Raw genomic sequence first — 57671 nt, 5'->3', positions numbered from 1 at the left:
CCGATGCCGCAGAAACTCACTATGCCTATTGACGATTGGCTAAAGATTCGTGCGAGCGCATGCAGAAGCGACTGGAGGATACAAGGTCCAGGCGGATCGGCTGAACTCATACTGATAGTTTCTTAATGAATACGCGGGGCGCAGAATCGGGGATCCTGGCGAGCATTCAATGCACTGAGTGCGCTGTTGGATCAACAAGGCGTGACCTCGATCCTGCAAATAGAGAAGCGTCTGGTTTTTGACTAGCAGGATGCGTAAAAGCTAAGTTTGCGTCACGTTGAGCGGAGTCGAAACGTCTCAATTGAGGCAAACAGCAGGCTTCGACTTCGCTCAGCCTGACGAAGTTTGTCCTTTGGATGCCTTTTTCCGCGTCCTCCTAGTGATGATCGTGTGCAATCGAGCATTCACCGAGGGAAGCGGAGCAGAAGGACATTCAACGAGCGGTCCCCCGCCGGAAGCCCCTTTTTTGACTTGACTCTATACTATTTATCCCTAAATTTATGGAAGCCCTTCCACAAAAATCGGTTCTTGCCCCCTACAATCTATGATATCGCTCGCGAGGCGAACGTAGGCATTGGTACCGTTTCCCGGGTGTTCAACGACCATCCAAGTGTATCCAAAGAAACACGGGAAAGAGTCCTTCGCATCGCGAATCGTCTAAGCTATCGGCCCCATCCGTACGCGCGCGGACTTGCGCGCAAGCGGACGAATTCGATCATGGCGGTCATCCCGTTTTTCACCACCTTCTTTTTCATGGAGATTCTCCAGGGCGTTCAGTCGAAGCTCAGCGAACTCGATTGTGATCTTCTGCTCGTCGGGGTCAATCATCCCGATCAGGTGGAAGAGTCGCTGCGGCACAATGTTCAGCGGAACCGCGTGGACGGAATTTTGTTCTTTTCTATGAGGGTCCCGGAGACGTTCGTCAATCAGTTCCTGCATCACAGAACGCCTCTCGTACTCGTGGACGCGTATCACAAGAATTTCGATTCCCTCGCTGTGGATAACCAGCAGGGAGCGTACGTTGCAACGAATCACCTGATTGCCTCCGGCCACCGCCGAATCGGCATGCTCAGCGCAAACCTCGAAAGTATCCCGGCGAGGGAGCGGCTTCGGGGATACCGGAAGGCCCTGGAAGAGGCAGATCTTCCCGTCGATCCGTCGCTCATCAAGAACAGCGCTTCACCGCGGCTGGATGGATTCACACGCGAGTCCGGATACGAGGTGATGCAGCAATTCATCCGGATGGGGAAGAAGATGCCTTCAGCAATTTTTGTCTCGAGCGACATCCAGGCAGCCGGTGCTCTTGCCGCACTCGGCGAAGCCGGATTGAAATGCCCGGAAGAAATTTCGCTTGTTGGATTTGACGACATCGAGATCGCGAGTCACCTCGGCCTGACAACCATGCGGCAGCCGATGTATGAAATGGGTGTGCTTGCGGCCGACGTGTTGCTTGCGCGCCTCGAAACACCGAACCGCGAAGCGGTCCATACGATGTTCGTACCGAAACTCGTTATCCGTAAGACATCCGAGAGTCTTGATTCCCGTATCCGTGTCGCAAGCGAGACCGCAGCGTAGGGAGTCGGATGTGGGCTCCCGCGAGCCGCAGAGACACGAATGTTCTGGCTCACGATTTGCCTTGTTACTTTTAGTGCTTTGGTGTCTTAGCGGCTCATGATGTGTTTTGACTCAGGTTGCGATTTGAAGGAAACTAACACGAGGTGAGAATATATCAATGAGACGATTTGCCAGAACTTTTTTCCTTGTGATACTCACGCTGACCTTCACCGGACTGACGGGCCTCCTCGCCGGAACGAACGGCAAGATCGCCGGGACTGTCAAAGACAAGAAAACGGGGGAGCCGCTCATCGGTTGTAATGTCTTGCTTGAAGGGACGACCATGGGTGCCGGCACCGATCTCGACGGCCGGTACACGATCTTGAACGTCCCACCGGGCACCTACGTCCTGAACGTGACGATTGTAGGCTACTTGCCTACGAAGATCAAAGAGGTGAAGGTTAACATCGATCTCACCACAACAATCGACGTGGGGCTTTCAGAAACTGTGCTCGAGCTGGGCCGCGAAGTAGTCATTATTGCCGAACGACCGCTCGTCCAGAAAGACCAAACTGCAAAGACGGCCGTTATCGGTCGTGATCAGTTGAACGCTCTACCGGTCAATGAGTTCTCCCAGGTGTTGTCGCTCCAGGCGGGGTTTGTTGCCGGGAGCTTGCGCGGTGGCCGGAGCGGAGAGGTCGCATACTGGATTGACGGTGTGCCGGTGACGGACGTGTATGACGGCAGTCAGGTCGTCGAAGTGAACAAGAATCTTGTTCAGGAAGCCCAGCTGGTCTCCGGTGCGTTCAATGCCGAATACGGACAGGCAATGTCCGGCATCGTAAACATTGCCACGAGAGAAGGGGGAAAGACCTACACCGGATCGATGAGCGCCTACGGAGGAGATTATCAGAGTCCGGACAAGGTGCTGTATCCCGGAATTGACAAGTTCAGTCCCAACTCCATCAGAAACCTGGAAGCGAACATCAGCGGCCCCCTGCTCGGCGATAATCTGTCGTTCTTCGCCAATGGCCGGTTTATTCACTTTGGCGGCTATCTGAACGGGATTCGGAAATACAATCCTCAGAATATCTCATTCACCGACAGCACGGGCAAATTCCGAATCTCGCGGGATCCAGCCGGAGCGGGAGATGGGGATATCGTGCCTTTGAATTGGAGCGAACGCAAATACGCCCAGGCGAAGCTCACGTGGCGGATCGCCCCGCTGCTTAAGGCAAGCTACAACGTCATCTATGACAACAACGTAGCCCAGGCGTATGATCGGGCATACCTGTACAACCCCGACGGAAAGGGGAAGAACTACACGGTCAGCACGACTCAGATTCTGCAATTGACTCACACTCTGGGGGCATCCTCTTTCTATACCATCGGAGCGTCATACTTCGACAAGAACTTGAAGTATTACCTTTATGAGAATCCGTACGATGCCCGGTACGTCCACCCGAAGGTTTCCCTCCCGGTAGACGGGTTCAGCTTCCTGACGGGTGGAACCGATCTTGGACGGTTCCAGCGGTCGACGCAGACTGCACTCATCAAGGTTGATCTTTCCAGCCAATTCAATCCATCGAATCTGCTGAAGATTGGGCTCGAGTATCGGCACCACAAGGTGTTCTTCGAGAGCATGACCCTTCAGCCCATCGACGCGCAGCAGGACATCAACCTGGCAACAGGCAACCCGTTCATCTCGACCAAGATCCCGGATCTTTCTTCACAGTATCACGACATCTATACGCACCGCCCGATCGAGCTCTCCGGGTATGTGCAGGACAAGATGGAATTCAAGGATCTCATCATCAACATCGGCGTGCGGTTTGATTATTTTTCGCCGGATGGAGTGACGCTGGTGGATCAGTCCGATCCAAGCATCTACAACCCTATTAAACCGAACAACCGGTTCGAAGACGCGAATGGGAACGGAATTCAGGACGCGGGTGAGCGGACCAGGACGGTTGATGATCGAAGGGCGTACTGGTACAAGAAGGCGTCAACGAAATTCCAGATCAGCCCGCGCTTCGGGGCCGCATTCCCCATCACTGAGCGCGGTGTCGTTCATTTCTCGTACGGTCACTTCTTCCAGGTCCCTCGTTTTGAGTTTCTCTATCAGAACCCTGATTTCAAAATCGGACTTGGAACGGGCAACCAGGGACTTATCGGTAATACCGACCTGACTCCAGAGCAAACGATCAACGCCGAGCTTGGAGTGAGCCAGGCCCTCACCGATGACTTGAGCGTTGACATGACCGCATACATCCGCGATATCCGGAACCTGACCGGCACCCGCGCGGATGAGATCGTGGTGTTCGGCGGATCGGCGAGCTACAGCAAGTATGTCAACAGCGATTTCGGATTCGTAAAGGGGATTGTGGTTTCGCTGAACAAGAAATTCTCCGGCGGCGTGTCGGCGACAGCTGACTACACATATCAGGTTGCGCGGGGCAGCGCATCGGATCCGACCGAAGCGCGGAACGCTACCACGTCCGGGGCCTTGCCGGAAGTGCAGCTCGTCGCCCTTGGTTGGGACCAGCGGCACACGTTGAACGCGACTCTTTCGTACAACGCTCCGAGCTGGGGCATGAGCTTCATCAGCCAGTACGGTACGGGGACTCCGTATACACCGCGGCGGTCGACGGACGTTACGTCGCTGCTGACAAACAGCCAGGCCAAACCGCAGTTCTTCAATCTCGATGGACAGGCATTCTACGCTGTATCGTTCGAGCCATTGAGGTTTGTGTTGTTCCTCCGCGTGTTCAACCTGCTCGACACCCGCAACGAAGTCGGCGTCTTCGATGACACTGGTCGCGCTGGATTCACCACAGACGAGGCGCGGACACTTCGGACAAACCCGCTGCAAGCGGTGAATACAGTTCAGGATTGGTATCGCATCCCGACGTTCTATTCTGAGCCCCGGCGATTCGAATTTGGCATTAACATGGAATTCTAAATGGTTTTGTTGAGTCACAGGAATCTCACTTTAGACACGAAAATTGCAGCGATGGGAACACCAAATTCCAAATACGAATCCCGAAATCCTAAACAAATCCGAAACTCAAAACTGAGCTCTGTTCGAGGGTTCTCGCGGCGAGGTGTGGATTTCAGTATTCGGATTTCGCATTTCCTTCGAATTTCGATTTTAGGTTTTCGAGTTTCGACCGTGTACTGTCTGTTGGCGTGTGTCTCGGTCTTCATAATTCTCCCTTCTTTCGCTCTTTGTCAGAGCGGCAGGGAATTTCGACGCACGGCTGTTCACAACGGCAACCAGGTTCGCTCCGTATTCGGCAACTGGGGCGTTATCGGTCAGCCGAGTACGGGTGGGCCACGCGGTTCGTGGAAGAATGACAACGACGGATACCTTGGCGATGTGAGCCCCTTCGTGGGCGCTGAGGTCAAATGGAACAATGTGACGTTCCATTCTGTTGTCACGTGCCCCGTCGATCGTCCGACCCAGCTGCGCGACGAAGATCCGTCAACCGGAAAATCGTGGGCCTTCGAGCCGGTCGGCGGCTATTTGAATCCGAACCAGCAGAAGATCGCGATGACCACAGATCGCAATTCCTGGCCGCCCACGTGGCCGGACAAATTCAACGATCCGAGTGACCCGGGCTGGAAGGGCTCGTGGAACGGGTACTTCGGCAAACGTATCAGCGCAGACCAGGAAAGCTACTTCGTCATGGACGACAACAATGACGAACGGTTCAACCTGGCAAAGAACAACACGTTCGGCCTTGCCTTCCGGCCGGACTCGAAAGACCCTGCAAGAAACGGGATGGCCCTGGAAATGCGCGTACGCGGAATGCAGTGGTCGCAGTTCCTCGCCAAGGACAACATTTTCTGGCTCTATGAAATAACTAACAAGGGGACCACAGACTACAACAAGGTAGTCTTTGGAATGCTCGTTGGCACATATATCGGTGTCACGGGAACCGATGACCGACCAGGGGAATACGACGATGACTGGTCATTTTACGACGTGGCGACCAATATCACCTACACCGGCGACTACCCGCGTGATAACTCCCGCAATCCTCTCTGGGTGGGTCCGGTTGGCATGGTGGGGTACGCATTTCTCGAGAGTCCGGGCAATCCGTTCGACGGCATCGACAATGACGGGGATGCTGATTCCTCGGCATTTGCCCTGGGTGCCCCGTACTTCTCGCAAACAAGCTTTGATTCAACGTTGATTGTTCCTGGAATGAGGATAGTATTGATCAGGAACGATTTCAGCCGGTTCCTCTACACTGTACCGAACGTCGACACTGTAACAATTTACACACGTGGATTGACATTTCTGCTTCGACCGGGAAAGACGAAAGTTGCCGAGGGGAACATCCTCAGGGACGTGCAGGGAAATGAATCTGTGAATCCCAACGCCTATGACGTTGTCGACAACAATTTCAATGGCATCATTGACGAGAATTACTATCTGCACTATCGTCAGATCAAGCGGACCCGGACGATTCCGCCAACAACGCTGATTGATGTTCTTCGTCCAGTTCGCCGTATCGACTACGTCAACAATCTCGGCACAAGTCCATTCAGCATGCTCGATGAACGGCGTGATGATCGTGTTGACAACAATCGTAACTGGCTGCCGGAATTCGATGACCTTGGGCGTGACGGGATAGCGAATACCGGGGACTTTGGCGAGGCGGATGGGAAGCCGACCTCGGGGTATGACGAGTTTGGAAAAGACACTGGCCTGCCGGGTGAGACTCACATCGACAAAACAGATGTGAATGAATCCGACCAGATCGGGTTAACGAGTTTCTATTATTTCACACCATCGAACGCCGTCAGGATGGGTGACGACGAGTCGCTCTGGTCGAATCTCTCTCCGGGTTACTTCGATGTGCCGGCATCAATTGTCAACAACAAGCCGGAACGCGGCGAAGACGGAGACTTTATCTATGGTTCGGGGTATTTTCCATTGCTTGCCGGAAAGACCGAACGCTTCTCACTCGCACTCGTCTACGGCGGTGGAAAGGGAGGGAGCAGGGATGACGATATTGCGGATCTGCTGAAGAACAAGCAGACCGTGCAGAAGATCTACGATGCAAATTACCAGTTCCCGCAGCCGCCGGACAAACCTACGCTGGTCGCAGTCCCGGGCGATAAAGAAGTAACGTTGTATTGGGACAGGAAGGCGGAAGCCTCGGTGGATCCGGTCCTTCGCATCAAGGATTTCGAGGGATACAAGATTTATCGTTCGACGGATCCTGACTTCAGCGATATCTTCACCATCACCGATGCCACAGGATCTCCGCAAGGATACAAGCCGCTCGTTCAATTCGACATCAAGGACGGTGTCACGGGTTATTTCCGGGCGAATGCAGAATTGTATCAGGCGTCCTCGGGATATTCATATTTTCTGGGATCGGACAACGGGCTGGTTCATTCGTTTGTCGATCGCGATCTACAAAACGGCCGCAAGTACTACTACGCAATCGTTGCCTATGATAAAGGAGACGAATCCGTCGGTATCTTCCCGTCGGAGAATACGAAGTTTTTCTCGATCCTTCCCACGGGGGAAGTGCTGCACGACATCAACACCGTCGTCGCGACACCGGGATCGAAAGTTGCAGGGTATGTCGATGCCCCGGACGGTATTCAGCTCACACCCAAAACGAAGTATGGAAGCGGAACGCTTTCGTACCGGGTCGTCGATGCAACGAAAGTCTCGGCGCACTCCTACAGGGTTGAGTTCTTTGACAACCTGACAGATTCGCTCGACAACAACGGAAACGGGAAATTCGATATGGCGGATTCCACCGAGTGGACAAGGGTGACTTCGCAGTATTCCGTGCGTGACTTGCAGTCAGTTTCCGAGATGTTCATAGGGCAGGACACGTCCGTCGTTACTCTCAGCAGGAAGAATCTGATTGCTTCCAGCGTTGTCGTTCGGAACGCACAGGGAGGGACGGTCGCAGCGTCTGCGTATCGCCTCGATGCCTCCCGTGGTACTATTCGGGGTAACAGCGCCGGCAGTCTGCCCGCCGGCACCTACAATATCACCTTCGAGTACTACCCTGTGTATAGGAGCCAATACATTTTCGGAAGTCCATTTGCCAGTGAGACGAAGGATGCCGACATCTTCGACGGCGTGATGCTGGGCTTCAAGAACGACTGGACGACCGTGCTCGTCGATAGTTCGTCGGGTTGGGTCGGAAAGAACGCTTACATCTATAACTTCTTCCCGTTCTACACGAATTTCAACAATACTATCTACGCGGGGTATCGAAAACCGTCCGACTACGAAATCCGTTTCTCGAACACGATAGTGGACACGTCGTATGCCGATCCTGTCTTCGGAACGGACGCGATTCGAACAAACTTCAGGATCTACAACCTCACAGACAGCACGTATGTGAAGTTCATCTTCGGTGACAACGACCTCAACGGCAAACTCTCTCCGACGGACGAAATCTTCCTTCTCGAGAAACAGCCGACTGGAAAGCTGGGATTCACGTGGGACCTGTTCTTCGTTGCGAAGCCGAGTGACAAGCCGGACACGGTCTATAACCTTACCACGGGCGATAAGCTTGTGCTGAAAGTGACGAAGCCCTTCAGGAAGGGGGATGTGTACGAGTTCACGACGGTGAAACCCCGTGTCGAAGAGAAAACGGCTGAAGTGGAACTCTCGGACGTAAGAGCTGTCCCGAACCCCTATGTTACAGGCTCGTCACTGGAACCGCCGTTGCCCCCCGGAATCACCAGCGGGCGTGGCCAACGCAGAATCGACTTCATTCACGTCCCGGTCGATGCCAAAATCTCGATTTTCACCTCTCGCGGAGAGCATGTCATGACGCTGTATCATGAAGGGAACATCGAGAACGGAAGCGTCCCCTGGAATCTGAAGTCGAAAGAAAACCTCGATGTGGCCTACGGTGTGTATTTCTACGTTGTCGAATCACCGGCTGGCCGGAAAACCGGAAAAATTGCTATAATAAAATGAGCAGAACAAGTATGAAGAAATTGTCTTTTGTAAACACTCTGGTGTTGGTTGTGAGTGCACTCTTTTTTACCTTGAGCCTGCACGCCCAGTCAAAAGTGGGAACCACCGCCGCACAGTTCCTTGGTATCTCCGTGGGTGCCAGAGCTACAGCGATGGGGGACGCGTTCGTCGCTTCATCGGAAGACGTCAGTTCTGTCTACTGGAACCCGGGAGCGTTTGCCGCCAGCGGCAACTCCGAATTCATGTTCAGCAACACCAACTGGCTGGCCGGCACGAAATTCCGGTGGTTCGGTCTGATGCTGAATCTCGACGGTACGAACGCTGTGGGTGTGAGTCTCACGAACCTCGATTATGGCGAGGATGACGTGACGACTGTCGCGTTGCCGGATGGTACGGGCGAGCGGTGGACTGCACAGGATGTTTCCATTGCGCTGTCGTATTCGCGCCGCCTGACGGACAAGTTCTCGATGGGCGGATCCGTGAAGTATATCAGTCAGACGTTGTACAACGAGACGGCGAGCACGATCGCATTTGACCTGGGGCTCCTCTTCACGACCGGATTTCACGACATGCGTCTCGGCATGTCGTTCTCGAATTTTGGCGGCGACATGACGCTCGATGGCCGGGATCTTCTCCAGCGGGTCGATATCGATCCGGCGAATTCAGGATCGAACAAGAACCTCGTCGGGAAACTCAAGACCGATCCGTGGCCGATCCCTCTGTTCTTCCGCGTCGGAGCGGCGATGGATGTAGTCAAGAACGATGTCATGAAGCTGACGCTGGCCGCGGATGCAGTTCGCCCGAACGACAATGTGGAGTATGTCAACGTTGGAGGGGAGCTGGGCTGGAACAAGATGCTCTTCGTCCGGGGCGGATACCGGTCGCTCTTCAAGAAGGACGCAGAGGATGGCTTGACACTGGGTGCCGGCGTGCGCTATCAGTTCGAGGGCATTGCGACGCTTGAAGTGAATTACGCATACAACAAGTTTGGCCTTTTCGGCAATCTGAACACGATTGCCATCGCAGTAAGCTTCTGATTCATTGATATTGCACACAGTCCATTAATCAAGAACCAACATACGGGAGGAGGTCCACGGCAGAATCTTCGGATTACCCTTTTCGTTTTTTGAGAGGCAGTGGATGTTGGATCACTTCACACTTTAATTAAGGAGCTGTTTATGAAAACAGTCTTACGAGCATTGTTTGTTACGGGTCTGCTCGTGTCCATGGCGGTTGCACAGTCACCCTGGACGCTTCAGACTTCGAACACCACTCAGCGGATCAGGTCATTGAGGCCTGTGAGCGCTCAGGTCGTCTGGGCGTGCGGGAACGCGGGCACGGTTGTCCGCACTGTGGATGGCGGGACAACGTGGCAGTTAAAGACCATCACAGATGCAACATTCAACCTGTACGGCATCGAAGCAATCGATTCCTCGACTGCATGGGTCATCGGAACGATTTCCAGTGCCGGCAATACGGGTGATACCAGATTATGGAAGACGACAAACGGAGGCTCCACCTGGACGCAGCAGCTTCTGATTGCTGATTCCTGGGCAGATGGCGTGCGTTTCCTGGACGCCAACAACGGGGTCGCAGTCGGCGATCCGGCAGTTGCCACGAAGAGCAAGATGACAATCTACACGACTTCAAACGGAGGCACAAACTGGACGTTAGTTCCGGGTGCCGGCAATCCCGCAGTGGACAGCGTGGCTGACGAAGTTGGCATAACGAATGGCGTGGATGTCGTGGGATCAGCCTTCTATTTTATTACGTATGGCAACACGAGTTCGATCCAGCCGCGTGTGTTCAAGTCGACCGACAAAGGTCTGACATGGACAGCGTCGCCGAGGATCGCGATCGACAACAGCTATGGCTTCAGCATGAAGGATGCGACCACGGGAATCACGTGCAATATCAATAGCGGGAGCATCGCCAAAACGGCGAACGGATGGGCCACGGCCGATTCGATGCTGGTCTTTGGCGGCGTATATGGGCTCCGCGCAATTGATTGGATTCCCGGTACCAATTCCATCGTCATTGTAGGTGGCCCGACGTCAACCGGCTTCTCCGGCCTTTCAAAAGACGCCGGCAAGACCTGGTTGCCTCAGACATTACCGACCGGAATTGCACGATTGTATACGGTTCAATTCGCCAACTCGTCAACAGGATGGGCTTCGGACAATGTTGGCAAAATCGTGAAATGGACCGGCGGCGATCTTGCAGCGAGCTCTGATAGCGTAAGCGTCACGTTCTGGGCAAACACGTCGACTGTGCCAGACACTCTGAAGTCGAATTCGTTCGTCCAGATTCGCGGCGCAGCTCCCCTCTTTGGACCATGGGGCGCCGGATCCCAGGCAATTCTGTCAAACGTTGCCGGCGACTACTGGAAGGGAACTTACAAACTGAGAGTTGGTGATACGATCCAGTACAAGTTCTTTACGAATGCGAACAAACCCTTGCCTGTGGCTTCGAATGATCAGGGTTGGGAAAACAACTCGACCGATCCCTCTGGGAATAGAATCATGATCGTCGGGAAAAAGGACACCACACTCCCGGTTCAGTTTGTGAACGGGACATCGAAAAACCAGGATCAGTATTTTACGCCGTTTGTGAATCAGAAAGACTCCATCGAGATCTACTTCCGTATCAACATGCAGAGCAACGAGTCATTTTCAAAAACCACGCAGTTCATGGGAGTGCGCGGCGCCTTTGCACCTCCATACGATGGTTGGGGGAAGAGCATCGTGCTCAAGCAGGAAACTCTGCACGGAAACGGCTCAAGTCAGCAATATGATGGCACGAATTTCTGGTCCGGCTTTACGCGCGTCCCGAAATCGCAATTCGCAAGTGCCATTGAGTACAAATTTGTAATCATGGATGCTCCAAGCCTGACAGCTGGTATCGTTGCGTGGGAAGACAACATCCGTCCGGCGACAGACGTCACCGGTGGCGGAAATCGCCAGATTCTTGCCAACACCAGTCCCTCTGACACATCGCTCTATTGGAAGTGGTGGGCCAATAATCCGTACGCGGGCTTCAAAGGCGCCGATACGGTCATCGTGACCTTCCGTGCGAACCTGTCGCAAGCGATTGCGCAACGCGGATTCACCTTCAGTGACACGCTGCAGGTGCGAAGCGGCTATGGCTCGACGGCGAAGGAAGTGCGGACGAAGGCGATGACTCGCTCTGGCATCACAGGAACAATCTTTACAGCGACCGATACGGTGATTACCGCTGTCGGTAAAGCGCTCAACTACCAGTACTATCTGGTAAAGAGCGGCAACGATGTACGCGAAATCTTCTTTGATTTCACTGACACTGGAACAGATGTCTCGCAGGCAGAACGCCGCAAGCTGAGCGTCACGACCAAGTCTCTCACTGTCTTCGATACAACAAGCAGCGCGACAGATATGAGACGGATGCCTCGGTTCCGGAATTCGACGAAGATGTCGAAGGCCGTGACGGTAACGTACACGCTTAACCTCCGACCTGCGTACCTCCAGGTTGCCAGAGGTGATACACTGGTTGACATCCAGGGGACCAACAACGTCACGAAGAGCTCCAACATCAAGACGCTGGGTGTTGGCATCAACGGTCCGGCAGTCGGCGGATGGGCAAGCTGGGGTCCGGCAATGATTGCAGCCCCGGACACGGTCCACAAGATGTATGATGACGGAACACACGGTGATGCAGTTGCCAACGATACCATTTACTCGGTACAGTACAAGTACACAATAGCTGACCAGCTCGGTCAGGAGTTCAAGTTCGGTATCGGCGGCAGCGACAACGAAGGTGGAAAGGGCGGCTTTGGGAACAACCACATCGAGAACATCGATGATTCCCAGACCACCTACGTTCTGGCCAGCGATTGGGGCAGCATCAATCCGAAGTTCTACAACACGTGGGACTTTATCAACCACAAGGCAAAGAATCCAACAGCGGTTGAGGATAACTGGTCAGTTCCGATGATGTACGAACTCAGCCAGAACTATCCGAACCCGTTCAACCCGTCGACGACGATTCAGTTCACGATCCCGGCCAAAGATGTCGTCACGTTGAAGATCTTCAACGTGCTAGGCCAGGAAGTGATGACGCTTCTGAACGAGAAGATGGATGCAGGAAAGCACTCAGTGCGGTTCGACGCGTCGAAGCTGGTCAGCGGTGTCTATCTGTATCAGGTGACCGCAGGCAAGTACGCCGAGACGAAGAAGATGGTTCTTCTTAAGTAACCTCGCTGATGTGGATGTCGTAGTGAGATTCGGGCAAGGCGGGAGTTTTCTCCCGCCTTGCTTTGTTTATGCGATTGGAAGCGTCGCTGCGGGTGTATTGGTTTCGGAAGTTCCTTTGGGGGCTGTCAAATGTAGGTCGAAATGCCATTTCGACCACGTGGAGGACTCTGAAATCGCCGTGCATGAGAACATCTTGACGTACTGCAAAGCGTTGAGAGTACTTTTGGGACAGCCTCTAGTGCTTCCGAGATCAAGCAGGTTGCGCCACGACCACCTGATCAAATCATTTGATTCTCAGGTGGACGGTTGGATCACTACTGCAAATAACCACTCGCGCGATGACTATTCGACTACAGATCCTGCTGATTGGTTTGTTGGCCTCCTTCATTATGGAGTCTTTGGGCCAGCAATCCCAGCCTCCCGCCGGTATAATAGCGAAGGCAGGGGATACGTATATCACCGAAACGGAGTTCCTGGAACGCTTCGAAATGCTTCCGGGACTTCAGCGGCATCGGACGGAGCGGATGGAAGAAGCGAAACTCGAGCTGCTCTACTCGCTCATCGCCGAAAAACTTCTGGCACAGGAGGCGCGGGAACGAAGGATCGATCAGGATTCGATAGTTCGCCTTTCCTTCGAAGAGATTCGCAAAATGCTGGCACGCGATCAGTTGTACCGGCTTGAAGTCAGCGGAAAAGTGCATGTGACACCGAAGGACGTGGCAGAGGCCATCGATCAGGCACTGAAGGAAGTCCTGGTTTCGTTCATCTTCTGCGAGCGGAAAGACGATGCAGAGTTCATTCGGAAACAGATAAGAACTGCGAAAGAGTTTGGTTCTATTGAGATTGACATATCGTTGCACTCGGTCCGGGACACGGCGACAATTATCTGGAGTGACGCCACGCCCGCGATCGAACAAGCTGCGTATGCACTCAGGAAAGGGGAAGTCTCCCCGGTTATTCAATCTGGCGGGGGATTCTACATCCTGAAGGTGGAACGCATACAGTCAAACGCGTTCTATACCTCGCTTCAAAGCACAGTGTTGCGTGAAAGGGTGGAAGGGAAGGTCCGGCTGCGAAAGGAAGAGTCGCGGCTGAATGAATTCGTTGCGGCGATGCTCAGGAACAGGACCGGATACTCAAAGCCCGGGCCGCTCAGAGAACTCGTGGGTACGCTGAAACAGGTCTACGCTAAGGTTCGCGTCGTGGGAAGAGTTGCGCTGAATGACAACATGCTTTCGCAGGCCCGCAGCATTTGCAGACTCGTTCTTCACGACACGCTCGCCGTGGCAGGAAATGCTGCCTGGACGGTGGAGGAAATACTCGAGAGGCTCCACACGAGGGGATTCTCTCTGGACAGCGTGACTGTGAAAGCGATTCCCCAGCAGGTGAACGGGCTGTTGCGTGTGTGGGTACAGCAGGAGTTGCTGGCACAGGAAGCGCTTGCCCGCGGACTCGATACCTATCCTGCCGTGAGGCAGCAACTCGATACGTGGCACGACAACGTTCTGGAACAATCGATGCGGTTCTATCTGAAGAAGCAGGTGAAAGTCTCCGAGGCCGAGGTGCTGTCATTCCTTCGATCGAAGGATTCTTCAGTCGTGATTCCCAGAGTGCAACTGCGCGAGCTGATAACCGCCTCGCTTGATGAAATGCATCAGGCATTGGACGAGATCCAAACCGGAAAGTCCATGGAAGAGGTCATCATTCGTTGGTGCAGTGACGCGTATCTGCGCGAACGAAAGGGGATCTCCGATCCATTTCCCGTCTCGGATCGATATCCTGTGGGTGAGATTGCCTGGCAAATGATTGTCGGGCAGCGGTACGGTCCTGTGAAAGAAGGATCGGGATATCTGTATTTCGAACTCCTGTCGAAAGATCCACAGAAGGAGCCGGTGGACACTGGATTCACAGAGCGTATGGATCGGGCGAAGAACGAACTTCTGCGTCAAAAAGAGAAACGGCTCGTGAACCTCTTCCTGGCACAGGCGGGCCAGTCGAGGGGGTATTCAATCTATCAGGATCGACTCAGCCGTATCAAGGCAAGCCCCATTCCTATGATGACATTCAGAATCCTCGGCTTCGGTGGAAGAATGTTCGCCGTGCCCTTCGTCGACCGGCAGATTGAATGGTTGAATGTTGAGCCGCCCCAAGGTCAAATCGCTTTCTAAGGATGCTTGTTTGGCAAACGAAGAACGAAATAATATCCGCCTTTTCCGTTTTCTCCTTTTACTGCTCCCGCTGGTATTCTTCGGCCTGCTGGAAGGGACGTTGCGCCTGTTCGACTACGGCGGAGACCTCGGCCTTTTTCTCGAAACAAGAGCGAATGGCCGGACTTACTACAAGATCAATCCTGACGTCACGAAGCGCTATTTCCGGACCATCGCCGTGAAGGCGATGGTCTCAAATGAATTGTTCGAAAAGCAGAAGGGGGCGAACACCGTCAGGGTTTTCTGCCTGGGAGAGTCGTCGACGCTCGGATATCCCTACATGTTCAACGGCTCGTTCCCCAGCATGCTGAAGGATCGACTCGAAACGCTTTGGCCGGAAAAGAACATCGAAGTCATCAACCTGGGCATTACGGCCGTCAATAGCTACACCGTCGCAGACTTCACTGAGGAACTCGTAGCCTATCAGCCGGATGCACTGCTTGTCTACTGCGGGCACAATGAATTCTACGGCGCGCTTGGCGTGAGCTCAACGGAACGGTTGGGAAAAAGCCGATGGGTTGTGAAATCATATCTCGCATTGGAACATAGCAGGACATTCCGCCTGCTTCGGGACGGTGTGAATGCTGTCAGGGAGATGCTGAGTGCCGACCGGTCTGGCGGCCGCGAAGCTACTGTGATGCAGGGGATGGTCAGGAATCGTGAGATAGCATTTGGTTCAGATGAGTACACGACGGCGAGAGACAACTTCAGGGCCAATCTTGAAGAAATTGCGACGGTCTCGTCAACCCACAACATTAAGGTCATTTTTGGGACGCTGGTGAGCAATCTGAGTGGCTTGGCACCTTTCGTCTCGACAGTTGCGCCCGGACTGGACGCATCGAAGCGGTTGGAGTTCGAGAGGCGTTACGCATCGGCAGACAGTGCGTTGCTGAATGAAGCGTATGCGGAAGCTGAAACCGACCTCATTGCAGCGCTGGCTGTTGACTCGATTCCGGCGAAGGGGCACTTCCTGCTTGGACAAATTCTCGAGAGAACTCAGCGGTATGAACAAGCACGAAAAGAGTACGCACTCGCTCGCGATTATGACGGACTCCGTTTTCGGGCACCGTCTGAATTCAACGACATCATTCATCAGGTTGCTGCCCGCCACTCGATACCCGTCGCTGAATGCGAGCAATTAGTATCAGCACAATCGGAACACGGGATCATCGGAAATCGGTTGGCCCTTGAGCATGTTCACCTCAACGTCGACGGCTACTTTCTCATCGCGAAGGCATTCTTCACTGGGATGGCCGATAACAATGTTATCGCTCCGCGTGAGCGATGGAACTGGAGTCTCGATAAAAAGGACAACGAGTACAGGGAGAGTGTGAGGGTGACTCCGCTTGATTCAGTGATGGCCGCCATCCGATTATATGTGCTGATAAACAGCTGGCCGTTCCGTGAGGGTGGAATCAGCGCTCAGAAATTCGAGGCGACTACCGATCGCGAGCGGCTTGCAAAGTCGTGCCTTTTGAGAGAATTGACCTGGGAGCAAGCCCACGTCAGGGAAGCCGAGCTGTATGAATCACAGGGTGATCTCGGGAATGCGGCCGAGGAGTATCGTGCTCTGGCAAAGGTGACCCCTTTCAACTCGTCGCCGCTTCTTCGGCTGGGTCAGCTTCTACTCAATGCCGGCGACGACGACGGTGCCAGACGCGCATTTGAAAAGTCGTTGAAGGTCGCTGGAAGCTACGTCGCGTATCAGGGTATCGGGTTGGTTCATCTGCGAAGGAAGGAATTCGAAAAGGCAGCCGCTGAATTCCGGCGGGCGCTCGAATATGCCGGGGGTATTCCATCCGCGGGCGTCGTGGAAACACAACAGTTGCTCGCTGTTGCTCTTGCCGGGGGAGGAAAACTCGCTGAGGCGGAAGTCGTTGCGCAATCGATCGTCTCTGCTCATCCTGAGCAGACGCAGGCACGCGAAATACTCGAACGGATAAGGATGCAGATGCGCACTACAACCAAAGAACGACCGTGATGAAGACGCCACAAGAGCGAATCGAGCCGTTTCTCAGGCGGTGGAGCTACGCGTCCGAGATTCCGGATGTTGCCGCCGTGCCGCAAGCAAAAACTTTCTGGCGGTCTGCCTACGAATATTGGATGAAGTTCGCCCGGATGGTAGGCAAAGCGAATGCTGTGGTGCTCTTGACGATTGTCTATTTCGTTGTGATCGGTCCGGCAGCGATCGTGTTGAGGATAATCGGCAAGGATTTGCTTGATCGGAAAGCGGGCAACGAGATTTCCTACTGGTACGACAAACAGCAGGAAAAACTGACAACTGAACGAAGCGAACATCAGTTCTGAACCGACCGTGAATATCCTTGGCATATCGTGCTTCTACCATGATGCAGCAGCTGCCATCCTCAGCGATGGTCAGCTGATCGCCGCCGCCCAGGAAGAGCGATTCACACGTCGGAGACACGACGCAGAATTCCCGATCCATGCCATAAACTACTGTCTGCACGAGGCTGGGATCTCTGCGGCAGAAATCGATTATGTCGGATTCTACGACAAGCCGCTCGTCAAGTTCGAGCGGCTTCTCTATACCTATCTGGCGACGTTTCCAAAAGCGTTGCCTTCGTTCCTCAAGTCGATGCCTGTCTGGCTCAGGGACAAACTGTGGATCCCGCAACTCATTCGCGCCAAGCTTGACTACGACGGACCGATTCTGTATTCAGAGCATCATCAGGCGCACGCGGCGAGCGCTTTTCATGTTTCGCCCTTCGATGCGGCTGCTATCCTTACGATCGACGGAGTCGGAGAATGGGAAACCACGACCTATGGTATCGGTGAAGGGAACGACATCCAGCTCCTGAAACGTATTCACTTTCCGCACTCCCTGGGGCTCCTCTATTCTGCATTCACGTACTATCTGGGGTTCAGGGTCAACAGTGCGGAGTACAAAGTGATGGGCCTCGCTCCCTACGGCAAACCAGTGTATTACGATCTGATCATGCAAAACCTCGTCAGCGCCAGGGATGACGGCAGCTACAAGATGAACATGAAATACTTCGGGTACGATTCCGGGTTAACAATGACGAACGCCAGTTTCGAGACGCTCTTCGGCCAACCTCGTCGGGAACCTGAAGGTCCGCTCGGTCAGTTTCACAAAGATATGGCGGCATCGATTCAGAAGGTCACGGACGAGCTCATGGTACGTATGGCAAACCACGTGCATCGTGTGACGAAATCGAAGAATCTTTGTCTTGCCGGCGGCGTAGCGCTCAATTGCGTCGCAAACTCGAAGATTCTTGAGCGTACGTCATTTGAGAATCTCTTTATCCAGCCGGCTGCAGGAGATGCCGGCGGTGCGGTGGGGGTGGCATATCACATCTACAATTCGCTTCTTGGGAAGAAGAGGAACTTCGTTTGGCGCGATGCATTTCTTGGACCGGAGTTCTCGGACAGCGAAATAGCTGAGTATCTGGCGGGTCTCGGAGTCGACTATCAGACACTCGGAAGGGTGGAGCTTCTCAACGAAGCAGCTCGCCTGATCGCAGAGCAAAATGTCATCGGATGGTTTCAGGGGAGAATGGAATGGGGGCCGAGAGCGCTCGGAAACCGGAGCATACTTGCCGATCCCCGAAACAATGAAAACTGGTCGAGGGTCAACTTGAAGATCAAGTTCCGCGAGAGCTTCCGGCCTTTCGCACCGGCTGTGCTGCTGGAACGGGCATCCGAGTTCTTCGATCTCGACCGGCCAAGCCCTTATATGCTCCTGACAGCCCAGGTTCGTGAGAACAAACGCGTGATACCGGCGGTTACCCATGTTGACGGGTCGGCTCGACTTCAGACGGTTGCGCGCACGGAGAATACGATGTTTCATGATTTGCTTCAGGAGTTCGACCGGCAAACCGGATGTCCGGTGCTGATTAACACGTCATTCAATGTCCGAGGTGAGCCAATTGTCTGCACTCCTCACGACGCATTTAAATGCTTCATGCGCACTGACATGGATTTTCTCGTGATTGGCAATGCCCTGCTGGACAAGAAGAGAATGCAGGAGGATGTTAAGGAGCTATCGAGAGAGGAATTTGCAATGGACTAATCTCCATCTCGGAAGTCGGTAAGCGAGATGCTGGCTTCAACAAGAAGGAGTTGTTTTTCGACAGATAATCTGTCGAGGTTGGCTCATGGGGCTGTCCCAAATGTAGGTCGAAATGCTATTTCGACCACGTTGAGGATCCTGAAATCTTCGAAACTAGAGAAATCTCGACTTACTCGAAGAGGTCGAAAGTACTTTTGGGACAGCCCCAGCAAGATCAGCAGGGGCAATGCCCTGCTGGACAAAAGAAAATTCCGGAGGATGTAAGAGAACTTACGGATCAGGAAATGGTAATTGATTAGGACCTTTCTACGGAGCGATAATGCAGAGTCGGAAAAAAGGAAGATCTAAATTCTCCATCATCGGTGAATTCTGGGCCTACATGCGCGTCCGGAAAAAGTGGTGGCTCGGACCTATTGTCTTCGTCCTGGTTCTGCTGGGCCTTTTCATAGTCCTGACCGAAGGCTCTGCGCTGGCCCCCTTTATTTACACCCTTTTCTAGGTGATACCCTTGAAGTCTGGATTGATAACTCTGGTTACGCTGATTGCCGTTGCGCAAGTCGCATGTACGCAGGACAGCGCCGACGTGACGTTTCGTTACACACCGCCATCATCACAGTCGGCGGTGTTCCTCGTCGGGGAGTTCAACAATTGGAACAACCAGGCTTGGCCGATGACACCGGCCGGGAACAATCTGTTTGTGCGAACTGTCCGGCTCGCAGTGGGAGGCTTTCCGGGCGGCAAGGTGCCCGGTGCGTACGAATACAAGTTCTACTATTCCGGCGTCGCGGATTGGCCCAACGATCCGCTCCACCATTACGTCAATCCATCGGACAACAACGATTCGTATCTCTTCATCAACAACCCGACGATATACCAGCTCATACCAAATGAACGGACTGGTATTACGGCAACCACAAATCCGACCGTCTCAGCGTACCTTTTCCCGAAAGTCGGTTCAGCGATAGACACATCCTCCATTACATTGCGGGTGGGAAGCAGATTCTACTCAGGGCTCGGGCGATTCTACAATCTAACAACACGCCAGCTTGCTCTCCAGCTACCTGATCGCCTCCCGAACGGGGTGCACAGAGTAGTCCTGACGGTTGGGACCTCCGCTGACAGCGTCTTAATTACGGTGCAGGCTGGTTTCGTGCAGATCACGAACCTGAGCGGTTTTGTTACGCGCAATCCCCAGCGGACCCTCTACGGTGTTGTTGAGGATACATCAATTCATACAGTCCGCATCGTCAGAAACGACGCGGACACTGCGTTCGCGACGGCCACGGCTGGAGCTTTTGTGCTGGCGGCACAACTCCGTGAAGGGGCGAACACTTTTAAGGCTCTCGCACGCGACGCGAATGGATTTCTCCAGATGTCAGACCCAGTTATGTTCACGTACCTGATCAACCATGCTCCGGATGCTGATGTCTACTTCATTGACGCCGGGCCAAATGTCATCGTGAGTGCGGACGGAACAACAGATCCAGACACAGGGCAGGTGCTGACGTATCTCTGGTCGGCTGATGTGAAGAATCCGCAGCAGGTTGCGGGCATCAATGGTTCCAGGAATCGTCAGATCTCGGCCCCGAAACCTACAGTTCCCGGGGAATACTACTTCACGCTGATCGCGAGTGATCCGGAAGGGAACAAGGACACAACGCGAAACTACTTTACAATTCTCGATAACGGTGTCTTTCAGGGAGCAAGTCGTGCAACAGTTCCTCGCTGGGTCAAGCAGGGAAGACTGTACGAAATGTTCTTCAAATCGTTTACACCGCAGGGGACAATCAACGCCGCGATCCCGATGCTCCCTTATCTGAAAAGTCTCGGAGTCAACATCCTCTGGGTGATGCCGATCATGGAGAACGCCTCACCAATCAACACACGCACAGGTCCGGGATACAATATCAAAGATTTCCTGAAGGTCGCGCCGGAGTACGGATCGAATGGCGACTTCAAGAATTTTGTGTCTCAGGCGCACTCGCTTGGATTGAAGGTCATCGTTGACGTCACACCCAATCATACAAGCTACCTGCATCCGTTCGTCCTTGAAGCGCGCCAGTATCGGGAAAGATCCCCGTACTGGAATTTCTATCAGCATACCGTCATCAACCATAATACGAACGGTCTCGGACAGAGCACTACGTCGGATGGATTTATCTACTACAGCGGGTTCTCGAGTCAGCTTCTTAACTACAACTGGTCGGACGTGGATGCACGCTCCTACATGATCGAAGTGTACAAGTGGTGGGTAAGAGAATGTGATATTGACGGATACCGCTTCGACGTGTATTGGGGGCCGCATCGCAGGGCGGGCGGAGGAGCGGGGAACGAACTTGAAATGGGTGCCCCGGTCCGCAAGGCGTTGAAGAAGCTGAAGCCGGACATTTTTCTGCTGGCAGAGGATGACGGCACGGGATCGGGCACCGAGGTGATCTTTGGAGATCGCAGCGGCGGTGTGGATGCCGGATACGATTGGGCCCTGTTCGGCGGGGCGATCAAACCATTTTTCTTCGATGCGGGGAGTATCGAGAACCTCCACTCGAAGTACTTCAACAACAATTTCTATCCCGGGCCGAATGCCTCCTTCATGCGCTTCATGGAAAACCATGACGAGGAGAGAATTATCTATCAGTACCAAGACACCGCATATCAGAAAACGCAGCCCGTTGCCTCAACGCTATTCACCGTTCCCGGCATGCCTATGATCTACTCCGGGCAGGAGGTCGGACACGGTTTGACGATGAGCGATTTCTATCAGCGGACGAGGGGAGTGATCGATTGGAAATCGCCGGGAAGGAGCAGACTGCTCCCGCATTATCAGCGATTGACGCATATCCGGGCTCAGTTCGCAGCGTTTTCGACCCAAAAATTCATCCGACTTTCTTCGGGGAATGGCCTTGTGTACAGCTACGCTCGCCCTTTGAGTGGCAATGACGGCATCGTCGCTGTAAACCTCAGCTCGAGCGTGCAGGACGTCACGTTAAACCTCTCCTCAGCGGTCGTCGAGACTCCTGTTCAGGACGGCAAGGCTTATGTCGTGAGTGATCTCTATAATGACACATCGTACACCCTCAAGTTCACTGGTGCGCAGGCTTCTCTGCGGATTGTGCTTCGCCCCTTCGGAAGTTCTGTGTGTGTGCTGTCAGATTCGACAAGACGGCTGAGCTTGCCGCTCCTGGTTTCAGTGAAGAAGGATCTTGGTGAGAACCTGCCAACCGAATTTCTGCTCCATCAGAACTATCCCAATCCATTCAATCCGACCACCACGATAGCCTATGACCTTCCTTCTGAAGCATACGTGACGCTTCGAATCTTCAATATTCTCGGAGAGGAGGTCGCAACGATTGTTCGGGGCAGACAGGAAGGGGGCCAGCACGCGGCTCAATGGAATGGTATGTCTTCCACTGGACTGGGTTGCTCCTCTGGCGTGTATTTCATGCGCCTGGAGGCTGGCAGCAATATCAGTGTCAAGCGAATGATGCTCTTGAAATAATGCCGGCAGTGCCTTTGCATGTGAATGGCTTGAACTCGAAGGAGTTTTCCACTGTCACGATACCTATTTAAGTTCTCTCTGCTTATATTAAGCTGCGTTCCGCTCATCGCCAATCCGATGATTGACGTTGGGCGCACTGAGAACAGTCGCAAGGAGAGCACGCAAGTAACCATGAATGACGATACCTCGTCGAGGCGCAAGACACTCTACCTCAATATTATCTGGCATCAGCACCAGCCGCTCTACCTCGACCCCGGAACGGATCAACTCCAGGGGCCTTGGGTGCGTACGCATGGGACCAAAGACTATTATGACATGGTGTCCATGGTGGAGCGGTACCCGTCCATTCATTTTACGGTGAACCTGACTTCTTCCCTGATTGTGCAGTTAGAGGAATACTATGTGGCTCGGCTGAAGCCGTTCGTCGATTTGAGAAAGAACCGCGTCGATGCTAAGAATTACTTCGCATCGTTCGGGGGGAAGACCGATCCCTGGATTGACCTTGCCCTGAAGGCTACGTCGAAGTTCAACGCCCGGGACCTGTCGTTTTTGCTCACAAATGTCTGGAACGCCTTTTCTGTCAGCGACGTCATCATCGGGCGTTTTCCGCAGTACCGGTCTCTCCGGGAAAAGTTCAGGCAATCCGGGACAAAAGGACTTTCCGAGCAGGAACTAAGGGAAATCAAATTCTGGTTCTATCTGGCCAATTTCGATCCCGAATTTCTTGAAGGAAAGGTCAAACTCACCACCCGGAGCACTATCGACCTCACCGATCTCGTAGAAAAGCTCTCAGACGGCAGTTACAGACTTCGGAAGTTCATCACTGAGGATGATTGTAACAGGATCATCGCCGAGACATACAAAGTCCTTGCTGCGATTGTTCCTGCACATAGAAAGCTGATGTACAGCACGTCGTCACGTCGCGGTCAGGTTGAGGTTGTCACGACGCCATTTTACCATCCGATTCTCCCGCTGATTTACGACAGCGAAGCAGCGAAACTCTGTCAGCCCAACGATCCGGCGCCCCGCAAGTTTCACTTTCCGGAGGATGCTGAGGCGCAGGTTGCGAAGGCGGTCGCCTATTTCAGAAAACACTTCAGGGTTTCTCCGACCGGCATGTGGCCGGCCGAAGGGGCCGTTTCTCATGATGTTGCACCGGTCTTTGCCAGGCATGGCATCAAGTGGATTGCGACCGACGAGAAGATACTTGCACGCTCCAAAGGGAGCAACTCAGCCAAGTACTACCCGTATGCGCTTTCTGGGAACGGAGCCACAGCGCCGGTTGCAATTGTTTTGCGTGATACTGAACTGTCGGACAAAATTGGCTTCACCTATCAGAGTTGGAAGGGGGAAGATGCTGCGGCCGACTTCATAGAGAGTATCTTGAAGTATCTCCCGGCCCAGGACGAATCGGATCGTCTATTGACTGTCATCCTGGATGGAGAGAATGCGTGGGAATGGTATCGTCTCGATAACGATGGCAAGGAGTTTCAAAACAGCCTTTATAGAAGACTCTCTGACCTGTATGAGAGCCGAACCGTTGTGACGACAACTGTGACGGAGTATATCGATGGAAATCGATCCCGCGGAATACAGCCGCATCCGATTGAATCGATGGAAACCCTGCAATGGCTCTGGCCTGGTTCATGGATTAACGCGAACTATGATACATGGATAGGGCAGGAGGAGGAAAACAAGGCGTGGGAATACCTGCTGACGGCCAGAACCGATCTTTCCAATTCCGGCCTGAAACCTCCTGATCCCAAAGCACCCGTTCCGCGAAAAGGAACCAGAAACTGGTACACTTTCAAGGCCTGGGAATCGATGTATGCAGCAGAAGGGTCCGATTGGTTCTGGTGGTACGGGACTGATCAGTCCGCCCCCGGTGGGGATCGGCCGTTCGATGTGGCGTTCACAACGTACCTCGAGAATATCTACAAGTTTGCGCGTCTTGCGAACGGGAAGATGCCGCGAAGGGATTTCAAGCCCATCCTCCGGGATACACTGATCCCAAATCAGAGTCAGGGGACGATGGCGCAGAGTAGAAATGACCTTGTGAAGGTAGCTTTTCAGGTGGATTGCAGGGATATGTATGTCCGAAAACGTGTCTATGTCGCCGGCAATCACGAACGCTTAGGCAACTGGGTGCCGAACAGCGTGAGACTCTACGACGATGGAACACACGGGGACCTGGCCCCGAACGACGGTATCTGGACCCTGGAGGTTTCACTGCCCGCCGGTGCGGAGATCGAGTACAAATACACCAATAGCGGCGCTGAAGGGAACTGGAACCCGGGTGAGGAATTCCCTTCCTCAAACAGAAAAATCAAAGTGATCGCTGACAGCCGAACCCGACAGATTGTTGACGATAGATTCGGGAAGAAGTTGGCTTGGCTAAACTCATCAGCACTAAAGGATTATAGACTTGGTAAGAAGCAGCGTTCGAGATGTAGCAGTCGCCATAATCCTCATTTTTGCAGGTCTCTCCGTCTTTTCCGGTGGGTGTGCCCGTCATGATGCCAGCGCAGACCGTCTTGTGATCTGGCACCAGATGCGGCCGGATGAGCAGGCCGTTCTGCACCGTCAGCTTCTTCGGTATATGCAAAAGCACGCCGATGTAAAGGTCCAAGAATTGTTTAAGGAGACCGAAACGCTCAGGAGTGCTTATGTCGTCGGTGCGTTGGCTGGTCAGGGACCAGATCTCGTCTATGGCCCGTCGGACCCGGTCGGAGTTTATGAAGCTACAAAGAGCATCCGCCCGCTCGAGGACCTGTTTTCCGCAGATTTCTTGGCGCAGTTTGATTCAACTTCTCTCGTGCGGTACCACGGTCACCTCTACCAGATCGCCGACAAGATAGGCAATCACCTGGCTCTGGTGTACAACAAGAAATATGTCCAGAAGCCGCCTGAGACAGATGTCGAACTGATAGAACTCAGCAAGCAGATCCAAAACAAGTACGGATATGTCTTTGGACGTCCAAGGGTCTATGGCATTACCTGGAACTACATTGAGCCGTTTTTCTTCATCCCGTTTTACACCGGCTTCGGTGGGTGGGTTCTGGGCCCGGATGGGGTAACGCCGACGCTCGACACCAAGTCCATGGTGGACGCTCTCAATTTCGTCCGACGGCTTCGGGACGTCGAGAAGATCGTTCCCAACGAGGCGGACTACGAGATAGCTGATGCGTTGTTCAAGGACGGGAAAGCGGCGATGCTGATCAATGGAGACTGGTCCTGGGCCGGCTATGCACAGCACGGAATCGATATCGGAATCGCGCCGCTGCCAAAAATCACGGAAACCGGTCTTTGGTGTGCGCCGATGACATCGCCAAAAGGGTATTCTGTCAACGCCAATCTTAGCGGCGGAAGGCTTTCCACGGTCGTCGACCTCCTGAAATACCTTCTGTCGGAAGAATGCCAGCTCGAGACAGTGAAGTCTCTTAATACAGCCCCCACTCTCAAGGTTCTTTACAAGAACGCTGAGATCCTCGCCAATGAAAACCTGCAAAATTCTCTCCTGCAGATAGCGAGAGGAAAGTCGATGCCTGTGGTACCACAGATGCGTGCAGTCTGGGACGCCATGCGGCCCAGCTATCAGGCAGTCATGGGGAAGGCCAGAACGCCGGAACAGGCGGCGAAAGATATGCAGGCTCAGGCGCTGCGAAAGATACGGGATATGAACGAATGAACACTGACCGAACCAAATCTTTCATAGCCTTCCTCGTTGTCCCGTCGTTTCTGCTCCTCGCTGCGGTGGTGTTCTATCCGTTTTTCTACAATCTGGCGTTGGCGTTCGGGAACATGAACCTCACCAAGATGCGCGAGTGGCAGTTTATTGGGCTCAGACAGTTTGTCAAGATCTTTACCGAGCCTTCCCAGCCCGATTTCTACGCGGTATTCTTCAGGACCATCATCTGGACTGTCGCGAACGTCACGTTCCACGTCGTTCTTGGCGTCTTTCTTGCGATGCTCCTGAATCAGAAAATCAAAGGAAAAGCGATCTACCGAACGCTGCTCATTCTTCCCTGGGCGATTCCACAATACATCGTCGCGTTGACCTGGCGGGGAATGTTCAACTACGAGTACGGCTCCATCAACCTCATACTCACGAAGTATCTCGGCATGCCGGCTGTCGAATGGCTTCGAAGTCCCACCGAAGCGTTCATCGCCTGCATCCTCACGAATGTTTGGCTAGGGTTTCCCTTCATGATGGTCGTCGCTCTCGGTGCGTTGCAGAGCATCCCGCAGGAATTGTACGAGGCGGCGGAGATCGATGGAGCGAGCTGGTGGACGAAATTCCGCACGATCACCATTCCGTTGATCCGTCCGGTGATGATCCCGGCGATCACACTCGGCATTGTGTGGACATTTAACAATCTCAATATCGTCTGGCTCGTCAGCAACGGGGGAGAGCCATCAGACAAGACGCACATACTTGTCTCGTTCGTCTACAAAGCCGCGTTCAATTTCTACAGCTTTAGTTACGCTGCGGCGCTCTCACTTGTGATATTCCTGATCCTCTTCACGTTTAGCATGATCTTCATGCGTCAATCCAAAGCAACAGAGGCCGCATACTAGGGAGCATATGGCAACGCAAACCAAAAGGAGCCGTTTTCTGCAGCACGCAGCGACGCATGTGGTGCTCGTCGTGTTCGCGCTTATATCGATCTTCCCGATCTGGCAGGTCCTCAACATATCGCTGCGCCCCGGCAATCAGCTGCTGTCAACTTCACTGGAGTTGCTTCCCGCTCAAGCCTCGTTTCAGAACTACGTCAAACTGATCGCGGAGCGCGATTTCCTCGTCTGGCTCGGGAACAGCGCTCTCGTCTCGCTGACAGTGACGTTGACAGGCGTGGTATTCGCTTCGCTGGCAGGCTACGGATTCTCACGCTTCAGGTTCGTTGGAAAAAAAGCCGGCCTCCTCAGCCTACTGACGACACAGATGTTCCCCGGCACGATGCTTCTGCTCCCGATGTATATCATGCTTATCAATCTCGGACTCATCAATTCCTATCTCGGTATCCTGATCGTCTATTCTGCCACGGCGCTTCCGTTCTGCATCTGGACGATGAAGGGATTTTACGACACGATCCCCATAAGTCTTGAAGAGGCGGCACGGATTGATGGCTGTACGCATTTTTCGGCTTTCTACCGCGTTATTTTGCCGCTCGCTGCACCCGCGCTCGTGATCACAGCATTGTTCTCGTTCATGTCCGCCTGGTCGGAATATATCGTGGCTGCCCAGATTCTTCAAGACACAGATCTCTGGACACTTCCGATCGGACTGAAGTCGTTCGAGGCGAGCATGAGTACTGAGTGGGGACTGTATGGTGCCGCATCGATTATCGTTATGATTCCCGTTGTGGTGTTGTTCCTGGCGCTCAGCAGGTGGCTTGTTTCCGGATTGACGCTTGGAAGCGTGAAGGGATGACAGCAGCCTCCGTTTCTTACTGCATGAATCTTGTTCTATTGATGAAGAATACCTGATGAGACATAACCATTCTGAGAAGTTGATCCCGCTCCTTATGCTCTTCGTGGTCTCGTTGCTTATCGGATGCTCCCGGAAAGAGGATTTCGCAATGTCGCTGAACGGTGTGTGGAAGTTCAAAGTCGATTCAATGAACACCGGCGTTTCCCAACGGTGGTTCGACAAGGGGCATGACCGTTCTGATTGGACGGCGATGGATGTACCCGACTATTGGGACCGTTACAACCTGCTTTCCTATGACGGCCCGGGATGGTACGTAACGACGCTGAGTATTGGCGAGAATCAGAGGAACTCGGTGATATTTTTTGGCGGGGTCGATGACGATGCCGACGTCTGGCTGGATGGGGTCAAGATCGGCTCGCACACGGGTTACAGTGAACCTTTCTATGTGGACCTGCCCGTGGACATCACTCCGGGGATAAAAGAGCTTGTGATCCGTGTGGATGATCATAGCGGTCCGGGTGGTATCTACAAACCGGTCAAGCTGGTTCCGAGAGATCGCGTACTTGAAATGTACAAGACAAAGTACTCGGAACACCCCGCCCGCCCGAGCCAGGATTGGGTGAGCGATGCGGTTCTCTACGAGGTCTATCTTCGATCCTTTTCGAAAGGCGGAACCTTCGGAGAACTCGAACGACGTCTCCCCGAACTGAAGGACCTCGGCGTTACAGTCCTCTGGCTGATGCCGATTCATCCGACCGGAGAGCTCAACCGAAAGGGAACGCTCGGGAGTCCCTATGCGGTCCAGGACTACTACAAGGTGAATCCTGAATTCGGCACGCTTGACGATTTCAAATCCCTCGTTGCCGCTGCGCATTCCCAGGGTATGAAGATCATTATCGTCCTCGTGGCGAACCATACTTCGTGGGACAGCCGGCTGATGATGGAACATCCCGAGTGGTTCACGACGAACGCGGATGGAGCAATCGTTTCTCCCAACGCGGACTGGACCGATGTAGCCGATCTGAATTATGACCGGCACGAACTTCGGAAGCATATGATCGAGATGATGAAATACTGGGTCAGAGATATCGGCATCGATGGATTTCGCTGTGACGTCGCAGAGATGGTTCCCACCGATTTCTGGAACCGTGCCCGAAAGGAACTCGATAAGATCAAACCTATCATGATGCTTTCGGAGGGAACACTTCCCGAACACCACGCGGAAGCATTCGATATGACGTATTCCTGGACTCTCTATGACGTGCTGGCCAAAGTCATCGGTGGTTCGACGCCCGTCAAAGTTTTCGATGACATCCTGACGACGGAGTCGTACCAGTTTCCAAAAGGCTCCCTCCGTATGCGGTTCAACACGAACCACGACAAGAATGCATGGGATTCGCCTGCCGTCTTGAAATTTTCTCCGCAAGGGGCAAAGATGACAGCCCTTCTGACATTCACGTATCCTGGTGTTCCCCTCCTGTACAATGGTGAGGAAGTTGGGAACGACAAGAAGCTGAGCTTGTTTGAAAAAGTGGATATTGATTGGACGAAGAATTATGAGTTCCGTGCGTTTTATCGGGCATTGACACGATTGCGATCCACACATCCCGCTCTCCGAAATGGGGAGTACGTTTCAGTGAAGAACTCCGATGGAGAAAAGGTGTACTCGTTTGTGCGGCGGGCGGGTAATGATGAAGTTCTCGTCGTCCTGAACTTCGCGCGTGATCCGCGTTCTGTCAGCATCGACGTGAGCAGTTGGAAGGCAAGGGAGTTGAAGGAGTACTTCACAGGCAGTGCTGCAACACTCCATGGAGGGAAGCTGCCGCTTGAGATCGGCGGATTGGGTTGCAGGGTATTTGTTCCGGCCTCACAACGCTGAGAGATATAGTATGAAAACGCTTACTGAATATCTGTGGTTTAGCACAAAGAAACACCGCGAATATCTCAATATCACGCCGGAAGTGGAGAAGATTCTGGCGAAGAGCGGTATCAGGGAAGGCATGATCCTCGTCTCCGCCATGCATATTACGGCGGGAGTATATGTGAATGATGCTGAATCGGGATTGATTCAGGATATTGACGAGTGGCTCGAGAAGCTCGCGCCCTTTGATCCGGACTACAGACATCACCGCACGGGAGAATCGAATGGTGATTCGCACCTCAAGAGCCTGTTAGTCCATCACGAAGTCATCGTTCCCGTCACCGAAGGCAAACTGGACTTCGGCCCGTGGCAGCAGATTTATTACGCCGAGTTCGACGGTCAGCGACGCAAGCGGGTTATCGTCAAGGTGATGGGTGAGTAGAACATTCCTCAATACTCCCCTTGGTGCTTTTTTGCGGTCTTGGCGGTTAGAACATAACCGCAAAGCGCGCCAAGAATCGCTGAGAAGTTCTGGCAAGTAGTTTAGAAAGTGCGTTTTTGAAGTGGCTTTTGGCCACCAAACAGTTATTTAAATTCTTCGAGCGAGCGATAGGTCGAAATCGTGAGACTTGGACATGTCGTTGAATATCTTGCTTTCCAAACGGTTGCATTTCTCGTAATGCTTCTGCCTCTTATCGGTGCCAGGTGGCTCGGGCGAACTCTGGGCGTATTTGTCTTCGACTACCTCGGATATCGTAAGGGCGTCACTCTCGGCAATTTGCGCCGTGCATTTCCCGAAAAGTCCGATGACGAGATCGCCGAGATCGCCCGCGGGGCCTATAAGAGCGTAGGAATCGCCCTCTTCGAGCTCGTATGGTATCCAAGGATGAGCCGCGAGCAGGTGAACGCATCAATGCGCTTCGACCACCCGGACGTTTTGCTGAATGCCCACAAGAAAGGGAAGGGGCTGCTCATTCTGACTGCCCACTTCGGGAACTGGGAACTCCTCGGTGGGTGCCTCGTCGTCCAACTCGGTTTCCCGGTTTCTGGTATTGCCAAGACGCAATCCAACCGACTTGTGAATCGAAGTATCGATGCTCGCAGGATGCGGTTTGGGAACAAGGTCATCCCGATGGAAACGTCCTTGCGTGAGGTGATGAGAACTCTACGCAACGGAGAGGCTGTCGGCATCGTGGCAGACCAGGCAGCACCAAAAGAAAACGTGCTGATTGAGTTCTTTGGGACGCAACTGCCCACACATCAGGGACCCTCGGTGTTCTGTCTAAAGATGGGTTCCCCTCTGGTGGCCGTTTTCCCCGTCCGCGCACCGGATGGCTCATATGATGCGTACGTGAAAGAGGTTCCATCTGCGGACCTGAAGGATTACAGTGACGAGAATGTGACCGAGCTGACCAGACGGCACGTGAAGATCACGGAAGATTTCATCAGGCGTTTTCCCGATCAATGGATGTGGATGCACAAGAGATGGAAGCACGTACCGCCGCCGGCTTATCACTCCGGGAATGACTGATGGGGGAGCCGAAAAACATTGTCGTCATTCAAACAGCGTTCATCGGCGACGCTGTTCTGACCTTGCCTCTGATCCAGGTTCTCCGAAAACACTTCCCAGGCTCTTCCGTTGATATTGTCGTCACTCCCGGGTCGCGGGATCTCTTCGTCAATCACCCTGACATTCGGGATGCGATAGCATTCGACAAGCGCGGAAAGGACCGGGGAATTCGGGGCCTGCTCCGACTCGCCAAAGACTTGCAGTCCAGATCGTACGATCTTGCCCTGATTCCTCATCGCTCGCTGAGGAGCGCTGCACTCGCGTTGATTGCCGGAATTCCGCGGAGGATCGGATTCGACAGAAGCGCAGGTCGTTTCCTCATGACAGCGACTGCGGTCTATCACGAGGATTTGCATGAGATTGACCGGAATCTTTCCTTGCTTCATGCTTTGGAAATCGAGCCCGGCCCCCGTGAACTGCCGCGGCTCTATCCGTCGGAAGCCGACCGGAAGAAGGTCGATCGTTTGTTGATCGAATTGGAGATTGGCAACCCCGGGAAGCTTATTGCGATTGCGCCAGGTACCATCTGGAATACAAAACGATGGCCCAAAGAACGATTTGCGTCGCTTGCGGTCAATTTCGATACTGCGGATGTCGAGGTTGTCCTCATCGGAGGAATCGAGGACGAAGGCTTGTGTAATGAGATCAGGGTACTGAGCAATTCCTCTCTCGTGTACGATGCGTCAGGCACTCTGACCCTGCTGCAATCCGCCGAATTGCTGCGGAGGTGCCGGGTGCTTGTCTGCAATGACAGCGCGCCACTGCATCTTGCTGCCGCCGTGGGGACGCCCGTGGTGGCAATATTCGGAGCCACCGTTCCTGCTTTCGGTTTCGGTCCGACTGGTCCCTTCGACGTTGTCGTCGAGACGATTGGACTGAAGTGTCGCCCGTGCTCCATTCATGGTGGGGAGAAGTGCCCCATCAAGACATTTGCTTGTATGCACGACATATCGCACGATCGCGTATTTAGGGTCGCAATGGATGTCTTGTCGAGAGTGCCTGGAGTGAGAGATTCTGTTCATTGAAACTGTGCTGGTTCACTCGAGTCAATACCCAATGCACTGATTCCGTACCTCTGACCATGATGGGCACAAGAATCCGGCACCTGATATCAAAAGCCTTTCCTTCCTGATCAACTTTTCCTTACATTTCATGCTCTTTCGCCCCCATGCGGGGCAGTACTCCGTCTAATTATCATATCACATCAAGAAACGTGATGAATCATTACAAAATCAATCGCATCGTAGCTTTTGCCATTTTCGTGGTGTCACTTCTCACCTACTTGCGCACGATTCCCCCAACCGTGGTGTTCTGGGATGTGGGTGAGCATTGTGCGGCATCGATCGGAGTGCAGGTTCAGCATCCCCCGGGCTCTCCGCTGCTGGTTCTGGTCATGAGGGTGGCTTCCATGATCCCGGTTGTGGCGGACCTGGCGCTGAGAATGATCCTCGTCAACCTCCTGGCAAGCTGCATCGTTGTCGTGCTGCTGTATTTGATCACGGTACGTGTAATACTCATGTGGCGTTCGCTGCCGTCGACTCCGTTCGAAGCTCTTTCCTTGTATGGCTCAGCCGCTATCGGTGCACTTGCGCTCACGTTCAGCACGACGTTTTGGTTCAATTCGATTGAAGTAGAAACGAGAAATGTGAGCCTCTTGTTCACCGCGCTCATTATCTGGCTTGTCCTGCTGTGGTATGAAAAAGCGTATGACGAGCATAGCGACCTCTATCTCTTGCTCATCACCTTTTTGGTGGGTCTGACAGTTGGTGTCCACATTCATGGACTGCTTGGGTTCTTTGTTGCGATCCTTCTTGTCTACTTCCGTTTCTATAAGAAGAGCCTGAGGGAGTTCCTGTTCTCGACTGATGTGTTCAAGTTCGGCGTTGTCGCTTCTCTTATTTTCTGGACCGCCTATCCGGGCATTGTGAAATGGTTTCCCTCCATGCTCGATGCAGATGTGTTCGGCTATAAGAGCCAGATCTGGATCGCAGTGGCAATCGGCATTCTCCTTGGGGCGATGTATCTCGTCCGGTATTCCACACGCAAGAACAACCGTATCCTGAATATTGCTTCGTTGGCTTTTCTGTTCATCGTGCTCGGGTATTCCACATACCTTGTTACCTTCATGCGCGCGAATGCCAACACGCCAATGAACGAGAACGATCCGAGCAATCTGAAACGACTCGTTTCCTATCTCGAGCGCGATCAATACGGCGAGACTCCCCTCATGAATCGCAGGTTCTCGCTTGAACCGGACAAGATGGAGAATTTCAAGAAGTACACAAGCGACCTGGACTATTTCTGGGAGTATCAGATCAAGCACATGTATCTCCGCTATATGGGATGGAATTTCATAGGTAAAGAGGCGGATTGGCAGGACGCGGGAGTTCGGTTCTCCCAGCTGTACGGCATTCCGTTTCTCATCGGCATTCTTGGTCTCGTATATCATTGGCGAAAGAACCAAAAGATCGCTTTCGTGATGTCGGTTTTCTTTCTCTTGACGGGATTCTTTTTGGCATTCTACTTCAACATGCAGGAGCAGCAGCCGCGCGAGCGAGACTACTTCTTTGTGTATTCGGTTTTCAGCTTCTGTCTGTGGATCGGCATCGGCGTATCGGCAGTGTTCGAGTTCTTGCGTGAGCGCCTGACGGAAAAGAACTTGAATATCGTCGCATTCAGCACGTTCGCTATTGCGTTGATCCTGGTTCCGGGCAACATGCTTCGCACCAATTACCATCCGATGTCCCGGAATGGTCACTACCTGGCATGGGACTACTCCTACAACCTTCTGCAGAGCGTGGAAAAAGATGCCATCTTGATCACGGCCGGAGACAACGATACGTTTCCCTTGTGGTACTTACAGGATGCAGAGGGAATCCGGCGCGATGTCCGGATCGTGAACCTGAGCCTCGCGAATACCGATTGGTATATCAAACAGCTCAAGCACAGCGAGCCCTATGGAGCAAAGACCGTTCCGGTGAGTATCCCCGATGATCAGATCGAGGGCATCCAACCAATGATGTACAAAACTCAAACGGTTCAGATCCCCATACCTCGATTCGCCACTGAAGGATGGAACTCTCCTGACAACGTCGATGCGAACAGCACTGCGATTATTGACACCATGCGGTTCGTGATGCCGGCGACGCTGCAATACGGAAATGTCAGTGCGCTCCGTGTGCAGGATATTCTTGTGTTCGATATCCTCCGGACATCAAACTGGCGGCGACCGATTTATTTCGCTATCACGACGGGGGGAGAGGCAAACAACATCGGCTTGAGAGAATATCTGGAACTTCAGGGACTTGCATTCAAGGTCGTTCCAGCGCGGAAGCAGGCCTACTGGAGCGCTGTTCATGAAGAGCGGACGAAGGCGCATCTCTTCACGGATGTTCCTGTACCATCAAAGGGTCCGGCCTACGGATGCCTGTGGCGGGGTCTGTCAGATTCAACGATTCACTTTGATGAAAACCAACGGCGCATGATCTCCAGCTACAGGCAGCCGTTCTTCAATCTTGCCACGTATCTGGCGAACATCAAGAACAAGCCGAATGAGGTTCTCCAAGTGCTCAACAGGATGGAGCAGGTGGTTCCACGGCGCATTCATTCCATGGACTATCGGCTCAAGTCCGACCTCGCATCATTTTACACCATGGCGGGAGACACGAAGCAGCATCGCGAAATACTCGGCGAGATTGTTGCTGAACTCGCCCCGGGATTGGATACTGCGCCGCTCGAACAGCTGTCCCAATATAACCCGCTGGTGATACTGCTCCAGACGTACGAAGGGTTGGGGAATTTCGAGAAGGGACTCGAGGTACTCCAACGCATCGAACGTTCGTACGGTACGTCGACAGGTGTCAAGGAATTTGTGTCGGCGAAGAAAATGGAGCTGGAGATGATGAGGCGAAGTCAGAATAGCGTGGTAGATTCCGCTGTTCAGAAAACGCCTGGCAAGAAATAGTCAGTTGTAGGGTTTTGTTGCTCAAACCACAAAGGCTCAGGATTCTTCTGGGCCTTTGCTTTTGATTACAGGGAGGGGAAGGGGGAAAGCACAGGATTGCCCTTCTTTGGGCGTTTTCGGGCGGCTTGCAGCTTGTGCTTCCCGTCATACCCGGTGGAACCTGCGGCGTGTATATTGAATGCAAGCGATGGAATCAAGAACCTCCTCGCGGGCAGACGAGAACAACCACTCCCAAAGGTGTTCAATGAAGAAGATAATGCTCGTCGACGATGAGGAACAACTCGTCAGTATCATGGCCAGCGTCCTTCAGGACGAGGGCTTTGCTGTGAAGACTATGTTCAGTGCTGAAGAGGCATTGAACGCGTTTGCATCATATTCGCCGGACCTTGTCATCTCTGACGTGAAAATGGAGCGCATGGATGGGTTCGCAATGTTCGAACGTGTGAAAGCTTTGCAGAGCACTCCGAGTGTTCCTTTCATCTTTCTTACGGGTCTCGATGATCGACTTGGTCAACAGCGTGCAAAATCGCTGGGTGCCATGGCGTATGTGAACAAGCCGTTTGACGTCGACGATTTTGTCGATATTGTGAAGAAGCTGATCCCTCCTCGCTAGGACGGCTGCTGCCTGAGCTGAGGACAGGACGAATACGACTGAAGGTTCCGCTGTTTGTTCGGGAGCTCATGCGTTAAGCATGAGCTCCTTTCGTTTCTAGTCGCAATATGCCCGATGACGGTCCATCCAGGTTCGACAGGGAAGGGGACCCTGCAGGCAATCCATCGAAACCTCGTGTATGTCCGCACTGGAAGCATGGAGTATCCGGAATACTCCTTGAAAACGACCTCGGAAGGATTCAAAATCCCTTGCGAGACGGGCTATTCTTTCGTACCTTACATTACTGTAGGCAAGTTACACGATATCCGGCAGGCGGTTGTGTCCGACTTTGGCATCAATCGCTATCACACCGCGCCCGTAGCTCAGCTGGATAGAGCGACAGCCTCCGGAGCTGTAGGTCAGGCGTTCGAATCGCCTCGGGCGCACAAGCAAACGAACCCATTTCACATCAACACAGGAACGATGTATGCTGAAGCCCAAGAAAAGAATTTCGAAGAAAGAGATCAAAGAGGATCGTCTCGTCACATCGTATTTTGAAGCGACTTCGTGGTACGAGACCAACAAGAAGATCGTCAACGGCGTGCTTGCAGGCGTCGTCGTGCTTGCCATCCTCATTGTTGCGTACGTGAACAACGTGACATCGAACAACCAGAAGGCGACAACAGAACTGGGGAAGGTTCTCCCATATTATGATCAGGGAAAATATGACCTTGCGATCAATGGCAATCTGCAGGAGAACATCCGGGGGTTCCAGTCGATTGTCGATGACTACGGAAGCACGAAGGCCGGTGAGCTTGCCGGATTCTATCTTGCAAACTGCTATTTCGCACAGGGCGACTATGACAAGGCGTTGAAATACTACCTCAATGTCAGTGTGAAAGACGATCTGATTTCTGCCTCTTCTCTCGCTGGTGCCGGCGCCTGCTACGAGGCGAATGGCGATCATGCGAAGGCTGCATCATCGTACGAAAAAGCCGCATTCATGTCCGCGAAGGACGTGAACGTTCCGGAGAACATGTTCCACGCTGCCCAGAACCACATACTCGCTGGCAACAAGGAGAAAGCGGTTGAACTGCTAAAGAAAGTGAAGAAAGATTATCCTAATGCCAGCGTGACGCGCGATATTGACCGCTGGATTGCAATCGCGAGTGTTTGAGAGCGTCCGTGCAGGCTTGTGTGGAAGTTCAGCGATTCGAATATTCATCGCGATGCACCAAAGTTGGAGAATTTGCAGAGCACCGTGTAACTTTTTCCTTGTCCTGACGAAATACATAACGTGGTGTATTCTCTCTCCATAACGAGGAACAAACTCCGGGTGTCTGCATGTCTCGCCTGAAGAAGATCGTGCTTCTGGCCGGTGCTGTAATCCTCTTCATGGGGGTATACCTCATTGATATTGTCCGGATGGCAGTCAGTCAGAGTCAGGGGGGCTGGTTCACCATTCGCGAAATCGCCGTCTTCGTCGCATTCGCCTTGTTGTTCCTCTACATTCACGGCTCGCGCAGTTCAAAACCTCTCGCGGTACCAAAGAGCATCGGCAAACTCCTGGCGTATTCACTTGGTGTGCTTGTTGTCACCGTGGTGTCGGAGAACGTCCGGCCGGCCTGGCTCCCGACGGACTCCGAAACAGGTTCACAGACTGCATTGAGTTCGCTGCTGCTTTCGTCGACAGCGGTTATCCTTGGCATGTTCGCCATGATGACGCTGCTCACCATCCGTGATCTCATCTACTACAAGCGGAAGAAATGGACGAAAAGGAACTTCATAGCGTTCATTGTAGTTCTTCTTGTCGCCAACGCGTCTGCAATGCCTTTGCTGCCGAGCGGCGGAATGATCTTCGGTCCGCTTCTTTCCTCGATCGCCATCGTTCTGATTGTGGTCAACTCGTTCAAACAGAACTGGGTTGTGTATCTTTCCCGGCGGGAGAAGATGTACTCGATTGCCTATACGGCACTCCTGTTTCTGGCATTTCTCGGCATCAGCCTGATCATCAATCAATCATTCATTGAGCGGGCATTTATTTCATATCACGGGCCGCTGCAGAGTTTTATCCGCCTGAATGCAATCTTCGGGGCGATCTACTTCGGCATGGCGTTCGTCAGCACCCTGTTTCATTTGCCGACAGCGGAGGTCTACGAACGCAAGCAAACCGAGCTGACGTCGCTCCACAATCTGAGCCGCCTGGTCACACAGGTGTTCGATTTCTCCGATCTCGTGGACAGTGTCACCGGCATGACTCTCGAGGTCGTTGGAGCGAATAGCGCGTGGCTCGAACTGATCAAGGGACGCAACGAGCAGGGCGAGGTGTTCGTCGAGGTTGTCTCCCTGAAGAACACGACCCGGCAGCAGATTGAATCGATCGCGGTCAACAGTGAGGTTTCGCTCAGGCAATTTGTCATTGATTCGAAGCGTCCGCTCGTCATCGAAGACGTAGGCAGTGATCGAAGGACAAAGCACATCAAGAACCTTGAAATGCCTGTGGGATCGGTCATTGTCGTCCCGCTTGTCTCACATGAAGAATTAATTGGGTTTCTGCACGCAACGAAGGAGTTCCAGTACGGCTTCGATCAGGATGATATCGATGTGCTCACGACGTTTGCGGACCACGTCACCATTGCGATTGAGAACTCCAAGCTAATCGCAAAATCGCTCGAACGTGAGAGATTCCAGCAGGAAATGATGGTTGCGCAGCAAATGCAGAAAAGGCTCTTGCCGCAAAGGATCCCGACTTTCGCGTCGCTCGATGTCGCGGCGGTCTCCGAGCCGTCACTTGAAGTTGGGGGAGATTATTATGATTTTATGGCCCTCGGTTCCGACAGGCTTGGTGTTGTCGTCGGAGACGTGTCAGGCAAAGGGGTCTCCGCTGCTTTCTATATGGCGGAGGTGAAAGGGATCTTCCAGGCGTTGAGCCGTGTAGCGGGGTCGCCGAAGGAACTCCTCCTGAGTGCAAACCAAGCCTTGGTTGAAAGTCTTGAACGAAACGCTTTCATCAGTTTGCTCTATGCGATTTTCGATACGTCGAAATCGAATGTGACGCTTGCCCGGGCTGGTCATTGTCCCATGATCCATATCTCGGGTGAGACACCACGGATGGTCCGTCCCTCCGGTCTCGGGCTTGGATTAACCCATGAAAAGATTTTCGAAGAGTCGACGGAGGAGATGTCGATCACGCTTCGAATCGGAGATATTTGTATATTCTACACAGACGGACTGAGCGAGTCGCGAAATTCGGAAGGCGAAGAATTCGGGTACGACCGAATCGTCGATGTTGCTCTTCACAGCCGGTCCAATTCAGCTGAATCTATCAAGAATTCAATACTCCAGGAAGTTCGCAACTACACGGGCAATTCTTCGTATGCGGATGATATGACGCTCGTGGTGGTGAAAATTGTATGAGTGAAGATCAACCTGGATCCCGTCAACCCGGAAGATGGAGATGTGAGATGTGTGTGGGTAGGCGATATGTAATTCTATCGAAACAAGAAGGAGCAAACCACCATGGCTGATTTCAGGGTCCACCAGCGAGACGGAGAAGGCGTGAGTGTGATTGATCTGAAGGGGTATCTCGACGCCCACACAGCCCCGGATTTAGAATCCGCCTTCCAGAAGCTGTTGACGGACAGGCGATACAATATCATCGTAAACTGCAAAGACCTCACCTATATTAGCAGTGCGGGTTTGGGTGTGTTCATGGCATTCATCGAAGACGTGCGTAAGAACAGTGGAGACATCAAGCTTTCGAACATGTCTCCGAAAGTGTACAACGTCTTCGATCTGCTCGGTTTTCCGATTCTGTACGAGATCTATAAGGACGAGCAAGAGGCGATCGTTCGTTTTCGATCCCAGAAGAATCCGTAGTCGACCAGCGACAAACACTTCACCATGAAAAGTGTCTTTCATTATGGCCGGTAGGGCTCAAAAACTGACAAAGACGATCGAAAGCCGGACAGACAATCTCCTGGAAGTGAGGGAGTTTGTTCTGAACGCTGCCCGCCACTTTGGGTTCGGCGAAGAAGAGGCATCGAAGATCGTCCTTGCAGTAGATGAAGCGTGCACGAACGTCATCAAGCACGCTTACCAGTATGCGCCTGACCGCTCAATTGAGATTGTCATCCGGCATGAAAAAGACCGTCTTCAGATTACTGTCATCGACGACGGCAAAGCGTTCAATCCTTCTGCAGCGACACTTCCTGATCTGAAACAGCACCTGAGTCACTACCGGCGCGGGGGTTTGGGCATCTACCTGATGCGAACCCTCATGGACAAAGTTGAATACAAGTATGCGCCGGGAAAGCGAAACGAAGTCCGGCTTACCAAGTACTTGTCCAACAGTGAATCGCGAGCACATTCCTAAATCCTCTTCAAAAGGACACACCCCGTCAGCGCGCACCGCACGTTCTCTGACATCAGAGAAACGCGGCGCATCCGACGTCCTCGCCCTGTTTGAATTCAGCAACGTCGTCAATTCGTCTGTGGATCTCAAGTTCATTCTCGGGACGGTCCTCTTGACCGTGATGGGCAAGATGCTCGTTGCGAAGGGAATGGTATTGCTGAAGAAGGACCCCGGGGAGTTCGAGGTTGTGAATGCGAAAGGATTGGGTCAGGAAACGGTCGGACAAATGGTGTGCATTGAGGGCCCGATTCGGGGAATCGATTACACCGATCGCGCGGGCGCATCGAAATCTTGGGCGGCTTTTTTCAGGGAGAGAGGACAGAAACTCCTCGTGCCGATCCTGTCCCAGAGAAGGGTTGTAGGTTTGCTCAGCCTCGGAGAACGCCTGGGAGGCAAGCGGTATTCCAAGGCGGAACACCAGTTGATTAATTCGCTGGTAAACCTCTCCGCCGCCGCTATAGAAAAGGCTGTGATGATCGAACAATTGCGCGACGTCAATCGCAGCCTCGATAGAAAGTATCAGGAACTCAACACGCTGTTCGATCTTAGCAAGGAGTTCAACGTTATACTGGACGCAGAGAAGGTCATCCGCCTCCTCACATTTTCTCTGCTGGGGCAGGTCGGGGTTAACCGTTACGCATTCTGCCTTGAGGACAACGGCAAGCTCAAGATCATGGCGTCGAAGCTGGACCAGGAACTTGGCTCTCCGGAAACGTTGAAGCAGCTGTGCAGTTTGAAGGGGGCCGATCTTGTGGAGAATCTCTTTCGCCAGAAGCGTTTCGCTGCGGCGGCGGAACAACTCCAACGAGTCGGCATCGTGGCCGTCATCCCCATGCATATCCAGAACCAGGTCAAGGGCGCCGTTTTGCTGGGAGAAAAACTCAGGGGCGGCCAGTACGCAAAGGCGGATCTTGAATTCCTGTATTCGCTGGCGAACCTAGCCATTATCTCCATCGAAAACGCCCGGCTGTTTCGCGACGCAATTGAGAAGCAGCGGCTCGAAGATGAGCTTGCGATTGCGCGCGAGATACAGCAGGGATTGCTGCCTGCGTCGATTCCCAAAATCCCTGGTTTCGAAGTCTCTGCCGTCAATATCACCTCGCTGCAGGTGGGTGGAGACTACTATGATGTCGTGCCGATCCACTGGGAAGAGTTCATCCTCGCAATCGGAGATGTCTCGGGGAAGGGTACACCGGCTGCTCTGTTGATGGCCAACGTGCAGGCTTCGCTTCGGGCATTTGCCCCCATGGGAATGTCGCTCCCCGCGGCAACGGCTCGCATCAACGATTTGACATGCGCCAATACAGGGCAGGATAAGTTCATTACGTTCTTTTGGGGATCGCTCTATACCAAGACACGTGAGTTCCGGTACGTCAATGCCGGCCACAATCCGCCCTTTTTGTTGAAAGCCGATGGATCCGTTCAGCGGCTTGATATCGGTGGAATCATCCTTGGTCTCATGAAGACAATGACGCCATATCAGGAGGGGAGTGTGTCGCTTTCCTCCGGCGATGTCATCGTGATGTTCACCGATGGAGTCAGTGAAGCAATGAACGGTCAGGAAGAAGATTTCACAGAGGAGCGGCTCGAGCAGGTTCTGCGAAAAGTCCGAACGCAATCTCCCGCCAGGATTATCGCAGAAATTCAGACTGCCCTCGAGGCCCATACGCAGGACACGCCGCAATCAGACGACATCACCATGCTTGTTTTGAAGGCGATCTAGAAACGCCGCATCGCTTCCTCCCGCCGCATTCCCGCTTTGAACCCCGCAACTTCGTTGAAATTGGAGCACCTATTTGCTACATTGGAATAGCTGTGTGCGGTAATTTCGGACAAAGCGCTTGTTGGGTTCTTCTGCTCTTTGATCGCACCGCACGAATGAGGAAGGCCTTGGTCAGAAAGGATTTCAAGATCGAATGAAGTACCAGTTCCTGGAAATCGAAAAGAAGTGGCAAACCTACTGGGATGAGCATCAGACGTTTAGAGTGGATGATTCTTCCGATAAGCCCAAGGTATACGTCCTGGACATGTTCCCGTATCCGTCGGGCGCAGGCCTGCATGTAGGCCACCCGGAGGGATATACCGCGACAGACATTCTGTGCAGGTACAAGCGGATGCAGGGACTCCATGTTTTGCATCCGATGGGGTGGGATGCCTTCGGCTTACCAGCCGAGCGCTATGCAATGCAGACCAACATACATCCGCGCGTGACGACGGAAGCAAATATTTCCACCTTCAGGCGCCAGATCAAGATGCTGGGTTTGAGCTATGACTGGTCCCGGGAAGTCAATACAACCGATCCTCATTACTACCGATGGACGCAGTGGATATTTCTGAAGATCTACAACTCGTGGTTTGACACGAGAGTCAAAAAGGCGAGACCTATTGAGACACTGGAACAGGAACTTCTTGCAGGCGGATCTGCAGGTCTGGAGGCAGACGAACCGTTTACAGCAGAAGAGTGGAGGAAGAAATCGCGGAAGGACCAGCACGACTTCATAGCGAAGTATCGCCTTGCGTTCATCGCCGAGATACCTGTCAATTGGTGCGAAGCACTGGGAACAGTGTTGGCGAATGAAGAAGTCGCCGAGTGGACCGAAAAAGGCTATACGGTTGAGCGCCGCCCGATGCGCCAATGGATGATGCGGATTACGGCGTATGCTGAGCGCCTGCTCGAGGATGCCAAGGAACTCGACTGGCCGGTTTCTACGATGGAGCAGCAAAGGAATTGGATCGGCCGATCGGAGGGAGCGGAGATTGACTTCGCAATCAAGGGTAGTGCTGAGAAACTGCGCGTCTTCACGACCCGTGCGGATACGTTGTTCGGAGCAACGTACATGGTCTTGGCACCCGAACATCCGTTGGTCGAGAACCTGACAACTGCATCAATGCGTGAGACGGTGCGGGCGTATCAGAAGCAAGCCGCTCATAAATCGGAGCTTGAGCGCGGCATCGAGAAGGACAAATCCGGCGTATCGATCGGAGCTCACGCGATCAATCCCGCAACAGGGAAGGAGATACCCATATGGATTGCGGATTATGTCCTGATGGGCTATGGAACGGGTGCGATCATGGCTGTTCCGGGTCACGACGAGCGCGATGCAGAGTTCGCGAAGAAATTCAATCTGCCGATCGTCAAAGTTGTCGATGGCGGACCGGAAGCACTGGAGATATTCACCGATGGCGGTACAAGCATCAACTCGGCGAACGATGAGCTTTCGTTGAACGGAATGCCAACGGAAGAGGCAAAAAAGGCAATTGCGTCCTGGCTCCAAAAAAAGAAACTTGGAAAACCGACCGTGCAATTCAAGCTGCGCGATTGGCTGTTTTCGCGGCAACGTTACTGGGGAGAACCTATCCCGATCGTTCATTTGGATGACGGCACGATGACTGCGATTCCGGAGAGCGAATTGCCGCTCCTGCTGCCGGATCTGAAGAAATTTCAGCCGAGCGGGACTACGGAATCTCCGCTCGCGTTGGCCACAGAATGGGTCAATGTGACAGATCAGAATACCGGCTTGAAGGGGCGGAGGGAAACCAACACGATGCCCCAGTGGGCAGGTTCGTGCTGGTACTACCTTCGTTTCATGGACCCGTCCAATAGTAATGAGTTCTGCTCTCCCGCGAAGGAGCGCTACTGGATGCCCATCGATCTCTATGTCGGTGGATCAGAGCATGCTGTCCTGCACCTGATGTACGCACGATTCTGGCACAAGATCCTTTTTGATCTGGGTTTCGTCAGCACGAAGGAACCTTTTACCCGATTGAGGCACCAGGGGATTATCCTTGGTGAGGATTCCCGCAAGATGTCGAAATCGCGTGGTAACGTCGTGAACCCTGACGATGTCATTTCCCAGTACGGGGCTGATTCGATGCGCCTGTTCGAGATGTTCATGGGGCCTCTCGAGGAGATGAAGCCATGGAATACCCGAGGCGTCGAAGGAGTTTTTCGCTTCCTGAACCGGGTCTGGCGTCTCTTCGTTGATGAGTCGGGTAAGCTAAACCCTGCTATTGTCAAAGGAGCTCCTTCGCCGGAATTCGAGCGGTTGTACCATCAAACCGTCAAGAAAGTAGGGGAGGATATCGAAGGGCTTCGGTTCAACACTGCAATTTCTCAGCTCATGATCTTCGTTAATGAGGCATACAAGCTGCCTGTGTTGCCTCTGAGAGAGATGGAGCAATTCGTCCTGCTCCTTGCTCCCTTTGCCCCTCACGTCTCAGAGGAACTCTGGCAGGTTATCGGACATCCGAGTTCACTCGCATACGAACCTTGGCCATTGTTTCGACTCACAAAAACAATCGAGGATATGGTTGAGGTGGTCCTGCAAGTCAATGGAAAAGTAAGAGGTAAGCTGCTTGTTGCTCAAGGGACAAGTGATGAAGACCTTGAGCGCTTGGCAAATCAGGATGTCAATACGCAGAAGTTTCTTGCCGGCAAGAAGGTCGTTCGTACTATCGTCGTCAAGAACAAGCTGGTGAATATCGTCGTCGGATCCTAGGGAGCCATTCCTCTTGAGTTCATTGTCGGTTATAGTAATCACCAAAAACGAAGAGCGGAACATCGAAGAATGCCTGAATTCTGTCCGTTGGGCTTATGAAATCGTCCTTGTGGATGGTGGGAGCACTGACAAGACCCTCGAGCTCGCGAGGAAGTTCACTGAGAAGGTCTTCGTGAAGCCTTGGGAAGGGTACGGAGCCTCAAAGAACTTTGCCCTGGAACATTGCAGGGGGGACTGGGTGCTTTGGTTGGATGCTGATGAACGCGTAACGGATGACTTAGGTAAGGAGATCCAAGCTGTTATGGATCAAGCGGTAACTCCGTTTACGGTATATGAAATTCCGAGGAAGGCGTTCTTCCTTGGAAAGTGGATTCGTCATTGTGGATGGTACCCGGGCTACGTCGCCAGGCTATTCAAACCTGGTGCTGGCCGGTTCTCCGACAACAAGGTGCACGAGCGTTTCGAGTTTAGTGGTGCTGTGGGCAAATTGCGGTTCGATCTGCTTCACTACACTGATCCAAACTTATGGCACTATTTTGAGAAATTTAACCGTTATACATCTCTTGCTGCAGACGAGTTGATGGGGAAGAAGGCGGCATTTCGGATTAGCCAGCTTGTCGTGAGACCTGTCTGGGTTTTCGTGCGCATGTATGTCGTGAAACTGGGATTCCTGGATGGCATCCAGGGGTTCATTTTGAGCGTCCTCTCCTCCTGTTATGTATTCACAAAATATGCTAAGCTTTGGGAGCTATCTACCGGTATTGAAAGGGGTAAACCTTAATGGCTGACAGTGAAAAAGAGACTGCTTTGTTCATGGGACTCGTCCTTATGTTCCACGCCGCAGCAATGCAGCACATGGGAAAAACCAAGAATCCGATTTCAGACAAGATCGAGCGGAGCTTGGATCAAGCGCAATTCGTCATCGATACGCTTGATGCCCTCTCATCCAAAACGAAGGGAAACCTCTCAGATGAGGAAACCCGGTTCTTGGCAAATGTCATAAAGGAACTCAAGCTCAATTACGTTGAGGAGCTTGATAAAGACAAGAAGCAGAAGCCTGTCGCTCAGGCTGACCCATTACCAGAAAAGAAAGATTAACGATGCGTTTCGTCATCGCGGGCAACCTCCGAAAAGAAGGTGTCCCGAAAATCGCCCAGAAGGTTCTTGAACGCCTCCACGCTGAAGGGGTCGAATGCGCCGTCGAGCGCTCTCTGGCGAGCGTCCTGCGCCGTCGATTCCGGGCGAGACTATCATACAAGACTGTCTCAGACAAGAAACTCAGTTCGGCTGGTGACATTCTTGTTTCGCTCGGCGGAGACGGAACGATTCTCAGATTTGCCCGGCAGGTTGCTGAAAAGGGAACTCCGATCCTGGGTGTCAATCTCGGGAAGCTTGGTTTCCTTGCTGAGGTTTCAGTAGATGACCTGGATGACTGCCTCACGGAGGTCTTAAAGGGCGACTACTTCGTTGTAGAAAGAATGATGCTGCAGGCTTCAACCTCTAAGAATTCAAAAACTTATCTTGCTTTGAATGATATTGTAGTTAATAAGTTCGGAACTTCGCGAGTTCTCGATTTGGAGACGTTTGTCAATGGGGAGTACCTCGCCACATTCACTGCAGACGGCGTGATAGTTTCGACTCCAACAGGCTCCACCGCATACGCTCTGTCCAACGGTGGTCCCATTGTTACCCCACACAACAAATCCATTACCATAAGTCCAATTTGCCCACACACCTTGACGGCCAGACCGGTTATCGTTCCTGACGACGCTGTAATCCGGATCAAGGTTGCATCTGCAAAGACGAAGGCCCATCTAACGGCTGACGGGCAGGATGAACTCCTCATTCGCCCGCCAATGGAAATCCGCGTGAAGAAGGCTCCATATATCGCCAGGCTGATAAAAAGGCGCAATACGAGCTACTATGATTTGTTGCGGAAGAAGCTCAATTGGGGCAGGGACATCCGGACGGAGAAGACAGATCGGTAGCAGTATTTCGTCGAACTCAGTTGTTTTTTGCCCCCTCATCAATCCATTTCTTAATACCGTTGATCTGATTCGCGTTCAAGGGCTGACTCATGTACGGCATCTGGGGAGCGAGACGCCCGTCGATTCGTTGGAGCAGAAGGCTGTTGTTGCTGACACCGGAAATCACCAAACGGGGCTGGTGATTGATAAGGCTCGAATACGATGGAGCAAAAAGGTCGAGGCCTCCTTGTGAAGAACTTCCAGCGTGGCATCCGCTGATCGCGCACCTCTGCTGAAACAAAGGGTCAACGTGCTTCGAGTAACTCACGTTTGAATCAGGGAAAACGATCGGATTCACGTTGGGATCCGTGATCTCATCCTTGCAGGAAGAAAGGCTCATTGCCGCTGCGATAGCGACAAGAAGGTGACTCATCAATGGTCTTGGTCTGTTCATCTCTGTCGTACGGATCAAATTCCTGGCGCTGGCGGTTTTCCCGGATTCCTTTTGAATCTCGTGCTGTAAATTACTCAAAAGCCTGCCATGCGGCAAGAAATTTCTCGTTGACTTTGCTGACCTCTTTGGGTATATTTTGTTCAGTAGTGCGGGCCGTTAGCTCAGTTTGGGAGAGCGCCACAATGGCATTGTGGAGGTCACCGGTTCGAGCCCGGTACGGTCCACCAACAAATCGTATGATCTCCGGCTTAAGCCAAGGAAAGTGGAAGGACAATCTCTCAGGTTGTCCTTTTTTTCTTTCCTTGTGAGCAAGCACATCTTGTCAGGCCAGTTCCTTGTGATTCCAACTCAGATCAAACTCACAGTCGATCAACAGACGCAGGCAGATATCCTGCTCCTGGCGTGGGATGATGGCCACTCCGGCGCCACTTTGCTCAGAACGCTTCGGGACAATTGCCCTTGTGCTGGCTGCCAGGGAGAGACCGTCCTTTTGAAAACCTACGCCCCCATGGAAACTCCCGAGATGCCCGGCAAGTACAAGCTTGTCGGAGCGAACCAGGTTGGCTCGTACGCGTTGTCCATGTCCTGGGCGGACGGGCATCAAACGGGGATCTACACGTGGGAACATCTCCGGTCTCTCTGTGAGTGCGAATCGTGCCAATTACGGAACAAAGGGAAGTGATTGCTGATGGCTCGTTCCTTCGCCGCTCACCCACTTCGTATCCGGCATGTCGTCGAGGCATTGGAGCGGCTTTTCGGCACGCCTGCCAAACAGCGAAAACGATCCAATCCGCTCGATACGCTTATTGCGACGCTCCTTTCGCAGAACACGAATGATCAGAATAGCTACAGGGCCTGGCTGAGTCTGAGGAAACAGTTCTCCTCCTGGAAAAAGGTGGCTTCCGCTTCGCCGGGTGCAATCGCCCGCTCGATCAAAGTCGGAGGGCTGAAAGACCAGAAAGCCCAGCGGATTCGGGAAATTCTCCGCCTGATTCACGAGAAGCGAGGGGCCTACGAACTCGATTTCCTGCGGCCAATGTCAAACGAAGAAACAATGTCCTACCTGATGTCCATGAAAGGGGTGGGAACGAAGACAGCTGCATGCGTTTTGGTGTTCTCTCTAGGACGCGATGTTTTCCCTGTTGATACGCACATCCACAGAATCTGCAATCGACTGGGTCTCGTGAAAACGAATACGGCCGATGATACATTCGAGGCAATGAAGAATCTCATCCCCAAGGGTCGAGCCTATTCCTTTCACGTGAACCTTATCAGGTTCGGCCGCGAGACGTGCAAAGCAATTCATCCACTCTGTGGTGAATGCTCACTGTTCGAAGAGTGTCTATTCCGAGAAAAAGAGCGCCATGCCGGTATGATGAATACCACCCGGGGTGTGCCGAAAAACAAGTCCGGATTTCTCATCACAGAGCAGATCGCCAGGGATCATGGGCGGTGAGAGCGATGCAGGCGGCGATAGAACTGGGACTAAAGGAATGAAAGTATTTTCTCGCTATCTCAGATACTTCCTTCAATACAAATTGAGGATCGGAGCCGGTCTCTTCTCCGTCGCGGTGTGGAGCCTTTCAGACACGGTGTCCGCATTCCTCATTGGTCAGCTTGTTGAGATTCTCCAGAAGATAGGAGAAATGGTGGGATCGGGAGCCGGAATCATTCTCGAAATGCCGGTGAAGGTCCTCGGATACACCATCACGCAGCTGAGCATTCACGGATCCGGCGAGACGATGCAGCTGATCCTGACATTCGCCGGGGCCCTTCTCGCGATTATCCTCATCAAGGTTTGCTTCGTATACATTCGCGAGTACGTCATGAGCTCGGCTCAGCAGAAAATCCTGATGACGTTCAGGATTGAACTGTTTGACACTGTGCTGCTCCTGCCAGTTCGTTATTTTGATCAGCAGAAGACCGGCAGAGTGATGTCGAGACTGACGAACGACGTCAACAACATGGAGCAATCACTGTACCTCACCGTCGAAATCGTCCAGAACCTCCTGTATTCCCTCATCTACGCCGGCGCACTGTTCTTCTCCAATTGGCAGCTGGCGGTCTTCACGATCGTGATCTTCTCGTTCTCTGGCATCATCTCCCGAAAGTTCGGCGACAGAGTCCGTTCCTTCAGCCTGGATTTGACAAATACCCTTGCCGATATATCCGCGTTTCTTCAGGAGAAGATTTCATCTATCCGCATTGTGAAGTCGTTTACACGAGAGGATTACGAACGTGCTACATTTCGGAAGAAGGTTGAGGAAAACTACCGCCACTCGATGAAGATCGTACGCACGATGGCGCTGTTAAGCCCGACGAATGAATTCTTCAATACCTTTGTAGCTTCAATGCTGGTCGTTTTTACCGGTTATTTGTTTCTTCAGGGGACAGTGGATATGAAGTCAGTCATCACGTTCCTGATTCTCGTTAATTTTCTGGCGAAACCGGTAAAGGCCCTCGGAGAGAACGTTGCACGCATTCAGAAGACTCTGGTCTCGGCCGGGTTGATCTTCGATATGCTGGATCTTGAGAAAGAACAACTACAGGCGAAACCAGGAAAGACGGTCGTGGAGAGAGGGGAAGTACGGTTTGAAGATGTCTCGTTCTCGTACAACACCGAAACGCCGGCTCTTTCCCATGTGACCTTCAGCGTGAAGCCAGGCGAAAAGGTCGCTCTCGTCGGACCGAGCGGCGGCGGCAAGACGACTCTGATCAATCTCATTCCGCGATTCTATCAGTTGACCTCGGGGAGCATACGGATCGATGGGGTTGATATACGGGAGATGAACCTGTCGGACCTTCGGTCGCAGATTGGAATCGTCCCGCAAGAGGTTGTCCTTTTCGCAGGAACGATCGAAGAGAATATCCGCTACGGGAAGCTGGACGCGACCAAAAAAGAAATCCTCAACGCCGCGACCATGGCAAACGCACACTCCTTCATCGTGAACCTGGAGCACGGCTACGAGACGGAGATCGGGGAACGCGGTGTGCAGCTCTCGGGCGGTCAGCGGCAACGCCTGGCGATCGCACGGGCTATTCTGAGAGATCCGAAAATACTTCTGCTCGATGAAGCGACCTCGGCACTCGACAGCGAATCAGAGCTTATGGTACAGGAGGCCCTCGACCGCCTGATGCAGGGGCGGACCTCCATTATCATCGCGCATCGTCTGTCTACCATTTACCACTGCGATACAATCATCGTTCTCGAACGCGGTTCGATTGCCGAGAGCGGAACGCACGATGAACTGCTGCGAAACGATTCGGGGCTCTACAAGCGGTTGTATTCTCTCCAGTTCTCCGATGAAAAAGAGAAACGGGGGGAGCAGTAGATGGAGTTCCTGAAGCCAGTCGAAATAGGCTTCCGCCGGCTTCTGCTCCTGGTGTTGGGCGTGTTCGTGAGGAGAGGAAAAATCCTTCCTGCTTCTCTTGACTTCGCAACGAAGAAATACCTTTTTGTCCGGCAAGATCGCATCGGGGATGTTCTTGTCTCCACGCCGCTTATCCACGCCCTCAAATCGAAATACCCTCACTCGACAATCGATTTTCTCCTGAGCAGCAATAATCACTTCGTGTTGTCCAATGAACCTCTCGTGAGGAAGCGGTGGGTCTACCGGAAGACGCTGGCGGGCGCCATCGAAATCCTCAGGTTGATCAGGAGAGAACGTTACAATTTCGTTATCGACCTGATGGACAATCCTTCTGCGACGTCGACGGTTCTGTGCATGCTGGCAGGTGGGGAATGGAATGTGGGGTTGTCGAAAAATAATGCGTATGCGTATGACGTAGTTGTCCCGCTCCTGTCTCGTCGTGATTACCACATTATCGATCGTCTGGCAGCACTTCTGACGGCTTTCGGTCTGGAGCGTGAGACATTGGATCTCAAAGTGCACTATAGCGTTCTCGAAGAGAGCAAAGAGTTCGCTTCGCAGTTTCTTAGTGCGAAGTCGATTCAAGGCAAACAGACTGTCGCGATCAATATCTCTCCAGGTGAAGGGACTCGCTTCTGGGGAACCGATCATTATCAGTCGTTGATTCGCTGGTTGCGAACTGAACAACGTGAACATCCCATTGTGGTCCTGTTTCAACCTTCCGATAAGGCTGTTGCTGAGGCGATTGTCCAACCCTTCCCGGATGTTGTCCTCTCAGCAGAGACGAAAACATTTGACCAGTTTGCGGCGCTGGTTCAGCGTATGTGGCTGCTGATTACACCGGATACCTCGGCTGTGCATCTTGCTGCGGCATTTTCTATCCCCTCTGTTGTTCTCTACGTGCAGTCGGACAGAGACCTGCGAATCTGGGAGCCGTACGGTTCCTTGAGCGAAACTCTCGTAACGGATGTCGACGATTTGCGCACGATTCCAGTCGAACATGTTGTTGCGGCTTGCGGCAGGCTCATGCAGAATCTCGTCCCGCCATCACGCAGTTCTATCCCTTCTGGATATTCTTGAGCATGAAGCGATTGATGGAAATCGCCGAACGCGCCCTCCGGCACGCAGTCGTGTATCCAGCTCTCAAGATTATCCTACGCAACAGGGTTTCTGAGACGCCTCTGGAGATTGACACGATCAAGCGGGTCCTCATCTTCCGGTTCGATCGTATCGGCGATATGATCGTCACGACGCCGGTATTCAAAGCCCTGAAGCGACGGAATACAAACTTGCAGATCGACGTCATCGCAAGTTCGGTGAACGAGGAAATTCCGCGGTCCAACCCGTTCGTCGATGAAGTGTATGTCCTTAAGCGGAACTGGCGCGAACTGTTCGCACAGATTCTGGAGTTACGCAGACGGAAGTATGATGTGATTTTGAATTTCGTGTTCAACCGCACGACGTTTCCTGCCATCCTGGCGAATCTCATCGCTCCGGGCGGGTTCAAAGTCGGACAAGGGCCTGAGAAGTATGAGTTCTACTTCAACCGCCTGCTGAAGCTGCCTCGTTTCGAAAAGCACATGGCCGAGACGCTCATGGCCTTTATAGAACAGGTTTTTGGGATCAGGGTGTCGGACGAGGAACGTGGCTTGGAAATCGAGGTGTCGGAAGAAGCCAGAGTGCCCGTGGAAAGATTCCTCCGCGGCCATGGTCTTCGCAGTCGGTCGCTTGCGAACGATCAGCTCGCACCATATGTCCTCATTAACCTCTCTGTCAAAGACGCGGAGAGAAGGTTCTCCAATGAACAGGTTGTTGCTCTGGCAAGATATCTCGCGGAGAATGGGCAATTCAGGATTGTCCTGCTCGTCGCTCCTGGTGACCAGGAAATGGAACACGCCGCAAGACTTCTTCCGGAGCTCACAGGAATCCCGGTGTTTAGAGCGTTGAAGGACCGGCCTTTGGCGCAGCTGGCGTCCATCGTTGAAGGAGCTCTCTGCTTGGTAACGATGGACACTTCGCTGGTCCATTTCGCATCTGCCATGCAGACTTCTGTGCTGGCTTTCTACACAGAGCTGGTTTTGGTCAAGGAATGGTCCCCATATCGGGTTCCTCATGGAATACTCCTTACTCCGGCGGGAAAGCCGATCTCGGGCATTCCCACTGAAATCTTGATCTCGAAGACCAAAGAATTCATTGGTGCGACCTTTCCAGGCGGACTTTCCGCAATCTCGAGGAGTCTATGAAACCCGAGTCGTTGTACAGGACCATCTCTCACGGTGGTCTATTTTTATTCGCTTTCAGCCTTCCAATATCACACGTCCCGGCCCAGTTTGGGATGGGACTAGCATTTATCGGTTGGCTGGGAGAAGGGCTGGTGAACAGGAACTGGGTGGTTCGCTGGCATCCAATGTTCTGGGCATTGATCGCGTACGTGGTTTGGAACCTGATCGCAGCAGGTCTTTCTGAACGCCCTGCTCATTCCTTGAGCGCGGTACTCGATAATGAATGGCCGGTGCTGATCATGCTCATGCTGTATTGGGTTGTCGATGACGACGCTCTTCTCAGCCGGATTGTCCACGTCTTTCTCTTTGCATCGGCTGTAGCTGTCGTGTATTCGCTTTGGCAGGTCGGCGGAGGTGTCGAAATCTATCGCGGCAGTCGTCTCGATCCCATGGGAGGGGGGTTTTTCAGATCGGTTGGGTTCTACGGATTCTATCTGACATTTGCTGCCTTTGCGATGAGCGTGTTCTTCTTCGCTTCGAGCTTCTCTCTCGAGTTCAAAAAATGGCATACCACCTTGCTGTCTGGCTTGAGCTTCCTTGCCGTGCTTGGCACGTTTGCCAGAAGCATGTGGCTTTCGTTCCTTGCAGCGATTCCCATCTTTGCGTTCACTCGTGGAAAGAAGATAGGTATTCTTGTCACAGGGATACTTCTCGTGGTGATCGCAGGAGGGATCCTGAGTGTGCCAGCGCTTCGGTACAGAGCGGCATCAATCGTCGAACCAGGACAAAACGAAACTCGTTTGAATCTGTGGAAGACGGCAGTGCGGGTAGCAGAACATCATCCGATTCTGGGGGTGGGAGAAGACAATTGGGATCTCGTATTTGAACGGTATCGCGTCGAGGGATACTACGACACCACTGTGCATCCGCACAACGATTATCTGACGGTTCTCGTTTCCTCAGGGTTACCGGGATTACTCGCCTTTGTTGCGATGTGGGGCATCTCCATGGGCAGGGGATTTGCGACAGCGTTGCGAGCGCAAAGTCGGGTCGTTCGGGCAACGGCTCTCGGAGGAACGTTCTCTCTCATGGGTCTGATGATCGGAGCGATGTTTCAGAACTACTACGGTACGTTTATCAACTGCCTGGGGTGGTGGTTCGTCGTCGGCCTCTTGCTCGCCGCGGAGAGGCTCGGTTCCGGGAGGACAGGAGCGGCGTAATTCACTTCAGATGCTGTTGCCGGTCTGACGCCAGCATCAATCCCTTTTCGAGTTCTTGTAATCCTTGAATGATGTTGTCTTGTAGTGATCCTCGCCTATGAATCGGAGGAGGCTCGTGAACTCCTTCGGTTCCATGTAGCCCGAAATCTTTGTTATCGGCTTGGCGGTGGGATCGAGGAATACCACGGTCGGATACCCCGTGACCTCCATGGTACCCGCGAGTGAAGCCTCGGTCATCGCTGTACCATCGAACGTTACCCCTTTCTGAGATTCCGCGTTGAGCTTCACGGCGATGAAATTCGATGTCATCGTCTGGCCCACGGTTCCGTTCGTGTACACTTCCTTGTCCATCTTCTTGCACCAGACACACCAGTCGGTATAGACATCAATGAATATCTTCTTGTTTTCTTTGCGTGCCAAGGCTACACCTTCGTCAAAGCTGTGCCACGTGACAATCCCCGCTCCAGTCCCCTCAGCAGTGCCATCGCCTGGGCTTGTGAGAAAGACAGTCACTCCGACAGCGACAAGTGCGACAACGATTACGATCCCTGCGGCTCTGGTGCTCATATTCACTACCTCGTTTGCGATGGTTTGTTCATGGTGAACGATCTCCGCATCTCATCCTTCTCCAAACAGTAATAATAATGCAGGTGTTCCCGACTTATTTTATGATGCCGGATTGGTGATAAGGATTCGGCTTCCGGAGGTAGAAGGGGGACGCATTATCGGTAGAGCAGGTATTTCCTGCGCTTCAGCAGGAATTCCTCATTCTCTGTTTTCCAGGTGTCTGCAATTTCGATCGGGTGAATCCCCTTAGTAATGGCCCTTCTCACGGATCGGGTCCCAATCAGCTCATCGAGTCGGCGGTTCTTCAACGTGAGTTGATCTGGATACAGATCCTGAAGCGCATGGAGCAGGCAGACCCCAGTTTTCACAGGCCGAAACCTCTTTCTGTCCGTCACCTTTATGAACACGCCTTCGCATCGAATTCCTTCGAACTTTGAGTCCGTGGTCACCGCCCGGGTCGATAGGGGAGTAAAAGCCGTTGGGGTGAACTTGACGCCAGGCAGATGAAACGAGCGAAGTTTCGAACACAGCTCGATTCCGCCAATCCAGGGGGCTCCCATCTGTTCAAACGGATGCTCCGTGCCACGTCCTTCGGATACATTCGTTCCCTCGATGAAGCACGTTCCGGGGTATATGAGGGCAGTCTGCAGACTCCGAATGCTCGGAGACGGGTTGACCCATCGAAGTTCCGTCCTATCGAAAGCCCAACTTCTTCGCCAGCCTTTCATCTTCACGACGCGGAGGTCACTCGCCCGACGGTTCCGAAGCCAACCTTCACCGCTTATCATGGCCGCAAGTTCACCCATCGTAAGTCCATGAACCACAGGGAGAGGCAGCCACCCGACGAAAGACCTGAGATTCTTGTCCAGCATCGGACCTTCGACAAGGCAGCCCCCGATCGGATTGGGGCGGTCCAGTACAACATAGGGGATTCCCTTTTCTGCCGCGGCTTCCATAGTGAGCGTCAGCGTGGTGCTATACGTGTAGAATCGCGCACCAACGTCCTGGATATCAAATACCAGGACGTCGATGCCTTTGAGCATAGTCCGGGTAGGCTTCGTTGTTTTCCCAAACAGAGAATAGATGGGAATTCCCGTTTGAGGATCAACAGCGTGACCTATACTCTTTCTGTCTGGCGCTTTCCCGCGAATACCATGCTCTGGACCGAAAAGGGCCTGGAGTTTGAATCCTCCACGCTTGACCAAAGCGTCTACCAGATGCTCGCTAGTACTGAGAAGTGCAGAGTGATTTGTAATGAGGCCAACACTCTTGCCTTCGATGAGCTCAAGCTGATTATGAAGTAATATATCAGCTCCCACTTGCACGGACTTCACATTTCCCATTTCACTTTTTGATCAATTCTATGATATATGCGTCGCGGGGGGGAATGTCAATTGAGACGTTGCCATCGGCACCGATTCTTCCGAAGTCCTTCACTCCATTTTCCTGAATCAACGAGATCCGCTCGCCCCCCTTGAATCCATACTGTCGGGCGTCAAATCGAATCGGAAGCGTGGTCGGTCCCACATTGGAGATTGCAATCCCAACATCCCCGCTTTTTGCCAGCCAGGTTCCGACAACGACGGGAGAAGAGGTCGATTGATAAGACGATTCTCCCTTGTCCTTTCCGGTATCGTCAATCCCATCGTCGCTGTGCCGCTTGTTCTTGGTCGTGTCGACGACGGTCTTGCCCTTGCGGCCTGCATAGATGTTTTCCCGGGAAATCGGGAATGAGATCACGGCGGCCGAAATCTGCGGCGGTCGCATAAACGTTCCGTACAGCAAGTACTGTTTCCCTTGCTCCCTTACTTTTGCGAGCTTCAGGAGGAACGAGATCTCCTCACTGCGCTGACCGCGCTGTGTGGGGCGGTAATTCGCTATTGTGGGTTGATTTCCCCACAACACGGTGCGTGCCTGCTCGAGATAGAACTGTGTCGCGAATTTGCGATCCAGGAGCTTCAGAGGTTCCCTCGGAGCGAATTCATCCGGCCAAAGTTCGTCGTAGGGGGGAATCGTCAGGGACGAGTAGTTGCCATAGGTCACTCCAAAGGCGTGATAGACCGATTGGAAAAACGGGATAACATCCCAACCGTCATTCGGGCGTGCATACCGTTCCTTGCTGACCTGTAGCGTCAGCATGAGGTCGAGGTAAGGAAGCCAGGATTCTCCTGCTCCTTCGCCAGCCAGCAAGGCGTTTCTGACCGATCGGGTCCTTTCGCGGATATCAGTTGAAAGGAGTCTGAATCCGTTCATCCAAAATTTCCCTCCACCGAGTGGATGGCCGTGGGTTGGATCATAGCACAACAGGCTGCTGCAGGCCTGGTCCATGTAGATGCCATCGACCCCGAGGTCCCGGACAGCCTCTGAAGCGATTCCAGCATATGTATTACGCCAGAATGGTGTGGCCATGCACATTGTGGCGCATGCCTTTTGCGTGTAGGTGTTGTAGGTTTCCGGCCTCACTTTTCCATCCAGCCCTTTGACTGCAAAACGCTCTGCTCCTTGTTCTGCCCAACTCTTCGTCGTCATTCCCCACAATCGCTGATTCATGTAGACGATCGCGTGGATATCGGATTTCTGCGCTTTCGACAGTGCCGCTTTGAAGTGGTCGGTTCCTTCCCGCGGTGGGAGGTACTCCGGGAAACCGTCATCGTAAGAGCAGCCATGCCACCAATGCCAGAAGACGCTCACGGGGAGTTTGAGCTCTTTCTGAATATCCACTGCCGGTTCGAGCACACCCTCTGACCTTCCGCGATTCCAGACCCAGAGTGATGTTTTCAGCAACCATTCCGGTACAACTCCTCGGTTGAGTCGGCTACGAACCGCCCAGGGTTGGCGTGTTCCCCATGCCCGGTAGCGCTCAGAGGCAGTGATCCAATCCCCCTTAAATGTTCCGACGACTGCACGATACGAGGGAACGTAACTTGTCTGGGCTGTTGCCTCGTTTTCAGGATAGTGGATCATCTCGTAATTGATCCGACCGGTTGAGTCTCCCCAAAACGCGAAGGCTTTTCTGAAGGCGGATGTATCAT

40 protein-coding genes, 2 tRNA genes and 1 pseudogene are annotated in these 57671 nt (G+C 53.0%); 39 read left to right on the top strand and 4 right to left on the bottom strand.

The genetic code is table 11. The features are described from left to right. Window positions 1-528: 528 nt before the first annotated feature. The 32 genes and pseudogenes from NTU47_18615 (at window position 529) to NTU47_18460 (ending at window position 46826) form a co-directional block, all read left to right on the top strand. Window positions 529-1575 (top strand): LacI family DNA-binding transcriptional regulator, encoded by a 1047-nt coding sequence (locus tag NTU47_18615; GenBank protein ID MCX6135821.1) that lies wholly within the window; start codon window positions 529-531, stop codon window positions 1573-1575. Between the two features lie 157 nt (window positions 1576-1732). Next, window positions 1733-4516 (top strand): TonB-dependent receptor, encoded by a 2784-nt coding sequence (locus tag NTU47_18610; protein ID MCX6135820.1) that lies wholly within the window; start codon window positions 1733-1735, stop codon window positions 4514-4516. 210 nt (window positions 4517-4726) lie between these two features. Then, entirely contained in the window at window positions 4727-8524 is a 3798-nt protein-coding gene (locus NTU47_18605) for a hypothetical protein (protein MCX6135819.1), read from the top strand. 11 nt (window positions 8525-8535) lie between these two features. Then, window positions 8536-9561, top strand: a complete 1026-nt coding sequence (locus NTU47_18600; GenBank protein ID MCX6135818.1) for a PorV/PorQ family protein — start codon at window positions 8536-8538, stop codon at window positions 9559-9561. Window positions 9562-9702: 141 nt separating this feature from the next. Next, complete coding sequence (locus tag NTU47_18595; GenBank protein MCX6135817.1) at window positions 9703-12753, top strand: T9SS type A sorting domain-containing protein; 3051 nt, start codon at window positions 9703-9705, stop codon at window positions 12751-12753. Between the two features lie 338 nt (window positions 12754-13091). Next, entirely contained in the window at window positions 13092-14921 is a 1830-nt protein-coding gene (locus NTU47_18590; protein MCX6135816.1) for a peptidylprolyl isomerase, read from the top strand. Between the two features lie 10 nt (window positions 14922-14931). Then, a complete protein-coding gene (locus NTU47_18585; GenBank protein ID MCX6135815.1) occupies window positions 14932-16941 on the top strand; it encodes a tetratricopeptide repeat protein in 2010 nt (669 codons plus the stop codon). Then, complete coding sequence (locus tag NTU47_18580; protein ID MCX6135814.1) at window positions 16941-17267, top strand: SxtJ family membrane protein; 327 nt, start codon at window positions 16941-16943, stop codon at window positions 17265-17267. The genes NTU47_18585 and NTU47_18580 overlap by 1 nt, the downstream gene beginning before the upstream one ends. Before the next feature lie 7 nt (window positions 17268-17274). Beyond that, entirely contained in the window at window positions 17275-19011 is a 1737-nt protein-coding gene (locus tag NTU47_18575) for a carbamoyltransferase (protein MCX6135813.1), read from the top strand. 319 nt (window positions 19012-19330) lie between these two features. Beyond that, a complete protein-coding gene (locus NTU47_18570; GenBank protein MCX6135812.1) occupies window positions 19331-19510 on the top strand; it encodes a DUF5989 family protein in 180 nt (59 codons plus the stop codon). Window positions 19511-19531: 21 nt separating this feature from the next. Next, entirely contained in the window at window positions 19532-22507 is a 2976-nt protein-coding gene (locus NTU47_18565; GenBank protein ID MCX6135811.1) for an alpha-amylase family glycosyl hydrolase, read from the top strand. 171 nt (window positions 22508-22678) lie between these two features. Then, window positions 22679-25024, top strand: a complete 2346-nt coding sequence (locus NTU47_18560) for a hypothetical protein (protein ID MCX6135810.1) — start codon at window positions 22679-22681, stop codon at window positions 25022-25024. 19 nt (window positions 25025-25043) lie between these two features. Further along, the gene (locus tag NTU47_18555) at window positions 25044-26195 is read left to right on the top strand and encodes an extracellular solute-binding protein (GenBank protein ID MCX6135809.1); all 1152 of its coding nucleotides are present in this window, start codon (window positions 25044-25046) and stop codon (window positions 26193-26195) included. Beyond that, window positions 26192-27085, top strand: coding sequence for a sugar ABC transporter permease (locus NTU47_18550; GenBank protein MCX6135808.1), 894 nt, complete (start codon window positions 26192-26194; stop codon window positions 27083-27085). Before NTU47_18555 ends, NTU47_18550 begins: the two co-directional genes overlap by 4 nt. 7 nt (window positions 27086-27092) lie before the next feature. Further along, window positions 27093-27938, top strand: a complete 846-nt coding sequence (locus NTU47_18545) for a sugar ABC transporter permease (protein MCX6135807.1) — start codon at window positions 27093-27095, stop codon at window positions 27936-27938. 55 nt (window positions 27939-27993) lie between these two features. Further along, window positions 27994-29817, top strand: coding sequence for an alpha-amylase family glycosyl hydrolase (locus NTU47_18540; GenBank protein MCX6135806.1), 1824 nt, complete (start codon window positions 27994-27996; stop codon window positions 29815-29817). Between the two features lie 10 nt (window positions 29818-29827). Beyond that, window positions 29828-30241, top strand: a complete 414-nt coding sequence (locus tag NTU47_18535) for a secondary thiamine-phosphate synthase enzyme YjbQ (protein ID MCX6135805.1) — start codon at window positions 29828-29830, stop codon at window positions 30239-30241. A gap of 180 nt (window positions 30242-30421) precedes the next feature. Continuing rightward, window positions 30422-31330 carry a lysophospholipid acyltransferase family protein gene (locus tag NTU47_18530; protein ID MCX6135804.1) on the top strand — a complete coding sequence of 303 codons (909 nt, stop codon included), beginning with the start codon at window positions 30422-30424 and terminating at the stop codon, window positions 31328-31330. After that, window positions 31330-32394, top strand: coding sequence for a lipopolysaccharide heptosyltransferase II (waaF, locus tag NTU47_18525; protein MCX6135803.1), 1065 nt, complete (start codon window positions 31330-31332; stop codon window positions 32392-32394). Before NTU47_18530 ends, waaF begins: the two co-directional genes overlap by 1 nt. Before the next feature lie 191 nt (window positions 32395-32585). Then, window positions 32586-35333, top strand: coding sequence for a DUF2723 domain-containing protein (locus NTU47_18520; protein MCX6135802.1), 2748 nt, complete (start codon window positions 32586-32588; stop codon window positions 35331-35333). Window positions 35334-35577: 244 nt separating this feature from the next. Further along, window positions 35578-35946: a response regulator gene (locus tag NTU47_18515; GenBank protein ID MCX6135801.1), complete on the top strand. Its 369-nt coding sequence runs from the start codon at window positions 35578-35580 to the stop codon at window positions 35944-35946. A gap of 351 nt (window positions 35947-36297) precedes the next feature. Continuing rightward, window positions 36298-36371: transfer RNA gene (locus NTU47_18510), tRNA-Arg, on the top strand. A gap of 41 nt (window positions 36372-36412) precedes the next feature. Further along, window positions 36413-37102, top strand: a complete 690-nt coding sequence (locus NTU47_18505; GenBank protein MCX6135800.1) for a tetratricopeptide repeat protein — start codon at window positions 36413-36415, stop codon at window positions 37100-37102. A 167-nt stretch (window positions 37103-37269) separates the two neighbouring features. Then, window positions 37270-39342, top strand: coding sequence for a PP2C family protein-serine/threonine phosphatase (locus NTU47_18500; protein ID MCX6135799.1), 2073 nt, complete (start codon window positions 37270-37272; stop codon window positions 39340-39342). Window positions 39343-39444: 102 nt separating this feature from the next. Beyond that, window positions 39445-39804 carry an STAS domain-containing protein gene (locus NTU47_18495; GenBank protein MCX6135798.1) on the top strand — a complete coding sequence of 120 codons (360 nt, stop codon included), beginning with the start codon at window positions 39445-39447 and terminating at the stop codon, window positions 39802-39804. 43 nt (window positions 39805-39847) lie between these two features. Beyond that, the gene (locus NTU47_18490) at window positions 39848-40300 is read left to right on the top strand and encodes an ATP-binding protein (GenBank protein MCX6135797.1); all 453 of its coding nucleotides are present in this window, start codon (window positions 39848-39850) and stop codon (window positions 40298-40300) included. Further along, window positions 40278-42062, top strand: a complete 1785-nt coding sequence (locus tag NTU47_18485) for a SpoIIE family protein phosphatase (GenBank protein MCX6135796.1) — start codon at window positions 40278-40280, stop codon at window positions 42060-42062. The genes NTU47_18490 and NTU47_18485 overlap by 23 nt, the downstream gene beginning before the upstream one ends. 193 nt (window positions 42063-42255) lie before the next feature. Next, a pseudogene (locus NTU47_18480) lies at window positions 42256-42684 on the top strand (class I tRNA ligase family protein). Continuing rightward, the gene (leuS, locus tag NTU47_18475; GenBank protein ID MCX6135795.1) at window positions 42667-44838 is read left to right on the top strand and encodes a leucine--tRNA ligase; all 2172 of its coding nucleotides are present in this window, start codon (window positions 42667-42669) and stop codon (window positions 44836-44838) included. Before NTU47_18480 ends, leuS begins: the two are co-directional and overlap by 18 nt. A gap of 13 nt (window positions 44839-44851) precedes the next feature. Further along, a complete protein-coding gene (locus NTU47_18470; GenBank protein ID MCX6135794.1) occupies window positions 44852-45619 on the top strand; it encodes a glycosyltransferase family 2 protein in 768 nt (255 codons plus the stop codon). Next, window positions 45619-45936: a DUF1844 domain-containing protein gene (locus NTU47_18465; protein ID MCX6135793.1), complete on the top strand. Its 318-nt coding sequence runs from the start codon at window positions 45619-45621 to the stop codon at window positions 45934-45936. Before NTU47_18470 ends, NTU47_18465 begins: the two co-directional genes overlap by 1 nt. 2 nt (window positions 45937-45938) lie before the next feature. Further along, complete coding sequence (locus tag NTU47_18460) at window positions 45939-46826, top strand: NAD(+)/NADH kinase (GenBank protein ID MCX6135792.1); 888 nt, start codon at window positions 45939-45941, stop codon at window positions 46824-46826. A 16-nt stretch (window positions 46827-46842) separates the two neighbouring features. Here the strand turns inward: NTU47_18460 and NTU47_18455 are convergent, their stop codons facing one another. After that, the gene (locus tag NTU47_18455) at window positions 46843-47238 is read right to left on the bottom strand and encodes a hypothetical protein (GenBank protein MCX6135791.1); all 396 of its coding nucleotides are present in this window, start codon (window positions 47236-47238) and stop codon (window positions 46843-46845) included. Between the two features lie 171 nt (window positions 47239-47409). On the opposite strand from NTU47_18455, the gene NTU47_18450 reads away from it, so the two are divergent. The 7 genes from NTU47_18450 (at window position 47410) to NTU47_18420 (ending at window position 54072) form a co-directional block, all read left to right on the top strand. Next, window positions 47410-47486, top strand: a tRNA-Ala gene (locus NTU47_18450). Window positions 47487-47578: 92 nt separating this feature from the next. Then, the gene (locus NTU47_18445) at window positions 47579-47941 is read left to right on the top strand and encodes a DUF971 domain-containing protein (protein ID MCX6135790.1); all 363 of its coding nucleotides are present in this window, start codon (window positions 47579-47581) and stop codon (window positions 47939-47941) included. 6 nt (window positions 47942-47947) lie between these two features. After that, window positions 47948-48715 carry an endonuclease III gene (locus NTU47_18440; GenBank protein MCX6135789.1) on the top strand — a complete coding sequence of 256 codons (768 nt, stop codon included), beginning with the start codon at window positions 47948-47950 and terminating at the stop codon, window positions 48713-48715. 37 nt (window positions 48716-48752) lie between these two features. Beyond that, the gene (locus NTU47_18435; GenBank protein ID MCX6135788.1) at window positions 48753-50591 is read left to right on the top strand and encodes an ABC transporter ATP-binding protein; all 1839 of its coding nucleotides are present in this window, start codon (window positions 48753-48755) and stop codon (window positions 50589-50591) included. After that, window positions 50592-51710: a glycosyltransferase family 9 protein gene (locus tag NTU47_18430; protein ID MCX6135787.1), complete on the top strand. Its 1119-nt coding sequence runs from the start codon at window positions 50592-50594 to the stop codon at window positions 51708-51710. A gap of 2 nt (window positions 51711-51712) precedes the next feature. Next, the gene (locus tag NTU47_18425; GenBank protein ID MCX6135786.1) at window positions 51713-52873 is read left to right on the top strand and encodes a glycosyltransferase family 9 protein; all 1161 of its coding nucleotides are present in this window, start codon (window positions 51713-51715) and stop codon (window positions 52871-52873) included. Further along, entirely contained in the window at window positions 52870-54072 is a 1203-nt protein-coding gene (locus NTU47_18420; GenBank protein ID MCX6135785.1) for an O-antigen ligase family protein, read from the top strand. The genes NTU47_18425 and NTU47_18420 overlap by 4 nt, the downstream gene beginning before the upstream one ends. A 36-nt stretch (window positions 54073-54108) precedes the next feature. On the opposite strand, the gene NTU47_18415 is transcribed toward NTU47_18420, so the two are convergent. The 3 genes from NTU47_18415 to NTU47_18405 all read right to left on the bottom strand — a co-directional run. Further along, window positions 54109-54639 carry a DUF255 domain-containing protein gene (locus NTU47_18415; GenBank protein MCX6135784.1) on the bottom strand — a complete coding sequence of 177 codons (531 nt, stop codon included), beginning with the start codon at window positions 54637-54639 and terminating at the stop codon, window positions 54109-54111. A 155-nt stretch (window positions 54640-54794) separates the two neighbouring features. Beyond that, entirely contained in the window at window positions 54795-55982 is a 1188-nt protein-coding gene (locus NTU47_18410; GenBank protein MCX6135783.1) for a DUF1343 domain-containing protein, read from the bottom strand. Between the two features lies 1 nt (window position 55983). Then, the coding region (locus tag NTU47_18405) for a DUF6259 domain-containing protein (protein ID MCX6135782.1) at window positions 55984-57671 on the bottom strand (1688 nt) is incomplete at its 5' end.

The organism is Ignavibacteriales bacterium (genome assembly GCA_026390595.1).
Lineage (GTDB): Bacteria > Bacteroidota > Ignavibacteria > UBA10030 > UBA10030 > UBA9647.
Note: the sequence above shows the minus strand (reverse complement) of the source record. Positions and strands in the feature narration are given on the sequence as shown.

Bases quoted from the DNA above. Each gene is read 5' to 3' on its own strand.
- NTU47_18610 (MCX6135820.1), top strand. From the start codon at position 1,733: ATGAGACGATTTGCCAGAACTTTTTTCCTTGTGATACTCACGCTGACC.
- NTU47_18600 (MCX6135818.1), top strand. From the start codon at position 8,536: ATGAAGAAATTGTCTTTTGTAAACACTCTGGTGTTGGTTGTGAGTGCA.
- NTU47_18595 (MCX6135817.1), top strand. From the start codon at position 9,703: ATGAAAACAGTCTTACGAGCATTGTTTGTTACGGGTCTGCTCGTGTCC.
- NTU47_18590 (MCX6135816.1), top strand. From the start codon at position 13,092: ATGACTATTCGACTACAGATCCTGCTGATTGGTTTGTTGGCCTCCTTC.
- NTU47_18580 (MCX6135814.1), top strand. From the start codon at position 16,941: ATGAAGACGCCACAAGAGCGAATCGAGCCGTTTCTCAGGCGGTGGAGC.
- NTU47_18570 (MCX6135812.1), top strand. From the start codon at position 19,331: ATGCAGAGTCGGAAAAAAGGAAGATCTAAATTCTCCATCATCGGTGAA.
- NTU47_18560 (MCX6135810.1), top strand. From the start codon at position 22,679: ATGAATGACGATACCTCGTCGAGGCGCAAGACACTCTACCTCAATATT.
- NTU47_18550 (MCX6135808.1), top strand. From the start codon at position 26,192: ATGAACACTGACCGAACCAAATCTTTCATAGCCTTCCTCGTTGTCCCG.
- NTU47_18545 (MCX6135807.1), top strand. From the start codon at position 27,093: ATGGCAACGCAAACCAAAAGGAGCCGTTTTCTGCAGCACGCAGCGACG.
- NTU47_18540 (MCX6135806.1), top strand. From the start codon at position 27,994: ATGAGACATAACCATTCTGAGAAGTTGATCCCGCTCCTTATGCTCTTC.
- NTU47_18535 (MCX6135805.1), top strand. From the start codon at position 29,828: ATGAAAACGCTTACTGAATATCTGTGGTTTAGCACAAAGAAACACCGC.
- waaF (MCX6135803.1), top strand. From the start codon at position 31,330: ATGGGGGAGCCGAAAAACATTGTCGTCATTCAAACAGCGTTCATCGGC.
- NTU47_18520 (MCX6135802.1), top strand. From the start codon at position 32,586: ATGAATCATTACAAAATCAATCGCATCGTAGCTTTTGCCATTTTCGTG.
- NTU47_18515 (MCX6135801.1), top strand. From the start codon at position 35,578: ATGAAGAAGATAATGCTCGTCGACGATGAGGAACAACTCGTCAGTATC.
- NTU47_18505 (MCX6135800.1), top strand. From the start codon at position 36,413: ATGCTGAAGCCCAAGAAAAGAATTTCGAAGAAAGAGATCAAAGAGGAT.
- NTU47_18500 (MCX6135799.1), top strand. From the start codon at position 37,270: ATGTCTCGCCTGAAGAAGATCGTGCTTCTGGCCGGTGCTGTAATCCTC.
- NTU47_18495 (MCX6135798.1), top strand. From the start codon at position 39,445: ATGGCTGATTTCAGGGTCCACCAGCGAGACGGAGAAGGCGTGAGTGTG.
- NTU47_18490 (MCX6135797.1), top strand. From the start codon at position 39,848: ATGGCCGGTAGGGCTCAAAAACTGACAAAGACGATCGAAAGCCGGACA.
- NTU47_18465 (MCX6135793.1), top strand. From the start codon at position 45,619: ATGGCTGACAGTGAAAAAGAGACTGCTTTGTTCATGGGACTCGTCCTT.
- NTU47_18460 (MCX6135792.1), top strand. From the start codon at position 45,939: ATGCGTTTCGTCATCGCGGGCAACCTCCGAAAAGAAGGTGTCCCGAAA.
- NTU47_18455 (MCX6135791.1), bottom strand. From the start codon at position 47,238: ATGAGTCACCTTCTTGTCGCTATCGCAGCGGCAATGAGCCTTTCTTCC.
- NTU47_18440 (MCX6135789.1), top strand. From the start codon at position 47,948: ATGGCTCGTTCCTTCGCCGCTCACCCACTTCGTATCCGGCATGTCGTC.
- NTU47_18435 (MCX6135788.1), top strand. From the start codon at position 48,753: ATGAAAGTATTTTCTCGCTATCTCAGATACTTCCTTCAATACAAATTG.
- NTU47_18430 (MCX6135787.1), top strand. From the start codon at position 50,592: ATGGAGTTCCTGAAGCCAGTCGAAATAGGCTTCCGCCGGCTTCTGCTC.
- NTU47_18425 (MCX6135786.1), top strand. From the start codon at position 51,713: ATGAAGCGATTGATGGAAATCGCCGAACGCGCCCTCCGGCACGCAGTC.
- NTU47_18420 (MCX6135785.1), top strand. From the start codon at position 52,870: ATGAAACCCGAGTCGTTGTACAGGACCATCTCTCACGGTGGTCTATTT.
- NTU47_18415 (MCX6135784.1), bottom strand. From the start codon at position 54,639: ATGAGCACCAGAGCCGCAGGGATCGTAATCGTTGTCGCACTTGTCGCT.
- NTU47_18410 (MCX6135783.1), bottom strand. From the start codon at position 55,982: ATGGGAAATGTGAAGTCCGTGCAAGTGGGAGCTGATATATTACTTCAT.